A 56,870-nucleotide genomic window follows, 5' to 3' on the forward strand; every position below is an offset into this window, starting at 1 on the left:
AATATTTGGGAAGAGGTCGCAAGACCTCTGATCCTGCGCCCGCGCAGGGTGCAATTTGCCGCGTTGTGCACTCGGAATACAAACGAAGGCGTGCAGGTTCTGCTGATTACAAGCCGCGATACCGGACGTTGGATCATACCAAAAGGTTGGCCGATTGACGGGCTCAATGGTGCACAGACCGCAAGACAGGAAGCCTGGGAAGAAGCCGGGGTAAGGGCGCGAACCGTTCAGGAAAAACCCATCGGGAAATTTGCATATGAGAAAATCCTCAAGGATGGCTCGGCACAACCCGTTCTGACGACTGTTTTCCGCATCGAGGTTCAGGACCTGGCCGAAGACTACCCAGAAAAAGATCAGCGCACACGCGCGTGGGTATCGCCCACGACCGCAGCCGAGAGGGTGCACGAGCCCGAGCTGCGTGACTTGCTGAGACGATTGTAACAATTAAGCGACAAATTGATGACAACGGTGTTGTCCCTGAACCGGAAACCGGATAGCGGCATGCGTCGATCCGATTTTCGGTATGAAACACTATGTCAGACCAAAGCTCAAAAACCCGATGGCAAACGCTGGACAGCGATCTGAATCGTATCTCACGCGTTGAAACCGCGAATGTCCACGTGGCACGCCCCATGCTGGCACCGGGGATTGCGCTGGCCTTTATTGCCCTTGCCGGTTTGTCGGCGGCAGTTCTGTTTGGCCAGGCAGATGGTGGACTAATCGTAGTCGCAGCAGCCGCGTTCGGCGCATACATGGCAATCAACATCGGCGCCAATGACGTGGCCAACAACATGGGCCCAGCCGTCGGCGCCAATGCGCTGTCCATGGGTGGCGCCATTGTTATCGCAGCGATTGCCGAAAGCGCTGGAGCATTGCTCGCCGGAGGAGACGTGGTTTCCACGATTTCGAAAGGCATCATCGACCCGGCCTCGGTTCAGACAAGCAACGTGTTTATCTGGGCTATGATGGCTGCGCTGATATCTTCGGCGATGTGGGTTAACCTTGCCACTTGGGTTGGCGCTCCGGTTTCGACCACACATTCGGTCGTGGGTGGAGTTATGGGCGCAGGTATTGCCGCAGCCGGTCTAAGCGCCGTCAACTGGGCAACCATGAGCGCCATTGCGGCAAGCTGGGTCATCTCTCCGGTATTGGGTGGGGTGATTGCTGCAGGTTTCCTTGGGTTGATCAAGGCCAAAATTCAATATCAGGATGACAAGATCGCTGCTGCACGGCGATGGGTTCCCATTCTGGTCGGCGTCATGGCCGGAGCATTCGCAACATATTTGGCCGTTAAAGGGCTGAAGCGGATCGTGAAAGTCGATCTGGAAATCGCACTGCTGGTTGGGCTGCTGTCAGGAATTTTGGCGTGGTCGGCAACTATTCCATGGGTGCGCCGCAAATCCGAAGGGCTGGAAAACCGGACCAAATCACTGAAGTCGTTGTTCGGTTTGCCGCTGGTCATCTCGGCTACATTCCTGAGCTTCGCCCACGGCGCCAACGATGTCGCCAACGCAGTCGGCCCCTTGGCCGCAATCGTGCACGCGGCCGAGTTCGGTGACGTTGCTTCGAAAGTTGCGATTCCGACATGGGTTATGGTGATCGGGGCCTTCGGGATATCTTTCGGCTTGTTCCTGTTCGGGCCCAAACTGATCCGCATGGTTGGCAGCCAGATCACCAAACTGAACCCGATGCGTGCCTTTTGCGTGGCACTGTCGGCTGCGATTACCGTGATCGTTGCAAGCTGGCTGGGTCTGCCCGTCAGTTCGACACATATCGCTGTTGGCGCCGTGTTCGGCGTTGGTTTTTATCGTGAATGGCATTCAGATCGCCGCTGGAAAGCCTCGAACCAGCAGCGACCGCCCCAGCGTCGTTTGGCGCGGGAAGAGCACAAGCGGCGTAAACTGGTGCGGCGTTCGCATTTCATGACCATTATCGCGGCATGGGTTGTTACGGTTCCGGCTGCTGCTGCTATGTCAGCCGTGATCTTCTGGATGCTGACGGCCTTTCAATAAAACAATGCTCAACCCCTGATTTGCCGCGGGGTCATCGAAGTGGTGGGTCGACCTTCGATAAGGTCGCGAACCTTCTGGCAAATCGGCGCAGCCCGGCCCTGGACAGCCGCGAGGCGAATGATCTGACCTTGCAGGCTGTCAATCTCGGTTGGCCTACCGTCCATCAGATCATAGGCCATGGATGTGCGCGCCGAAGGATCAATCGTCAACATCCGGGCGGCTATTCGACTAAACAGCAGGGTCGGCAGGCGCAGGATGAAAGGCGTCATCCAAGCCGGAAGCGGTGTGGTCGAGACCACGGAAAGACCTGCTGATTTCAGAACCGCATGGGCTTCGGCCATCTGATCGGCCATCAGCTTGCGCCATTCCCGATCCAAAAGCTGGTCCTTCAACGTCAGTCCCGACAAGGCATTCAGCGCATTATTGAGGTTGATCAGCAACTTGCCCCATTGCACCGCCTCGATCTGATCGCTTTCAACAACTGGCAGGTTCGGACTGCTCAGCTTTTGCCCCAGCGCGCTGGCACCGCTCTCGATCACAATCTCTCCCGAAGTCGCCCGATGGAAACTGCCGGGGTCGGTCGGGACCACATTGAACGGAACCATCCCGGCCCGCACGTCCCGCCCCGGCAGGGCCGCGCGCAAAGCCCGGGTGTTTTCCACCCCATTCTGCCACGACAATATTGGCGCTGACGACGGTGCGTATCGCGCGATCAATTCAGCCATCTCGGCCGTCGCCGGGGTTTTTACAGTCACGATGACGGCTTCGGCATCTGCAAGACAGTCCGGAACCTCGGAGAGGGTCAGGTCCGAGACATGTTGCTGCAGACCCGAGAAATCAGTGACCGTCAGACCTCGGTCCTTGATCGGAGCAAAGATGCGCGCACGTCCTAGCAGTGTGACATCGTGGCCGCCCTGAGACAGCAAAGCCCCGCAATAACACCCGATACTGCCCGCGCCAGCGATCACGATTTTCATGGCGACCCTCCCCTTTCGGTAAAGATCGCCGGGATCGGAGTCGTGGACAAGACCCCCTGACGCCTCGTCAGCGCGCAAGCCTTGGGCGGGTGCGTTCCAGTTCTGCCGAGATCGGAATGTATTCTTGATCATCGCCGGGCGGCAGGTGGAACGCCCCGTTCGCCCAATCTGCCGTTTTCCATTCCCGTGTTGCGACCTCGATCTTTTCTTTCGAGGACGACACGAAGTTCCACCAGATGTAACGATCCTCGTTCAGCGTTGCACCCCCCAGCAGCATCAGGCGCGCGCCGGTCGGGCCGGCCTTCACAGACAACCGGTCGCCGGGGCGGAACACCATCATGCGGCCCGCATCAAATGTATCGCCTGCGATCTCGACCGCGCCTTGGGTGACATAGACCCCTCGGTCCTCATGATCATCTGGCAAGGGAAAGGACGCGCCCGGATCAAGCTGCACATCCAGATAAAACGTTTCGGACAGCATCGTCACAGGGCTGGTCTCGCCATAGGCCGAACCCAGAATCAAGCGGGCGGACACGCCGTGATCCTGGATATGGGGCAGCGCGCCTTGCTTGTGATGTTCAAAATCCGGGGCCATATCCTCGTGTTGTTCAGGCAAGGCGATCCAGGTCTGGATGCCGAACAGGCTGTGACGTGTACCGCGAGTCTGGTCGCTTGTCCGCTCGGAATGGGTCACGCCGCGCCCGGCCACCATCCAGTTGACCTCACCGGGATAGATCATCTGATGGGTGCCCAGACTGTCGCGATGTTCAAATTCTCCCTGATACAGATAAGTCACAGTGCCCAACCCGATATGAGGGTGCGGACGCACATCGATGCCGCCATCGGTTATGAATTCAGCCGGGCCCATCTGATCGAAGAGATTTATTCGAAATGGGATATAGGTGCTACCAAATAGCGTCAGATAAACAATTTTCGAGGCGGCCCACGGCCATACAGAGTATCCCGTGGGTATCTTGCGGGTTATCCCGGAGTAATCCAAGGGGGCCACGGGGGATAGTGGGAAGGATCACGTATTCATAACCCGCTCAGATTTTTGCCCCAGAATTCAAATCATTTGGTTTAAGTGATTACCTGTGCAATCCCGCGCAAACCCTGAGCGCCCCTTGGGGTTCACTTCACGCTCCCATGCGCCATCTTATCAGCAGAGCTAAAGGAGTACGCCCCATGTCTTGGAACCCTGCGCTAGACCCCCACTGCCCCACCGGTGACTCCGTGGATGCGATAGAAACCGTCATCATCCCACGCGCCCGTGATTTAGGAGGCTTCGAGGTACGCCGCGCACTGCCCGCTCCGAAGCGCCAGATGGTTGGAAGTTTCATCTTTTTCGATCAAATGGGACCCGTTGAGTTCTTGCCAACCAAAGGCATTGACGTACGCCCTCACCCTCATATCGGTCTGGCGACCGTCAGCTACCTATACCGTGGACGTATGCACCACCGGGATAGCCTTGGGACGGACTCATGGATCGAGCCGGGTGCGGTGAATTGGATGGTTGCTGGCCGAGGCATCACACACTCAGAGAGAACCGATGATGAAACCCAAGTGGACCCCATGCCATTCTTCGGCATTCAGACTTGGGTTGCACTCCCAAAGGACCACGAGGACCTAGACCCTACCTTTGAACACGCCCCTGCTGATGCTTTGCCGGTGATGGATGGCGAAGGCAAGGAGGTGCGCTTGATCCTCGGCAACGCCTACGGGGAACGTGCGCCGGTCAAGACACCTGCAGAAATGTTCTATGCCGATGCTATTCTTCAAGCCGGTGCCAGCATTCCACTACCGGATGATCATGAGGATCGCGGGGTGTATGTCGTTGAGGGTTCGGTGACGGTCTCCGGGGATACCTTCGAGGCGGGGCAAATGATGGTATTCCGCCCCGGTGACCGGGTGTCGATGAAAGCCGGTGACAGAGGCGCAAGGCTAATGATGCTGGGCGGCGAAACGCTTGAGGGACCCCGTCACATCTGGTGGAACTTCGTGGCGTCCTCCAAAGAGCGGATAGAGGAAGCCAAAGAGGCTTGGAGGGCCGAGGCTTGGGATAGCAACCCACGGTTCCACCTGCCACCCGGGGATGATCAGGAGTTTATACCTTTGCCTAACCGGTAGATTACCCGCAGTGCAGACCTTTGCAATATTCGCACCAGAAACCGCGTTATGAGCAAGGCGGCCATGTCGGACAATAAACCTTGGGCTAGAGGCGAATTAACGGCGTTCAGGTGTGATCCATAGTGACTTCATCACCGATCACGGCTCAGAAGACGGCGCAGGAAATTACAGCTCCAGTCCGAGCTGGAGTGTTAGCAAAGAAACCGTTAGGTGGTTGGCATTTGAGTTTTTGTGGATAGAGCGCGAGAACTGAGTGCCGTCACTGTCAGTTGACCTAACGTCGCGCGTTGGTGCTGGCACAGCACTAAACTACGGAAGTCACGTGACTTTTCGCGAAGGAAGGGCGATTGAGTTGAGGCAAAACGTCAAGTCGGCAGTAGATCAAGTAAAAGCCGCCACCGACAAGGAAGATGAAGTACTGGCATGGTTTTCAATCGGGGCTGAGCTTCAACGAATTGGTCGGCATGTTAAAAGTTCCAAGATATTCGGACAGCAGGTCCAAAATACCGAGATGAGAGACTTGCCACCTTCAGATCGGTCTGATGCGCGATGGGTGTTCCAAAACTGGAAGACAGTACTCGAATGGGTCGAGGCGAAAACTGGGGGCGTAACCAATGATCCATTTCGAGACTTGGCCGACCTAAACCACTCGCACCCTTCGGCCATCAGAAGGCAGATCAGAGATTGGCTGAAAAACAGTACTGACCCCAGCGGAGTTAACCAAGACCTGGCTATTGCAACTCAAGTTGCGTTTGAAACTGCTTGGCGGCGCTCGTCAACAGATGTGGAGCTTTCACAGCCTTCAATAATTTTTAATGAGGGCATTGATTACGTTATTGAGAACTACGATCCATTCTGCGGAACCACGTCAGCACGGTACAGTTTTAGTTGGGCTGAAATCACAGAGTTCATAAAGGACCCTAGCGACAACGACGGTCTAGTTGAGAGAGTTTTGGATTGGGTAGGCTTTGACGGAGACAACGATGGCGCGGCCGAGCTGTTGATGGATACTGACGGTAGAGTTCACGCCCGATCAGACATCGAGGATTAGTTGGAACTAAAACCCTTTGATGTAAAACTTACTCGCTGTATAGATCCTGTTGCATTTCTCGGTACGCCTGAGAAACAGCTGCCAAGCCTCCGAGTTTCTCTTTGCCTTCACCGATGCTGCCATATCGCGCCACCAGAAACTGACCCAACTTCTTCGTGGCCAACTCGCTTTCCCCGTCGGCCTCGTAAGCCCTGAGGATACCCAGCAGCAAGTCTTTGGTCTCCGCATCAAAGGTATCTATCGACCCTTCCCTCACGCGGTCTGCCCTATCGTGTCGAGTCTTGGGGGCGTTTGTGAAAAGGATGTAACTCAGTACATCAAACAGATCGCTCTCAGGAGCATCAACTAACCGCCGAATGTCGTCGAGCCTGTCCTGATCATACCCTCGGTCAGACAGTTGCCCAAGAAAGTGTTCGCGGTTGTCAGGATCACTCCACACCGACCGCAATTGGTCTTCATCCGCAACAATCCCAGACAGGTCACCAAACAAACGCTTCAGGAACTCCGCCGCAGAGATCGGTTTGCCCTCGGGACTCCAGTAGGTGGTGGCCGCGATGTATTTGATGTTGCGAACTGTCCCATCCGAGAGCGCGACTTGGATCTTCTCTCGGGGGAGGTCATCCGCATCTTCGCCGTTTTCTGGTGGTTCGCCTTCATCTACCGGGGGTTCGCTCGTTGGAACACGAGGACCTCGGGGCGCTTCAGGCTCAAGCGGTTCCCCATCCCATTCAGGATCGTTGAAGTTCTCATGCGCTTTCACGAAGTCCCAGATAGTGAAGAAGTCTTTGCCTTCAAAGGTCCGTGTCCCCCGACCGATGATCTGCTTAAACTCGATCATTGAGCGAATTGGGCGCATCAGAACTATATGGCGGATGTTCCTCGCATCGACGCCCGTCGAGAGCTTCTGCGACGTGGTCAGAACAGTCGGTATCGTTTTGTCGTTGTCTTGGAAGTCACGTAGGTGCTGTTCACCAACTGCACCGTCATCAGCGGTCACGCGGTGGCAGTAGTTTGGGTTGGTGCTGTCCTTGACCTGATTGATGAGGTCGCGGACCAGTCCGGCATGATCCTGCGTTGCACAGAAGACCAAAGTCTTTTGTCGCTGGTCTATCTGGCTCATGAACTCTTGCACACGGCTCAGCTCGCGCTCTTCAATTACGATACGGGTGTTGAAGTCGCTCTCGGTGAAGGCTTCGCCTGCCTCGATGTCTCCGGCAATAACGTCGTCAGAGCCATCATAGACATATTCATCAATGGTGCTTGCCATCTGACGCACCTTGAAAGGCGTCAGGAAGCCATCCTCGATACCGTCCCGCAGTGCGTAGGTATAAGCCGGTTCACCGAAGTAAGCGTAGGTGTCGGCATTGTGCTTGCGCTTGGGGGTAGCTGTGAGACCAAGCTGCGCGGCTGGCTCAAAGTATTCCAGCAGGTGACGCCATTCGCTCTGGTCATTAGCACCGCCTCGGTGACACTCATCAATCACGATGAAGTCGAAGAAGTCAGGGGGGTAGTCCTTGTACACCGGCTCACCCTCACCCGTCATGAAGGTCTGGAAGATGGTGAAGAACAGGCTCGCGTTCTTCGGAGGCTTGCCACCGTTCTTGCGGATCGTGTCGGGGTCTATGCGAGTAACCGCATCGTTCGGGAACGCCGAGAATGCGTTGTAAGCCTGATCGGCGAGGATATTCCTGTCAGCTAGGAAGAGGATGCGCGGTCGCCTGACTGGCTCACCTGACAGGTTCCACTTTGCCTGAAACAGTTTCCAAGCGATCTGGAAGGCTATGGATGTCTTTCCTGTCCCGGTTGCAAGCGTCAGCAATATGCGCTTGTCGCCATTTGCTAGAGCTTCCAAGGCGGCTGTAATGGCGTTGTGCTGGTAGTATCGCAGCTCCCACTTGCCGCCGTCTGTCTCGAAATCCACTGCTCCGAAGCGTTCCCGCCAGTCATTCTGCGATGCGAATGTTAGATCCCAGAGTTCGTCTGGTGTGGGGAACGGAAGAGATAAATCGCCCTCAGCCCCTGTTGTCATATCGATCTGGTACCAGCTCAAACCGTTGGAGGCGTAAGCGAAGCGTGACCCCAACCGGGATGCATAGTCCTTGGCCTGACCAACCCCGTCGCGATGACTGATCCCTGCGCGTTTGGCCTCCAGAACAGCCAGCTTCTGGCCCTTGTGGATCAGGACATAGTCGGCGGAGAGGCCTCGTCCCCGTGTGCCGCCGGACTGAATACGCCCCGGACAGATCACCTCACGACGCACTCTTGAGCCGTTCTTGCCCCATCCAGCAGCAGCAAGAACCGGGTCAATGCGCTCTGCGCGAGTATCGGCTTCGGTTTCGTCGTAGATGCTCATCAGTTCAAACGATCACTTCTTTAAAACCTCAAGCAGTTTCGCCTTTATTTCATAGATCGAGCGAACGGCCTCACAAACCATTTTGGCAGCCTCTGGCGTATCTGCATAGTGATCGGCGTGGGCAACCTGGTTGCGCAAGACCCTGATCTGTTCGAAGCGTCCTTCTACTTCATCGCAACGCAGCGTCAGCACTTTCCCTTTTCGGATGATGTCGGCCTTGTCGCTTATCTGGGTAAGGGTGATTTCGCTAACGAACCCGTCACGCGCTTTGGCTCTGGCAATCTCGCGCTTCAGTTTCCTTTTCTTGTCATTGCTTAGCAGCGAAATCCAACATTCAGAACTTGGCCAGCGCGTTTCTATGGCCAGTGCCATTGCCATCTCCAGACTGGTGATGAGTGCAAATAGTGAGGCCCGAACTGGTAATTTTTGGAGATCGGACAAGCTGACCAACCCAGAAATCTTGTTGCCGGAAACCACGAGGTTTGTTTGATGTGTGTCCGCCTGTTTGACGAAGTCGAAGATGCTGGCGTCGGCTCCGATCACGATGTCTTCAGACAGAAGTTTGAAGTCGCCTGCTATCGGTGTGTCAGGAGCTTCCTCATCAAACCATCGCTCAGCGTTATATAGTCCAACAACCTTGTTGCTGTCGTCCACAACCGGGAAAAAACTGAATTGATCCTTATTGCGAGCTTTGATCTGAGCGGCGGTTTCATCTGGCTGACAGGTGACAAAGGCGTTGCGTGGAACCATGATGAGGCCGACAGTCAGGCTTCCCTGAACTTGTTTCAGGACATCAAGACTGGCGTCATGGTTCGTTGCCCAGCTCATGTCAGCTCGCCCGCGAAGGCTTTCTGCAGGAGGGACTGGCGGAGTTCTTCAAGGTCTTGGAGTTGTTGTTGGTAGATTGCTTTTATACTGCGGGACTTTTGGTTAAGCTCGGAAAGCTCAGCTACAACTGGCGCCTGAGCTTTTACAACGGGTATTGGGAACAATCGATCTTTAAAAGTTCCAAGGTTAATGTTGTCTCTCGCGCTTCCTTTTCCAGCTTCTTTCAGCTCTTCTTTTACAAACTGCAAAAGGTAATCTAGAAATTCCGGGTCTGACTTATCTGGATTGGGGATCATTCCAATTACACTGTCAGGAAAACACGCGTCGAAATCTAGGATCGCGCTCTCTCCAATCGTCGCTCCCACAATCGCGACACAAACTGTTCCCTTTGGCCAAACCCTGCTTTGCGCTACGCCCTCGGCCGAATATGTCTGACTATACTCCCGCAAGAAATGATCGGCTTGGCTCAAGTCGCCGGTTTGTATGAATGGCATATCGCCGCCAAACAGGCGTTGGTCATTCCGGGGTCTATGCCGAGATTTACCTCTGCCGAAATCACTACATACACTAGCGATGTTTTGCATCGGCCAATCTTCGCGATTTTCAGCGAAGAAGGTGCGCAGTGCGGCCGAAAACAACTCCCGCGCATTCTGCAGGTTAACCTCAGCGTTCTCCTTGGCGCGAGCCAGACCCTGGAGGGCCTCGTCTAGTATTGCAACGATCTTCCGTTGTTCTTCGATGGGTGGGACGGGAACCGGGATTTCTCGGAGGCGGCCTTGATTGAGTTTGGGAACAGTCATTCCTGATATGAAGGGCATCAGGTCAGCGCCGTTCAGGTAGTAGATTAGCCAATCATCTAGAACCGTATCCCGGTGTGGGCGAATGACGTGAGCATGATTGTTGACCCAAGTCTTCCCTTGGATTGAGAATGCAGAGTTTGCACCCGCCTCCCATTTTGCGCCGTCTTCGCCGATCAGAACCAACGGCTCATCGAACAGAAAACCATCGACATGATCGAGGACGCCCGTCGCTCCATAGTATGGATACGGACCAGATTTACGGTTTTTCTTGGTGATGGGTTTTCTCAGCCGGTCGAGAACATCGACGAGTTCGCCGAGAGGTCTCGTTTCCCAGCCGAAGTCTACATTGTCCTTCACAACATCCCCCGGATATCTTCGAGGATTTTGGCTGTTTCCGCATCCCGCGCCAACATGTCTGCAATGATGTCTTCAGGGGACCGCAGAGGAGCCTCCTCAGGTGCATTGGGGTTCTTCACTGAGAGATCATACGTCTCTTCGTCCAGATCGGCTCGCTTCACGATCCAGCTTTGTGGTCCATTAGGGCGAGTCTTCTGCAGCTCCACAAAATCAGCCAGATCGTCATCGTTGAGTGGGTTGGTCTTGCCCAAGCTGCGACCGGGATCGAGCTGATAGAACCAAATGTCTCTTGTGGGTGCGCCCTTCTCGAAGAACAGCACCACGGTCTTCACACCAGCACCCTGAAAAGTGCCTTGCGGACAGTCGAGGATCGTATGCAGCTCAGCCGCTTCCAGTAGCTCCTTGCGTAGCGCGATGGAGGCGTTGTCGGTATTGCTGAGGAAAGTATTCTTGATCACCACTGCTGCACGTCCACCTGCTCGCAGCTTGCGGATGAAGTGCTGCAGAAAAAGGTACGCCGTCTCTCCTGTCCGGATCGGGAAGTTCTGTTGCACCTCGCGCCGTTCTCCACCCCCGAAAGGCGGATTGGCGAGGATGATATCATGGCGGTCCTTCTCTTGGATATCCATCACGTTTTCATTGAGCGTGTTGGAGTGGATCAGGTTGGGTGCCTCGATCCCATGAAGGACCATGTTCATGATGCCAATGACGTAGGCGAGACCCTTCTTCTCCTGTCCGTAGAAGGTGTGGGTCTGTAACGTCTCGAAGTCGGAAGCCGAGAGCTTATCAGTGCGCATGTAGTCGTAGGCTTCACAAAGAAAGCCAGCAGAGCCGACAGCGCCGTCGTAGATCGTCTCACCAATCTTGGGGTCAGTTACCTTGATCATTGCCCTAATAAGCGGACGTGGGGTATAGTATTCACCTCCATTGCGACCTGCATTACCCATGCGACGGATGCGGGTTTCATACAGCTCTGAGAGTTCGTGGCGCTGGGCTTGTGTGTTAAAGGACAAGCCGTCTACGGCCTCCAATACATCCCTCAAGATGTACCCAGAGCGAAACTTGTTGCGCAGCTCAGTGAACACCTCACCGATCTTGTACTGGATCGTCTGAGGGCCTGTAGCGGACTGACGGAAGGCTGCGAGATACGGGAACAATTCCTGATCAACGAACTTGATCAGGTCATCGCCAATGCGAGCGCTGTTGTGATCGAACTCTCCGTTAACCTTGGGTGCCGCCCATTTGTCCCAGCGATAGTCGCCTTCGATGATGGGCGCGTAGTCTTCGCCATCCAGTTCAGCTCTGTCGCGTCGCTCGCTTTCAAGGTCATGCAAATACTTGAGGAATAGGACCCAAGATGTCTGCTCTACATAATCCAGTTCGTTGGCGATGCCTTCTTCCGCGCGGAGGTCCCGCTCGATCTTGTTGAACGCGTTCTCGTACATGTCTTCCTGCTCTGTTTGTTGGCGGTACAGTTCCACCTGAGGGTGCAAAGATCAACAGTAGTCAGCTCAGAAAAGCATCACCGACTACTGCTGATTTGCTGAGCATTGATGGAAGGTTCGCCCTGCCCCAAATTGGTTCAAGCGCACAGTGTCTGAGGCTTGGTGATTTCATCACTTCAGCTCATCAGGCATCTTCAAGCCGCAACTGCGGGCAATTCGTCGAATGTCATTGACCATTAATGCGTAGCCCTCATCCAAAACAGATACGATATCGGCACGTTGCCCGTGGCCGGGTTTGATCATCTGGTCGGGGTATGCGGCTGTGATCTGGTCAGCTTCTTCACGCATTTCTTGGCGCACCTGACGGATGCCCGCGAGGATAGACAGTGTGCGCTTCCAGCTTTCGGTGTCATCGGTAAGCGGTGCCGGTGTGGGGTTGGTCTTGGATGTCATGGTTTCTGAGTCCTTGATCTTAACAGCTTCATTGAGCCGCTGGGTTGAACAATGAGTGCTGCTGGAAGATCGACCGGGCATCTCGATAGAAATCCATCTTTGGCAAGGTCGTTCCCTTCGAGCGGCGCAGCATGTCCCGCCAGATCGGTAGTTGCGTATGGGGATCGAGTGGATCATCTGTCAGATGCTCGAGGGCGATCACTGCGGATTGATCGTAGCGATGCCGGGTAAGACGGCCTTGAAGACGCGTGAGCATATCGTCGATCTTCCGGTCGATTACCTCGTCGCGGCGTTTAACGATCAGGTTTTCGGCCTTGGGCATCGGGGTGGATGCCTTCGCGATTGCGTCGAGGTCTGCCTTGTGCTGGCGGGTTCTGCCGTGCAGCGGAGTGTGTTTTTGGTAGTGACGTTTAGCGTCACCTATTGTGATGGCGTTGGCCATTTGGAGGAGTCCTTTGTGGAAGCCTCAAAACCCCTAAAACAACACTTACCTACCGACCCCTGCGGAGGGTCGATTTTGGCATTGGAAAAGCCAATAAAATCAATGGATCACGGGAGGTGTTTTCGGGGGTCGAGGGTCGTTATTGGTGGGTGTCAGAGTGTGCCGACTGTCAGTGCCTCGGTTCGGTCGAGGCGATCTTCGAGTTCAGCCTCTGCAGCTTCATCTTGTTCGTGTTGTTTGTGGGTGTACTTCTCGAGGCTCTCGTCGATTTCGAGGGGGACACCGAGTGTATCCGCGAGTTTCTGATAGAGAGCCTCGAGGGCGTCACGCTGGGCAGTCGTGAGGGTCTCGGAGAACTTGCCGGTCTCCCGGTCTCGCCCCCCCACTACGCCGATCTGGATATGGCTTCTGGTGAAGTTTTCGCGACCGACTGCGCCACGCGTCAGTGGGTGTCTACAGAGTTCAATCGTACCATCGACCTGTACCAAATAGTGATAGCCAATGCCGAAGCGGGCAGTCTTGGCGTGTTCGGCGTCGATGATTGCAGCATCAATTCGCGGATCGGCTGGATGATGGGTGTATCTAACCATACACCCTGTGGATTTCTCGCGGCGCAACGTAACGAACATCGCTGTCCTCAGGTAGGTGTCGGCTCTCTTGATCCTGAGCATCGGCCTTGGTTCCTTTCTTCACACGTTCTGCCCATGCTTCGAGTTCACAGAGCGTCAATTGCCCGATCCCTTTCGGTGAACGACCATCTTCAATAAGATCGACGGTTTCACAGAAGTACTCGGGGTCGGCACAGGTGCGGGATTGGATACGGTTCAGGACCAGATCGATATCTGTGTCCCAAACCATGTCTGGTAGATTGGTCATGTTCTAATCATTCGCTCTGATACCGAAGGCCAGTGACCAAGCTGCTCGCGGATGTGTTGCGCGAACTCGGTCCAAGTAATCCCATCGGCACGACCCGCCGCGCGGTCCAGAGCAAACTGGCGAACGCAACGATCAACACCGGTATGCGTGTCTGATGCCTGTTTCAGGAAGTCGAAACCATCTTGCCCAAGTTCCTGCATTGCGCTCTGGGTTGCGGCCTCGGTGATTGTGCTTTGAACACTCGAGAACATCGCGCGAGTGTCGCCATCTACGTCTAGTTCCGATACCGCCCCATCAGCCAGACCGCGCATAGTTTCGCTAACCTCATCGACGGACATACCGGACATAGCAATCTGACCGAACGCTGTTTCATAGGTTTGGGCCTCTTCCATCGACATGATGTCATCGTCGAGCGAAGTGTTCAGCCCGTCGATCACGTTGTCGAACTCAGCATGCCCCGTGTCGCTGCCTTTGGGTTCCTCGGGCGTCTCGTCTGTGGCCGATCCGTGTTCCTGCGCAGCCCGTTGAGCCGTGCCAATCGACAGACCTTCATCAAAGACGGTGTTGAGCAAGCCGAGTTCTTTAGCCTGGGCGACCTTCATCGACATGCCTTGCACGTTGATCACGTCGCTGTCTTTGAGATCGCCCTGAGAGTGGACATCGCGTTGCATGTTGTTGGTGTCGCGGACGGTGACGCCGCCGCTCACGTAGTCTGCGCTTGAAGCGTATGATTTGGAAGACGGCATTGATTGCTCAACGGGGCCGTCACCGCCGAAGGTTACACGTGTTGTAGTCATTTTCTTTGATCCTTTGTTGGTGTTTGGGGTTACGCCAAGCCGAGTTCGATCTCAGCCATTTGTTGAGGTGTTGGTGGGTTTTCGACGAATGGCAGATCGGTGATCGCTTTGTCGTCGTCGCGGGACATCAGGTGTACCGGGCTGAGCTTCGAGATTGCCTCGACCGAGTATCCGCGAAGCCGAATGCGGGAATACGCAAGGACGACACGTAGCTTCGTGTCATCGTCCAAGTCCCTTTCGTGTATCTGCGACAGCGCCGAGACTTGTCCGTCCCTCGCGCACAACTCGAGCCAAGCGACACCAATAGCCGATGCCTTGGTCTTTTCGTTCATGAGTTTTGTCCCTTTGGGTTTTGCGTTGCTGCGTTCGTCGAGTTCTGCCTCGAGGATCGCGACCTTGTTCTTCCATCGAGCGAGCGTCTCTTCGGCTTTGATGATCTCGCGTTGTTCAGGGGTGAGTTCTGCTTGGTCGATCCCAAGGTCTTCGGCGCATGAGGAACAATGATGTTCATCGCCATGAGGTGCCGGGAACTTCGCGCCGCAAGAGATGCAGACCTTGTAGGTAATCCTGCGGTTCTCAGCGATGCACGGGTCGCACCTCGATGCTTTGGGCTTGTGGGTCTCATGTTCTTCACCGCATGCGTTGCAGGTCTTGAGGTACATCTGCGGGGGTGGTTTCTTGGGTTTCGCTTTACGCTGCGCTGGGGGCATGTTGGGTGGTCCTTACGTCTTCTCGAACAGCCAATCTGTGGATGGCGTTGAAGGTGGTATCGGTATTGGCGGCGGTGTCGGTTGGGGTGTGAGATCGGACACCGGCTCGATGCCTTCGGGCCACTCACCTTTGACCAGTCCGGATGAGCGACGAATTACCTTGTGGTATCTCGCGGGGATCGCTGGGGACCTCGGGAGGATGTGATCGAACAAGCTATCCCCGAGCATGTCCGTCTTCATAGATCGAATGGGAACGGAGACCGGCGGGAACGCATCACCAGAGGCGAGGAGGCGACCATAGGAGGTCACAATCAGTGCGGTTAGGTCTCGGTCAGATCGACGAAGACCGAGCCTCTCAGCGGCCTTCAGCGTGTGTGTGCCGACAATGGCGAAGTCGGCGTAACTAAGGCGGTACTTCGAGTATCGGACATCGCCGGTCAACACCTCGGCCTTACGACCAGGAGGAACACACAGGCCTTGGCGACCCATGAACGTGCCACCGGCGAGATAGACGTTGTAGCGATGACCGGTTCTAATGAACTCCTGAGCGAAGGTGTGGTGGACGAATGATCTGACGATAACCGATGCATTCGGCTCATAGCGTCTGCCGACCAGCAGATGTTGCAATCGTTCTCTTGCTCTACCATGTCTCAGAGCGGCCATTCTGTACGTTGGACGATCATCCCAATAACCGACACGATGACGCGTACCTCGAGCATACTTAACAGCCTCAGCGATCTCTGAGGGTGTCGGTTGGATGTGCTTCAAGACCGACCGGGCAACTGCGTTGATAGCACCACCGGGGATGTAACCACCGAGAGGAACCCCTCGGCTCTGAACGACCGACCGGCAGCGCGAACACAGGCCCCATCGTTGGGACAGTCTTTCAATGTACTCAAAGGCAGGTAGTGGGTTGTCGCATGTAGCAGAGGCACAGACGGTCATTGTGGCCTCATTGGGTTGTGCGTTGAGCATTGCGTTGGGATTATTGAGGACGCCCCCGAAGCCAGTCACCACAACAGCCGAGGGCGTCCCCATCAACCCGCGCATGTGTCAAGCTCACAAAGACAGCACGGGCGAGATGAAACGGTAAAAGGTCTCACTACATCGACCCGTCAGTGACGACAGGGATGCGCGTGAGACCTGAACCATCATCGACCAAGGACCAAGGTCGAAGCGGTATAGGAATTAGTATTGTTGGTCACAGTAGTTGGTTGATTATCGGTGGTGGACAGTCACCCAACGTGCACTGACGAGGAACTGTGAAGCCTTGAGAGGAACCTGATCGTGTAACTATAGGTAAATCTCTTGGTATCTGTTCTCTATGAGGGAGCTGCTATTCCAACCCATTGATTTACAACGAAGTGTACCGAGCGTGTCATCGACCGGTAAATGACCATCATCGATCATCATCACAGAGGAGATACCGGGGTGTGTTCCTCGACCATGTTCATCAGGCGATCACCTGATGTGAACTCGAGGTAGACGCTGGGTGTTGTTGAAGGTGGTGATCATCATCGATCAACAACACAGAGGAGATACCGGGAGTGAACCTGATGTGATACCTGAGGTGTACACTATAGGTAATAACTTTCGTTTCTTCTCTGTCTCATAAGCAAGCAGGAATTCTAACCCATTGATTTACATTAGTTTCCGGCACCCGTGTTCCCTTACCGGTCGCGGGGTGATCCCCCGTCCTTACGGATCGCCGGGAGGACAACCTGAGTGACCCAATCTTGAAACGTACGGGCCTCGGGCTTGTTCGACCGCATGATGATCCTGTAGAGACCACTTTCGGAGATCAGCTTGTTCGGACGGGCGCGGCCTTGAGTGAGTTTGAAATTTCTAACTTCACTTTCGGTAAGGTTAGACGTGGCCTTCGTTACGCTACCGATGGTGAGGACTTCGAGGACGTCCTTGGCGACGAACCACAGGTTCCCGTCGATTTCCACGACGCGGATGGTATCGACCTCGCAGGCCCTCGACCTTCGATTTTGGCCCCTATGAGCCATTGATTTCATTGGGAAATAAAGGTCCAAAAATTAGGTGTCAGGTAGGGTGACCTACAAAGTGCCGATTTAGGGGTTTTCGGAGCCTCTGCCAGCAGATCACCAGCCGAGACGTTTTGGGTTCATTCAGGAGTCAGCTGTAATTGCCTCGACGGGGTTAATCCTTCAGGCCCATAGAGCGCCCGACCGCCTTCAAATCGTCGATCTTGCCCTCCAAAGCGTAGAACTCAGCCTCGGTGTATTGATAAGCAAGGACCCCATTGCCGTCGCGTGTTCTTCACGCAAATCGGCGATCTTCTCATCGAGGGCGAACTTGAGGGCTTCTTGGGTGTTCTCGAAGTAATTGAGGGTCATATCGTTATCCTTCCATCGCATGTTGGTGACACCGGAATAGGCCGAGCGATCTATCGAGATCAACATTTTATTTGTTTATTTTCATATAGTTACGATATGTTTACCCTTGCGATGTCGTAGGTATTTGGGGCGATACGATGGGCCTTTAGTACCCATTCAGAATGGTAGTTTCTCAACCGCCTAATGGATCACGTCGTCTGATGCCCTCCTTGGTTTGAGACCACTCAGGCCCTTTCCGATGGTCAACTTGATGCCATTGCGCATGGTTACGCTGAGGTCATAGACCGGGTGCGGCACTCGAATACCTTTGGCTCGCTTGCGTGGCGTCTTTGAAAGGCGCATCTCCTCACCTTTATGGACGTCTACGCGGGCAACAACTCGACGCACCAGTGCATTCAACTCGTAAGGCTCGAGTTCGCTCACATCGCGGGGAAGATCGACCGTACCTAGACCAGCGCTCTCGGTGATCCTTTTCAGTTCGGTCTCGAGTTGCTCGACCTCGGCTTCTGCCGCGAGCAGCAAGCGGGGTGTCACTGCTGGTTTCGATTGGAGATATTCGAGTGTTCCCTGAGCGTCCAACAGCGCCGCCTCGAGGCCCTCTGTCTCCGGTGTGGTTTCAACCGCGTTGGCCTTCCTGATCTCAGGCCAGTAGTCAATCAACACCTCGTCGATGTGTGACACGGCTCCGATGTACGTGTTCAAGACCGGATCAATGTAGGCAGCGGTTCGAGCGTAGGCTTTGCGCTTTGCGTTCCTGTCAGTACCGGGGACCTTGAGTACCCCCGTCAGTGCCGCCTTGGTCTGCCGACGTATGGGTTCAACTGGCGAGGTCGTCTTGACTTCAGCACCACCAGCAGCCTCACGCTGCTCGAGACGGAACCTCACACGGCGCTCGGTGTCCTCGTCAACGATCCTCGGGAAATAATCCCTGACCTTGTCGATGATCACCCGGTCACCCTTGCGGTATAACCCTTTGACAATCGGTAGTGACCCGTCCTTTTCCTCGGGTTTGATCTTGCGGCCTATCTCGAGGGTGCCATACGCGGCCTCTGAGCGTACCAACTGGCTTACAGTCTGCCCCCGCCACTGCCCTCGGACCAACGCAGGGACATCCTGAGCGGCCAGATCACGGGCAATACCGACAGGGCGTTCACCGGTGGCAAATCTCTCAAACACATCACGGACCAGATCAGCCTTGTCATTGATGACCTCGAACTCTCGGGATGTCTTGGGGTCACCAACAACCTTGATCCACGCCGGTGTCTGAGAGGAGCGCACACGATTTCCTGCGAGTGTCTCATTGGTGTTAGTACCCCACGCGGCTGTTAGTCGCTTCGACTTCATAACGGACTCTTCTCGCGCCCGAGTGAAGGTCAGAAGGATCATTACGGAGACCAAGGGGTCGTCGTCGAGGTCTGTTCGAGTGTACACCTTACCGTCACTTAGAGTGACCACATCGATGTCCAGATCGAGGATATTCTCGAGGGTGTTTCTCGCCCGCCTGATCTTGTCGCGGGATAGACGATCAAGGTTCTCAATGAGGAGTGTTGAGCCTTTGGGAATGGCCCCTGACCTAACGGCCTCAAGGAACGCGCCAAGTTTGCCATCCGCACCCGCATTTCGACCGGCAAATGCTGACACACCATCGTCTACAAAGTTGGATGATGAAAGGTTGTAGCCGTTCTCAATGCACCATTTCTCTGCAGCTGCGGTCTGACGTCGTAAGCTGTCACCGTCGCGTTGTTGATCTGATGACCATCGCACGTAGCTGAATGCGATAGGTTTGGTGTTGCTTTCATCCATTCCCGTGTCTCTCGTTTGTATCGGTAGGTTCACCCTGGGTTATCGGTCCGATATCTCCGTGTGTTCTACTGGAGATGAGGCCGATCATGGTCAAGTGAACCTGCGGTGTTACCCTTTGTTTCGTTAGGTAACCGAGGGCGCTGGAAAGGACATGAACGAAAGAGGAGATCAACCCAACTCATGCACACACCGAGCAACCTCAGTCCGTGTAATCAGTAGGGTCATTTCGAATTCACTTCAAGAATATGAACGGCCCCACGAGCTGCCGCTCGACTGAGGGCAAAGCCCGGCGCACCTCGAACCCGCCCAGATCACGCGCGCGAGGAATGATCAACGTCTCAAGAGAGGTGTTTTCGGACATGCATTCGGGGCTGTGGGTCGGGTTCCAACTCATTGCTATGCTCCTGCGATCTGAGTTTCGTGCATTTTTGCAATGTACGGCACATTGATCGGCAATAATATCATCATATACGCACACCACCAGTGCGCTGGCCCCAACCCAGTTGATGAGATCAGCTAGCCTGACGAGGCCACAACTGCGGAAAAAACGGCCCCGCGATGCGATCACCCTCGCGATATCCTGCGGCCTCGAACTGTGCGCGTTCGCCTTTGGCCCAGTCCCCACGATACCGGAGCACCCCGTCCGGTGCCGTCATTCGCAAAGTAAACCGCCGAACCGTCTGGGTTGGTGTGACCGAGGACAGTCCACCATGCAGAGTTCGCATGTCAAAAAAGATACAATCCCCAAGCGCCATATCCCATTGCAACAGTTCAAAGGCATCTGGGTCCGCGTTTACGTCGGGCGGTGGATGATATGTACGCCCGGCAACTTCGGTCGGTTCATAACTTGGGTGGCCATCAGCAAAACGAACGCGCATGAACAGTTTGTCCCATAAATGCGAGCCTTTGACGAAGGCAATCCCGTTTTCCTTGGTGACGGGTTCAAGCGGCAGCCACAAAACGCACATTGTCCCTTCGAAATCGAAATAGGACAAATCCTGATGAAACGGTGGGCGCGAGGTGGATCCCGCCTCTCGCAGGAACCAGTTGTCCATGACCAGATTGATCGCTTCGGCGTCCAAAAGCTGTGCAGCAAGCGACGCACAGGGCGAGTTATGGACGAAATCCCGGAATTGAGGAATCTTGTTCCAAGCCCAGTAATCCTCGAAATACGCGGGCGCGCGCAGGTCTTTGGTATGACGGGCAAAATTGTCGGTCGGGTTGGCCAGATCGGCATCGATCCCGGCGCGCAAAAGATCAAGCCAATTGGTCGAGAACTTGGATCTTAGAACAACTGCCCCATCGCGCTGAAAGGCGGCAATTTCGTCTGAGGTGATGCGATCTGTTTGGGTCATGTGGCTGGCCTCATGGGCAACAACGTCCTGTAGGTCAGGATTGCAGCCGACTGGCCATCCGTCAAAGGAATTCACAATTCGCAAACACCCCTCGGAATGGATGGCAAGCGTGCTATCTATTACATGGTTGCTGGCTTCAGGAGGTTTCCATGACCCGTTCATCACTCAACCGTCGCTCTCTGATCGTGGGCGGAGGGGCCGTGTTGGCCTCGGGTCTGTTTGTGCCTGCTCGGGCAAAGGGCTTGGCGGCAACACCCTCCATGAGGGGCGGATCCAACAACTATCGCGCGGGCGCGCCGATCGTTGAACGGATCGGAGGCGGCGGGTTCTGGATGACCGGAACTGTACGCCGCGCCGGCAATGGCGCGCCACTGCCCGGTCAGCGCATCCAGATCTGGGCCCATACAACCGAAGGCCATGAACGCGACCCTCAAAGCCACGGGGCCACGTTGACAGATGCCAACGGAGAGTTTCGGCTGGAGATGCCGCAGATTGTGCCTGCATTTGGCCAACCGCATGGCCATCTTGCCTATGACAGCGGTGAATTCAAAACGGTGTTCCTGCGTCCGGTGATGTCCAGCGCGAGGGACAAAACACTTGCCGCACATTTCGTACTTCAACCTGCCTGATACATGCGTCAGATCACGGCGATTTGGGCGGTTCTGATCGCCGTCATTTTCATCCCGGTCATTGCCGCTGGGTTCAGCCCATACCTCGCGTGGCGGGATCCGGTCTATATCGCGGCAGGTTTTGCGGGTGTCTCCTGCCTGAGCCTTTTGTTGTTGCAGCCACTATTGGCCGCAAAAGACTTGCCCGGTCTTACGCCTGTGTTCAGCCGCCATCTGCATCGCTGGGTTGGGATGGCATTGGTGGGCGCGATTGTGATCCACGTCGGAGGGTTATGGATCACCAGCCCGCCGGACGTCGTTGATGCCCTCACCTTCACGTCGCCCACGCCATTCTCGGCTTGGGGCGTGATCGCGATGTGGACGGCATTCGCGGCCGCTGCGTTGGGGATATTGCGTCAGCGCACAGCCCTTCGATTTCGGGTCTGGCGATTGACGCACACCACGCTGGCATCAGTAACTATCGCAGGCAGCATCATCCACGCGCTACTGATCGAAGGCACGATGGAGATCATGAGCAAGATCATACTGTGCGTTTTGATCTTACTGACGAGCGCGCGAACGCTCGTCAGATTACGCGTCTGGGATGTTTCCAGACGTTAAACGCCCAGACACCAGCGCATGACTGCCTTTTGCGCATGCAGACGATTCTCGGCCTCGTCAAAAATCACCGAATTCGGGCCGTCCATGACCTCGGACGTGGCTTCTTCCTCACGGTGGGCAGGCAGGCAGTGCATGAAAAGTGCATCGGGCTTGGCATGGGACATCAGTTCGGGATTGACTTGATAGGGGCGCAGCAGATTGTGGCGACGCTCCTTGGCGGATTGGCTGTCATGCATCGAGACCCAAGTGTCAGCTACGACCAGATCGGCCCCCTCAACTGCTTTGAACGGATCACGTTCCACAACGATCCTCGACCCCTTCTGACGGGCAAATCCCATAAATTCTTCCTCGGGATCGAACTGCGCAGGGCCAGTGAAGGTCAGGTTGAAGCCGAATTGACCCGCCGCGTGCAGGAACGATGCGCAGACGTTATTGCCGTCGCCGGTCCAGACCACTTTTTTACCCGCAATGGGGCCACGGTGTTCCTCAAAAGTCAGGACGTCGGCCATGATCTGGCAGGGGTGGGTACGATCGGTCAGGCCGTTGATAACGGGCACGTCCGAATATTCAGCCATTTCGGTCAGGATCGTCTCGTCAAATGTACGGATCATGATCATGTCCACATAGCGCGACAGCACGCGGGCGGTGTCGGCGATCGTTTCGCCATGGCCCAGCTGCATATCCTTTCCGGACAGCACCATTGTCTGCCCGCCCATCTGGCGCACGCCCACATCAAAAGACACACGTGTCCGGGTCGAGGGTTTTTCAAAGATCAGCGCGACCATACGGTCTTTGAGCGGTTGTTCATCATCCAGCGCCGCTTTGGGCTGCCCAAGGCGCGCCTGTTTCATTGCGCTGGCCTGATCAATCATGCCACGCAGCGCGGCGGCGTCGGTTTTGTGGATATCAAGGAAGTGGTTCATATCATGTCACTTTTTATTCAAGTATCTCTCAGGCCGAGGCCATGTTTGCAGCAACCTGCGCGGCCGCTTTTTCCAGACGGATCACGGCCTGCGCGATGTCGTCCTCGGTCAGGGTCAGCGGTGGCAACAGGCGGATCACGTTGTCGGCGGCAGGCACAGTGATAACTTCGTTGTCATAACCTGCGTTCACCACGTCGATATTGGTGGGCTTACACTTCAGACCCAACATCAGGCCGGCGCCACGCACCTCTTCGAATACATCAGGATGATCGGCGATCAGACCTTCCAGCTTTTGCCGCAGCAGGCCCGCCTTGCGGTTCACACCCTCAAGAAATGCAGGCGTCGATACTTGGTCAATCACCGCGCACCCCACGGCGCAGCCCAGTGGGTTGCCGCCATAGGTCGACCCATGCGTGCCCGCAGTCATGCCATTGGCCGCATCCTCGGTAGCCAGAACGGCACCCAAGGGGAAGCCTCCGCCAATGCCTTTGGCGACCATCATGATATCCGGCGTCACACCTGCCCATTCATGGGCGAACAGCTTGCCGGTGCGGCCAACACCGCATTGCACTTCGTCAAAGATCAGCAACAGGCCGTTGTCGTTGCAAATCTGGCGCAGGGCTTTTAGTTCTGCATCTGGCACGGGACGAATACCGCCCTCACCCTGCACCGGCTCGATCATGATCGCAGCAGTTTGGGCGGTGATTGCGTTGGTCACACCGTCGAGATCGCCGAACGTGACATGTACGAAACCGGGCAGCAGAGGGCCAAAGCCCTTGGTCATCTTCTCGGACCCGGCCGCTGCGATCCCGGCCGAAGACCGACCGTGGAACGAGCCGTCAAAGGTGATGATCTCGACCCGCTCGGGCTGGCCTTTGTCGTAGAAATGCTTGCGCGCCATTTTCACGGCCAACTCGCACGATTCCGTCCCGGAATTGGTGAAGAACACCGTGTCGGCAAAGGTATGTTCAACAAGCTTGTCGGCCAGCGCCTGCTGTTGTGGGATGTGATAAAGGTTCGAGACATGCCACAGCACGTGCGCCTGTTCCGTCAACGCATTGACCAGCGCCGGATGCGCGTGCCCCAGCGCGTTCACCGCGATCCCGGCGCCGAGGTCCAGAAAACGTCGGCCATCCGCCTCGGTCAGCCAAGCGCCTTCACCCTTCACAAAGGTCAGGGGCGCGCGGTTATAGGTCGGCAGAACGGACGGGATCATCGGATCATCCTTTTCGATATGTTAAGCCCCGTGAGTGATACACGAAGGCCCTAGTCGTCAACTGATTTGGTGAGGTTTGCGCGGATTTACAGCGCAATAGATCAAACTGGCCGGTTACGCAGCGATGCGTCGGCGTCGGAGTAGCAGAATATGCGCGTTTTTGATCATGCCCGTCGTATAGCGGGGCGCGCCCGGTCAGGGAACCCCAAAATTGCGCACGGCTCAAAATGCGATTGTTGTGTGAAATTGACACTTGTCATTTGACCGAGAGTGCCCCACCGCTTGAGCATGACACCTGCGCGCCACAACCCGCCCCTTGCGGCACTTCTGATCCTTGCCGCCAGTGCGCTGTTGGCAGGAACAACCCTCCTGGCCAAAGCTCTTGGGACCGACGAGCTTGGCCCGCCCCTGCACCCGATGCAGATAAGCCACGGCCGCTTTCTGTTCGCATTTCTGGTGATCGCCTGCACAGTTGGCGTTTTGCGTCCGCGCCTCAGTCGTCCACATTGGGGTCTACATATCGGGCGCACCAGCTTTGGGTGGGTCGGCATCACGCTGATGTTTGCTTCCGTTGCGTATATACCAATCTCGGATGCCACGGCGATCTCGTTCCTGAACCCGGTTTTTGCGATGATCCTGGCCATACCACTCCTAAAAGAGAGCATTGGCCCATGGCGCTGGCTCGCCGCCGCCGTCGCTCTGGCCGGGGCTCTCGTTCTGCTGCGCCCTACGCCCGACAGCTTTCAACCTGCGGCCTTGTTGGCGCTGGCAGCTGCTGCATCAATCGGGATGGAACTAATTTTCATTAAAAAACTTGCGGGTCGCGAGGTGCCATTGCAGATCCTGCTGATCAACAACGCGATGGGACTAACGATCGCCTCAGTCGCAGTCAGTTTCGTTTTCCGAACGCCTACATCAGAACAATGGGCAGCATTGGCGGGAATCGGCGTGTTGATGGCCTGCGCGCAAGCGTGCTTCGTCAATGGCTTGGCACGCGCCGATGCGTCGTTTGTGGCGCCGATCAGCTATGCCACCCTGGTGTTCGCTGCGCTTTACGATTTTACCGTGTTTCGGGTAGTGCCGGATTATGTCAGCCTGACCGGCTCTGCCATCATCCTGTCCGGTGGACTGGTGCTGGTCTGGCGCGAGGCGCGTACCACCCCCCCGATCACCTCAAGGAAAGATCCAAACCGCTGATATCCGTGGCGCGCGGGCTGAGCCAATGCGCGACCTTAGGTGGGTGGACCGGGTCAATTGCATTGACAACAAACTGGCCAATCTGTGCATCCGGGAAATTGTTTCTTACGTCTGAAAGAGCAACTTCGCGGTATTGATCAGTCAATACCTCAACAATTTTCAGGACTTGAGCGACAGAAATCGCACCATCTTTTCCAATCTTTGCCCAGAACAGATATTCGGGGCCGTGCTCGGCCTCGGCGGCACTTGTATAGGCCTGCTCGATTTCGCCAATGGCGTCCTGCGCCGACATCCTTTGTTTCTCAGCGAGCTTGGCAGCCAAGGTCAGCAGCGTCCGGTCCGTCTCAAGCGTTATCGTGGTGCCGCCTTCGACAAGAGACGATGAGGTCATTGCGCAAGCTCCACCGCCGGTTTCTGGTTTTGCACAAGCCGCAGGCACATCTTTTCGATTAGCTTGCCGCGCGAGTGCAATGGGCGTGCAGGTGTCGGTTGGGTAACGGCCAGATCTGGGAAAAGGAATGCCAGCTCTTCCAAAGCGTCAGGACCCAGCATCTTTAGCGCTTCGCTTCCGGTGTACAGCGACTCGGTGTAGGCGTGTTCAGCAATGACGATCGAATGCTCTTCCAGGACAAAATGAAAGTATTGGACTTCAGTGCAGTCCGCCTGAACGTCGATATCGGGCAGGTGAGTTAGCTTTTTGGCAGGAACCAGCGCCTCCGCGTCGCCCAAAACCCGTTGAGCCACCTTGGATCGCAGCATCAACCGGTGCTGTGGTGACACTTTCAGATCATGATTGGGCATCCCCTGCCCCAGAGCGCCCTGGCGGATCAGAACCGGACGCATGTTCGGATTGGCCAAAAGATCAAACCGATCCAGGGTTCTAGAGCCAATCCACCGGATCGGTTTTGCTTCACCTTCCAACGTCGAAACAAGATCACCGACCCGCAAGTCTTCGACGTTTACATCACCGCGCGGTGTTTTGATCCGCGTGCCGGCGGCAAAACAGACCATAAGCGAAATATTATCGAGGATGCTGCCAAGGCTGTTGTCATCCCCCCCTTCGGTAAATCGCAAAGTATAGTCGCCTTCGGCGCCAAAATCGAAATTGAACTCTACCCGCGTGAATGACCCGTCAGAAGTCGGCGTCACGGTCTGCGTAAAAATGACGTTGTTATTGGAATCGAGAACTTCGACCAACACAGGATCATCAAAAGGGCCACCGCTGCCGGTTTGACGAGCTGCGATATCAAAGCTCAGTGTTGCGGATTTATTGTCACCAGTGACTGTAAAGGTTTGTTCCGCGACAGAGGTTTCGTTTCGGTTCCCATCCAGTTCCAGAACCAAGTTCGTCGTATCGCCTGTGTTTAGAAACAGGTTTTCGCGGCCAATCTCAATTTCCGTGCCTGTCCATGACCCATAGGATCCGAAAATCTGGAAATTGCTGGCATTCGAAATACCGGGGCTTTCAAAGTCGCCCCCAACAATCAATTCCTGCATGTTCAGCCTTTCAGACCGCGCCTTGTTATCTGCAACGACCGCCTAACACACAAGCCGTTAACATTTAACCAAATTTTCTCACTTTAAAGATTTTCCGCTTCTACGATTTCAATCTGTAGCCTGTCCGCAGCATTGTCCACGCCGAACCGCCAATCACGAGCGTAGCCACACCGCAGATCACCACCCCTACCCATACTGGGCTGTCAGAAACCCCGATCATTCCAAAGCGCAATCCGTCGATCAGGTAGAAAATCGGGTTTGCATGGCTGAGGACATTAAGCACTGGTGGCAATGCCTGAACCGAGTAAAACGTGCCTGACAGGAAGGCCAAAGGCGTCACGATGAAGTTGGTAATCGCGGCCATCTGGTCGAACTTGTTGGCAAAAATCCCAGCCAATAAGCCCAAAGCACCCATCAATGCTCCACCGAAGACAACAAATACCAGCGCGATCAGAGGATATTTCGGCACGATTCCCAACACCAAAGCCAGCGCAACGGCCACGATCGATGCGATAAGCACCCCGCGCACGATGGCTCCGGCCAGATAGCCCAGAAGGATTTCCAACGGTGACAGAGGCGGCATAAGGGTGTCAACGATGTTGCCCTGTACTTTAGCAACCATCATCGAAGAGGAAGTATTGGCAAACGCGTTCTGGATCACCGTCATCATCATGATCCCTGGCGCCAGAAAAGTTAAAAACGGTACCCCCATCACTGCTGATCGACTGGGGCCGATGGCAATATTGAAGATCAGCAAAAACAATCCGGCAGTGACCAACGGGGCAAGTAAAGTCTGGGTCCAAACGGACATGAACCTCAGGGTCTCACGTCTGGACAGCGTGTAAAGACCCATCCAGTTGACCCTGCCAAAGCGACGTTCGGTGTGTTCTGCGGGAATCTGCATGCTCTGCCTCTGACCTGATTCGAAGACCGCTTGTAACTCGGGCGGCAGTGATTAAAATAGGGGGCTGAGACGATTTCCCAAGGCGGCCCGAATCCGGGGCCGCTTTCCGCTTTTGAAAGGCAAATGATGTCCTGGACTGACGAGCGTGTAGAGCTGCTTAAAAAGATGTGGGGCGAGGGCCAGTCGGCCAGCCAGATCGCCAAGGAACTGGGCGGTGTGACCCGCAATGCGGTTATTGGCAAGGTCCACCGTCTGGGTCTGTCGAACCGCGCCACCGGAGCCACCCCCGCCAAGGCCGAGCCCAAGGAAAAACCCGCCCCCGCAGCCCCCAAGGCCGAGGCCAAGCCGAAACCTGCACCAAAGACCGAACCCGCGCGCCCCGCGCCTGCCCCGGCGGCCGAGGCGAAGCCCGCCGTGCCCGCCCGCCGCCAGATCATCCCAGCCGGTCAGCCCCTGCCACCGCAGCCCTCAGCCAATGAGATCAGCCCCGAGGCGCTGGCCAAGGTCAACGAGGTCGAGAAAAAGGCCAAGAAGCTGACCTTGATGGAGTTGACCGAGAAGACGTGCAAATGGCCCGTCGGCGACCCCGCGACCGAGGATTTCTGGTTCTGCGGCCTGCCGGTTGAAGCCGGCAAACCCTATTGCGAGGCGCATGTGGGCGTGGCGTTCCAGCCCATGAGTTCACGCCGCGACCGGCGGCGGTGATTGGGAACGACAGAACCCAATTCTGTATTGTGGGATGTGGAAAGGCTTTAGCCGTTTCTCAGACCCTCTTATCGGCAGTTTTGCAAAATCACGGACTCTGACAAGAAAGACACCCTCGCAGAAAGCTGCGAGGGTGTTGCAAGTCAAGGCGTCGGACGTGCATGACGTAACTGCCGTTACCAAGTTGGGCAAACACGTGAAACTGACCTGTCTGAGGACAGGTCAAGAACGACACCTGGGGATTAGATCAGCGACTTCCAGAAAACGACTTTGTCATCCCCCGCCGCCCAGAAATCCCTGATACGAGCTTCCTCGCTGTAGCCGTTTTTGCGATAAAACGCGCGTGTCTTTGCGAACTCGTCTGAACCCGAAGTGTCGGCTATCAAAATGCGTTGTCCACGCTTCTTGAGTTCGACTTCTAGATGCTTAACGATGGCGCCGCCAAAACCTTTACCCTGCTCGGTTGGCAGAATTGCGATGGCGAGCATGTTCCATGCACCTTCGGCAAGTTCCTCGGGGACAGCATAGCAAAACCCAACAGCCTTACTGTTTTTTTCACATGTCAGCCAAATCTCGAGGCTTTGACCGTCGGATAGAAATCCATCCACCATGTCAGGGAGCATTTCACTGGAGAACAGCTCTGTGCCGTTAAGCACCTCCTGCAAGGCAGCGATATCGTTTTGCTTTGTTAGTCGAATTTTCATTGATTTTCCGTCTTTCTTCGTGCCGTCAATCAAGCAAATACGCGTGCTGTGACGGGCGCAAAGCTCATGCATCGGTGATGTCAGTTAGAGCGTTCACGAGCCATGCGAAAATGAAAGCCTAACACTTTCGTGCAGGCACTATTTGGCTTGGTCGTCCTTAATTGAGGACTTAGCGGTTTCCCGCAATCGTAAACATGAAATCTCCACTGCCCAGCTTATGTGCCAAGCGTATAGTAAGGATATCAGTACAGTAGCTTACGAGCAAGGCGAAGTAAGATTGGGATAAACCCCTACATTGAGGTTCCGGTAATCTTGGAGGCACTGGCCCAACTTCAAACTTTCACTGCGCCGGATGTGACGGCAAATCCGGAATCGGCACCCACCCCGGCAGATCATCCGGCGAGACCGAGACATGCAGTCGCTCGGACCGGTCGCGCCCCACTTTTCGGTACTTACGCAGCAGGAAAATCTTGCCCCAGCCGCGCCATGTGCCTACCGACCGCGCCGATGTATTGATCGGGAACCGCTCGCGCCACCCGTCAGGTAGAGGCAGACCGTGCATCTCGGCCTTGTCCAGCATCCAAATCAGGGAAATGTTGCTCAGCGGACGGGCCTCTTCGAACCCGTTCAACTGGCCGCCGACGTCCCCGTGCGTACCGCGGAACCAGACCTGCTCTACATGACCTTTGAAATCGGGGGTACATTTCCACAAAACCGGTTCGAACACCTCGCGGGTCTCATCCAGCGCCATGGCGTGATAGCCGTGGCGCGTGGCGGGGCCGAGCTGATGGTTGTGAAAGGAATGGCGTTCTTCGGCCCAGCGCCACAGCAGCGGCAAGCGCAGGCCCAGCGCTTTTACCGTGTCCCAGACACCAACCATTTCGATCGCCACATCCTCGTGGCAGAAGGCTTGCCGGAATTCAGCCGCCGCCTTGCCGTTGGCGTTGCACTCATAATGACGATAGGCCTGTTTGATGTTTCGCTCGGTCGCGTGTTCGGCCTTGAGCAACCCGATCAAATCGATCACCCCGGCAAGGCTGCGTACGCCGTAGGCTCCGCGCGAATAGCCGATGAAATAAATCCGGTAGCCGGGTTTGTAGCGCGATGCCAGATAGCCATAAGCACGCCTGATCTGGCGGTTGATCCCCCGCCCCATCATCACGTCCAGCGAGGACCTCCAGCTTTCCCACTGCACCCCGGATTCGTAAAAGACAGAAACCTTGCTGCCCATTTCACAACACAGGCGCAAGGTCTGGCCCGCGTGGGTCTCATACCCCGGTTCCAGCGTCGACATGGTCCCGTCGAGGATAATCACATGGCTGATCGGTTCACGGTGGCGCGACTCGGCTGAGTGTTCGGACCGCAGAGGCCGTCCGAGCCATCCCAGTACCTTTCTACTCAGCCGCGACAGATCCATGCGTCAGCAACTCCCATACTCTTTGAGGTGTGAAAGGCATATCCGCCTGTCGCACCCCGTGATCCCAGAGCGCATCCTGAACCGCATTTGCCACTGCGGCCAGCGCGCCCACGGTGCCTGCCTCACCGCATCCCTTCATACCCATCGGGTTTGAAGTTGACGGAACCGGCGCCGAGGTAAACTTAATCATGGGTATCTCGGCGGCGCGCGGCAAGGCATAGTCCATCAACGAAGCCGTGAGCAGTTGCCCCTGCGCATCATGCACAACACGCTCGGTCAGCGCCTGTCCGATCCCCTGGACCACACCGCCATGTACTTGCCCTTCGGCCAGCATCGGGTTGATAAGGTTACCAAAATCATCGACCACTGTATAGCGGTCGACCCAGGTTTCTCCGGTGTAAGAATCGATGACGATTTCGGCAACATGTGCGCCATTGGGATAGCTGCGCGCATCCAGGTTGGCGCGCGCGTGATGTTGCAGCAGATCAGTACGGCCATCGGCGCGGGCCATATCCGCGGCCTCGGTCAGGGTAGGCGTCAGGTTCGACCCCGACGCGCGAAAGGTTTCGTGATCGAAGGTCACATCGCTCTCCTCCACACCCATCTTATCGGCCAGATAGGGCGTGAATGCGGCGATCATGACGTCGATTGTCGCCAGTGTGGCCGTGCTTTGCACCGTAACGGACCGAGACCCACCAGTACCGCCACCATGAGGAAGTTGATCGCTGTCGCCCTGCACCACATTAATCCGGTCCGCCGGAATCCCGGTCTGATCGGACAAGAAATGGGCATAAACCGTCTCATGCCCCTGCCCGTTCGATTGGGTGCCGACATAGAGGTTCACGGTGCCATCCTCGCAGAACTCCACTTTCGCGTTCTCGGAAGGATCGCCCAAAATACTTTCGATATAGTAACACAGGCCCTGCCCCCGGATCAGGCCGCGTTCGGCATCGGCGGCCTTGCGGGCGGCAAACCCCACAGTCTGTTCGCCCGCGCGGGACAGGATCATGTTGAAGTCGCCCACATCATAGGTCTCGCCGGTGGCCGAGGTGTAGGGAAACGCCTCGGGGCGGATGAAGTTCTTGCGGCGCAGCTCCCACGGGTCCACGCCCAGTTCGCGCGCGGCGCGGTCCATCACGCGCTCTAGCACATAAATCGCCTCGGGGCGGCCCGCACCGCGATAGGCATCGACCTGTGTGGTGTTGGTAAAGAACCCTTCGACCCGCAGATAGGTCGTCTGGACGTCGTAGACGCCCATCAAAACCTTGCTAAACAGGCTAGTCTGAATCGCCTGCCCGAAATGGCTGTTATAGGCCCCCAGATTGATCTTGCTGTGAACGCGATAGGCCGTGATCCGGTGATCGGCATCAAAGGCCAGTTCGGCCAGCGAGGTCAGGTCGCGGCCATGATGGTCAGACAGCATCGCCTCGGACCGGTCGGAAATCCAGTGCACGGGTTTTCCCAGCTTCTTCGCTGCAACGGCAGTGCAGAAATACTCCGGGTAGGGCATCACCTTCATACCAAAGCCGCCACCTACATCCGGAGTGGTGACGCGGATGTCTTCAGGCTCAACCCGCAGCTTTTGCGCCAGTTGAGCGCGCATGGCCCAAACCCCCTGTCCGCCATAGGCAAAATGCAAGCGACCATCGACCCAGTTGGCCTGACAGCCGCGCGGCTCGATCGAGGCAATGATGACCCGATTATCCATCACATTGAGCGATACAGTATGCGCCGCAGCCTGGAACGCGGCCTCGGTCGCGGCCTCGTCGCCCAGACCCCAGTCAAAGGCGCGATTATCCGGCGCTTCGGGGTGCAAGGTCTCTCCGCCTGCATCCACGTCCAGCTTGGCGGGGCATTCGTCAATCTCGACCAAGACCAGTTCGGCGGCGTCACGGGCCTGGGCTTGAGTGTCAGCAATAACCACCGCGATCGGTTCCCCAACAAAGCGCACCCGGTCGGTCGACAGCATGTGACGCGCAGGCGCTGCTGCGGGCGAGCCGTCCCGGTTCTTGACCGTCGTCGCATTGATCACGGTGTCAATCCCGTCCTCTTTCAGATTCTCCAGCGTCATCACTAGCCGAACCCCATCAGCTGCGCGCGCCGCGTCCAGATCAAGCGCCGTGATCACCCCATGCGCCACCTGCGAGCGGACAAACACGGCGTGCATGGCACCTTCTGGTACAACATCATCCATGTAGTGCCCCTGCCCGGTCAGAAACCTCTGATCCTCGGTCCGTTTGACGGGCTGGCTTCTGCCGAATTTTTCCATGGGGCGACCCTCCTGCGCGGTTCCGAAGGCGACCCTAGCCCGCGTGTGGGCGATGTCCAGAAAAAGACAGGGGTTTGGACTTTAAGTTCTGCGGGATTCCGATAGCCTCAGACCCCATGACCTGGACACATGATACCGTTTTCCCTTTCTCTGCCGCGATGACGAGCGGCAAGACCGCAACCCATGACGTTTATGCCGGGGGCGAAGGCCCACCCATCCTGATCCTGCAGGAATTGCCCGGAATCGGACCGGAAACGCTGGATCTGGCCAAACGCCTGAACGGGGCGGGGTTTCGTGTCTACCTGCCGCATATGTTCGGCACCTATGGCAAAGTCACGATGGGCCGCAACATGGCCCGACTGTTCTGCGTCCGGCGCGAGTTCAACATGTTCCTCAAAGGCCGCCAAAGCCCCATCGCAGGCTGGATGCGGTCGTTGGCGGCCGAGATAAAGTCCCGTGACAACGCAGCAGGCGTGGGTGTCATCGGTATGTGCCTGACCGGCAGCTTCGCTCTGACCCTGATGGCCGAGGACGCGGTTCTGGGCGGCGTCGCCAGCCAGCCCGCCTTACCGATCTTTGGCGGCGATAAGCTGCAAATGAGCCCCGATGACATCGCACAAGCCCGTGCGGGCATGGTCGCCAAAGGCACGGGGCTTGCAATGCGTTATGCGGATGACAAGCTGGCCCCGAAACGGCTGATGTGTGCTCTGCAAGACGCCTTTGGTGACGACCTTGAAACGCAGGAATATGAGGGCAAGGATCACTCTCTGCTAACGCTGGATTTCCACGAACCAGCCTATCAGAGGGTGCAGGACTACTTCCACGCCCGTTTTGCACAGGCCGGATAGCACACGCACCCTTCCCCTTCCTGCGCGCATTCGCTATTGCAATCGCTGACCCGAGATTGATGACGCAGGACGCAACCCATGGCGATGGAAAAGACATTCAACGCGGCCGAGGCCGAGGCCCGCATTTACAAGGCCTGGGAACAGGCCGGAGCCTTCAAGGCAGGCGCGAACCGCTCGCGCGACGAAAGTTTTACCATCATGATCCCGCCGCCCAACGTGACGGGCGCTTTGCACGTGGGCCACGCGTTCAACAACACCCTGCAAGACATCCTGACCCGCTGGCACCGGATGCGCGGGTTCGACACGCTGTGGCAGCCTGGTCAGGACCACGCCGGCATCGCCACGCAGATGCAGGTGGAAAAGATGCTGGCCGCCACCCAGCAGCCGGGACGTCGTGAGCTGGGGCGTGAGGCGTTTCTGGACAAGGTCTGGGAATGGAAAGGCGAATATGGCGGCACGATCATCGAACAGCTGAAACGGCTGGGCTCCAGCTGCGACTGGTCGCGCAACGCCTTCACCATGGCGGGCGCGCCGCGTGATCCGCGTACCGGCCACGAAAATTCTGCGAATTTTCACGACGCGGTGATCAAGGTTTTCGTCGATATGTACGAAAAGGGCCTGATCTATCGCGGCAAACGGCTGGTCAACTGGGACCCGCATTTCGAGACTGCGATCTCGGATTTGGAAGTCGAGAATATCGAAACGCCCGGCCACATGTGGCACTTCAAATACCCGCTGGCCGGGGGCGAGACCTATACCTATGTCGAAAAGGACGAGGATGGGAACGTCGTGCTTGAGGAAGAGCGCGACTATATCTCGATCGCCACGACCCGCCCCGAAACCATGCTGGGAGACGGCGCGGTTGCGGTTCATCCGTCGGATGAGCGTTACGCCCCAATCATCGGGAAACTCTGCGAAATCCCGGTTGGCCCGAAAGAACATCGCCGCCAGATTCCGATCATCACCGATGAGTATCCCGATCCCGATTTCGGCTCGGGCGCGGTAAAGATCACCGGCGCGCATGACTTCAACGACAACATGGTCGCCAAGCGCGGCGGCATTCCGATGTACCGCCTGATGGACACCAAAGGCGCGATGCGGGCCGATGGCGCGCCTTATGCCGATGAGGCCGACAAGGCACAGGAATACGCGCGTGGTCGCGAATTCACCGAGAACGAGATCGACGCGATCAACCTGATCCCCGATCACCTGCGCGGCCTCGACCGGTTTGAGGCGCGGGCGAAGGTCGTCGAGGAAATCACTGCCGACGGTCTGGCCGTGATGACCCGCGCGGATGACCCGCGTCTGGGCACCAAGCTGGGCGAGGATGGCGACCCGGCGACGCTGGTGCCGCTGGTCGAAAGTAAACCGATCATGCAGCCCTTCGGTGACCGCTCAAAAGTGGTGATCGAGCCGATGTTCACCGATCAGTGGTTCGTGGACGCCGAAAAAGTCGTCGGCCCCGCGCTGGATGCGGTCAAGGACGGCACGGTCAAGATCATCCCTGAATCGGGCGAAAAGACCTATTACCACTGGCTGGAAAACATTGAGCCCTGGTGCATCTCGCGCCAGCTGTGGTGGGGGCATCAGATTCCGGTTTGGTATGGGCTCGATCTGTCGGCCGAGAACTTCAAGGATGACGAAAACGACGGCAACCTTGATCTGGTCGAATTGGGCCGTTTGCTGAACGAAGGCGGCATGCTGCATCGTGGCAATGTCATGGAATGTGCTGCAAGCCTTGAGGCCGTCACTGAAAAATTCCTCGACGATAACGCTGACATTCCTAGCCCTTTGAGCCACGCGACGGTCATCGAAGTCGCAGACAAGCATGAAGCGATCCATCAGTTCGCTGAAAGCCTTGCCCATTACGCGGTCGAACAAGACCCGACCAAGCTGGTCTATCCGGTGTGGCGCGACCCCGACGTCCTCGACACGTGGTTCTCCTCCGGCCTCTGGCCGATCGGCACGCTCGGCTGGCCCGAGCAAACCGAGGAATTGGAGCGCTACTTCCCCACCGACGTTCTGATCACCGGCGCGGATATCCTGTTTTTCTGGGTCGCCCGTATGATGATGATGCAACTAGCCGTGGTGAACGAAATCCCGTTTCACACCGTCTACCTGCACTCGCTCGTCCGCGACGAGAAGGGCAAGAAGATGTCCAAGACCACCGGCAACGTCATCGACCCGCTAGAGATCGTGGACGAATTCGGTGCCGACGCGCTGCGCTTCACCAACGCCTCGATGGCGGCCATCGGCGGCGTCCTGAAACTGTCCCGCGACCGCATCACCGGCTATCGCAACTTCGGCACCAAGCTGTGGAACGCCGTCCGCTTTGCCGAGATGAACGAGGTCTTCACCGACACCGTCCCGCAACTGGACGTGGCCGACCTGAAACCCAAAGCCGCCGTGAACCGCTGGATCATCGGCGAAACCGCCCGCGTGCGGGCCGAGGTTGACGCGGCACTGGAAAGCTACCGCTTCAACGACGCCGCGAACGGGCTTTATGCCTTTGTCTGGGGCAAGGTCTGCGACTGGTACGTGGAGCTGTCGAAACCCCTGCTGCAAGGCGACGACGCCGAGGCGCAGGCCGAAACCCGCGCCACCATGCGCTGGGTTTTGGATCAGTGCATGGTCCTGCTGCACCCGATCATGCCGTTCATCACCGAGGAACTCTGGGGGCTGACCGCCGACCGCGCGAAAATGGTCGTCCACGCCGACTGGCCGACGTATGGCACCGAACTGGTCGATGCCGATGCGGATCGTGAGATGAACTGGGTGATCTCGGTCATCGAAAACACCCGCTCGGCCCGTGCCCAGATGCGGGTTCCGGCAGGGCTTTACGTGCCGATGCTGGTGACGGAAATCGACGCCCATGGCCAAGCCGCATGGGACCGCAACGAGGCGTTGATCAAGCGTCTGGCCCGGATCGACAGCCTGACCAAGGCCGATGAACTGCCTAAAGGCACCATCTCGATCGCCGCTCCCGGGGCCTCTTTCGGCCTACCGTTGGCCGATATCATCGACATTGGTGCCGAAAAGGAACGGCTGGAGAAAGCCAAGGGTAAACTGGCCAAGGAGTTGGGCGGTCTGCGCGGACGTTTGAACAACCCCAAATTCGTGGCCTCGGCCCCGGAAGAGGTGGTTGAGGAAGCCAAAGCCAACCTAGCCGCCCGCGAGGAAGAAGAGGCCAAGCTGAACGAGGCGCTGGCCCGTCTGGCCGAGATCGCCTGATCTTCAGGCATATACACTAAAGCAGACCCCGCCCCTTTGGCGGGGTTTTCTTTTGCCATCAAAGGGCTTGCCGCGTGGTTCAAAGGCTTGTTAGCTCTGGCACATGACAACGCCCGAGGCCCAGATGACACGCGCAGCCCCTCCGCTCCAGACCGTCTCGACCGGGTTGGTCGTCGCGATTGTCGGCTTTTTCAGTTCCTTCCCAATCGTGCTGCAAGGGCTGGCCGCGATGGGGGCATCGGCGGCGCAATCCGCGTCCGGTTTGATGATGGCGGCGATTGCGATGGGGCTGACGGCAATCGGGTTAAGCCTGTGGTACCGGCAGCCGATCAGCGTAGCCTGGTCCACGCCGGGCGCTGCGCTGCTGGCCGTATCCGCCATGCCCGCCGCCGGGTTTGCCGAGGCCACCGGAGCCTTCCTGTGCGCAGGCGCGTTGACGGTACTGGCAGGGCTTTGGAGACCCTTGGGCCGGCTCGCCGCCGCGATCCCCACAACACTGGCGCAGGCGATGCTGGGCGGCGTGTTGCTGCCGTTGTGTATCGTCCCATTCAAAGCCGCTGTAGAGTTGCCCTGGCAGGCGCTGCCCGTGATCCTGACATGGTTCATCGCCGGTCGGATCAACCGCCTGTTTGCCGTGCCCGCAGCTGTGGTGGCCGCGGCGATCATGGTCATCTTGAACGCGGGTGAGGCATCGGTAGCGCCAGCGCAATGGGTGTCGGCCCCGGTGTGGACGATGCCCACAGTCTCGTTGGCCTCGGTCATCGGAATCGGCGTCCCGCTTTTCATCGTCACTATGGCCACTCAGAACATCCCCGGTATCGCGGTGATGCGCAGTTTTGGCTATGACCCCGCATCCGGTCGGTTGTTTTCGTCCGTTGGCGCGTCCAGCATCCTGTCGGCGCCGTTTGGCGCTCCGGCCACCTGTCTGGCTGCGATCACCGCTGCAATGTGTTCGAACGAGGACAGTCACCCCGACCCTACCCAACGCTATTGGTCGGCAGTGATGGCGGGCGTGTTCTATTGCATCTTCGGCGTGTTCGCTGTGGCCATAACCGGCTTTGCTTTACACGCTGATCCGCTGCTGATGGGCACCCTGACCGGAATTGCGCTGATCGCAGTGCTGGCCAACGCCACCGCCGCCGCACTGGAGGTTCCGACCGAGCGCGGGGCCGCTATTCTGACCTTTGCGATCACGGCCTCGGGTATCTCGGTCTTTGGTCTGGGGGCAGCGGTTTGGGGCTTGCTGGCCGGGGGGCTCGCCTATCTGGTGTCGAACCGCATCCGCTAGCGCTTAGCCTTACTCTGACCTATTATCAGCCCATGTTTGGATCGTTTGGAAAACTCATTGAACGCCAGATCAGGAAGGCGCAAGCCGAAGGGCAATTGAAGGGCCTTGAGGGGGAAGGCAAACCTCTGCCTGATCGTTCGTCCGATGCGCAGTGCGATCCAGCTATCGCAGCTGGTCACAGGATTATGGCACAGGCGGGTGTTCTGCCCCAGGAATTTGCGATCAAGAAAGACCTCGATACCGCCCGCAAGGACTATGCCAAGCTGACCGATCCGAAGGCCCGCAAGCGGGCGATGGCGCGCATCGCAGATCTGGAAATGCGCTATAACATGGCCCGCGATGCGCGACGCGCCTTCATGCGGTGATCACTTGAAGACCGGCTTGCGGCCTTGCATCTGGGCTGCGATGACCTCCATCTGCTCAGGCTTGCCGATCAACTCCACCTGTTCTGAGGATTCGGCCAAAAGCACCTCGGCACGTGGTTGAGTTTCGGCCAAGTCGATCAGGCGCTTTGCGGCGCGCACGGCTGAGGGGCTTTGCCCGGCGATGTTTTCAGCCAGCGCAATCGCTTCGGTCAGCGGGTCATCTGAAAGCTTGGTTACCAGTCCCCATTCCTCCGCCTGCGCCGCGCCGATGGGTCGCGCAGTATAGGTCAGCAGGCGCAGCACATCCGTGCGCACCAGTTTGGGCAGCAACACCATCCCCCCCATGTCGGGAATAATGCCCCATTTCATCTCCATCACTGCCAGTTTGGTGTCGGGATGGGCAATCCGGATATCTGCGCCCAGCGCGATCTGCAAACCACCACCATAGGCCACGCCCTGGACCGCACAGATCACCGGCATAGGCAAACGCCGCCAGATCAAAGCGAGTTCCTGCATCTCATTCGCGTCTTCATGGCTGCGTGTCATCAACCATTCCGACGGATCAATATGCGCCATCTTGGCAAAACTGGCCATGTCCAACCCAGCGCAAAAGCTTTTGCCTTCACCCGACAGGACTACCGCCCTCGCGTCCGAGGCGGCCACTTCCTGACCCGCGTTCAGGATGGCTTTGATCATCGCATCATCCAGCGCGTTCATCTTGTCGCCGCGTGTCAGCGTGACGTGGGCGATATGATCTTTGTATTCGACGGATACGCGTGACATGCAGGCCTCTCAATTCAGGTTTGCACAACAATGCCCCGAAGGCTCGTCAAGTTCCAGATCAACGTGGGGGCAGGTCTGACGCAGACATCCGACCGAACCACGGCGAATCCAGCGTCATGACATAAAAATCCTCCCCCACGACCCGGCCACCGGTCGTGATGCCCAGCCGCCCCCCCGGATCTTGTAGGTTCTGAAGGATGTTTCCTTCACCGTCGAACTGAATCAGCATTCCCCTGTGAATCGGTGCCGGCCTTACCATTGGCCCAAGTCGCCAGATCACCTTGCGAAGAAATGGATAAGGCATAAGCGCCTCGGTTGGCACGCGCGGGCTGGCGAACGCCATCCAGTAGGTCCCGTCGCCCTGCGCCTCGATATTGTCCGGATAGCCCGGCAGGTTATCCAACAGAACCTCGCGCTGGCCGGATTTCTGACCCTGTAGCCACAGCTTGTGGACGCGTGCGCGACCGGTTTCGGCGATCAGCAGAAAGTCTTCGTCCGGGGACAGGGCAACCCCGTTGGTATAGACAAACCCCTCAGCCACTTTCTCGGTGCTGCCGTCAGGATTGCGTCGGGCCACATAGCCTGTATCCGACTGCTCCCAGATGGTCAGTACCGAGGTTGGCTTGGTGCCGCCCATTGTCTCGGGGTCGAACCGATCGGAAGAATTCGAGAAATAGACCGTGCCGTCCTGCGCCACATCCAGCTGATTGGCATAAATCACCGGCGCACCCGCAATATCGGAAACCAGCGTTTCCAGCGTACCGGGGCCGGTCCAGCGCATCAGACCACGGAAACTGTCGGCAATGTAAAGCGCCCCATCCGGTCCGGCCTTCAGCCCCAGCGGGCGACCGCCAAGTTCATCCACTTTTTCAGGCGTGTTTCCATCAATGCGGTACAGCGCACCGGACAACGAAGTCGTGTAGATCGCCCCATCTGCCGTGATTGCAAGGTCTTCAGGGCCCTCTGCATCTTCGGGCAGGCGGATCAGCTCCAGCTTGTCCAGCGCGTTATTTTCCGCGAATTCGCCGGAAAATTCCGGGGCTTTTGAGGGCTCCCATGCAACGGGATCAACATCAACCGGCCAGAATACCAGATAGGCAAGCCCGATCAGAATCAGGCCGAATACGATGCGCATGAATGTTCCTCCCGCTGCCTTGCAAGCAGACTGCGCGGCGACGGTTTGGAACACAAGCTTGCCTGACGGGTGACCTTACGTTTATCTGCCCACATGACCCAACCTCGATACACTCCTCTTGCTCTGTCTTTGCCTGCCACAGTGCCGTTCGTCGGCCCCGAAACGCAGGAGCGGCAGCAGGCCGCACCATTTGTGGCCCGATTGGGTGCGAATGAAAGCGTTTTCGGCCCCTCACCACGGGCGATCGAAGCGATGGCCGACACTGGCATCTGGATGTATGGCGATCCCGAGAACTATGATCTGCGTAACGCCTTGGCCGACCATCACGGCGTCGCGCCTGAGAATATCGTCGTGGGGGAAGGAATTGACGGTCTTCTTGGATATCTTGTGCGCTTGTTCGTTGGTCACGGCGATGCGGTGGTGACCTCGGACGGGGCGTATCCGACTTTTAACTATCACGTGGCCGGGTTCGGAGGGATCCTTCACAAGGTACCCTATCGTGGTGACCATGAAGACCTTGACGCGTTGTTTGCAAAGGCGGCAGAGGTTGACGCCAAGTTGGTTTATTTGGCCAATCCAGACAACCCGATGGGCAGTTGGCACATGGGCGCAGACATCGTTTCTGCAATGGAGAAACTTCCCGCAGGATGTTTATTGGTGCTGGATGAAGCCTACGTAGAATGCGCGCCAGAAGGTACTGCTGCGCCGATTGATGCCGGTGATCCTAGGGTGATCCGAATGCGCACGTTTTCCAAAGTCTATGGCATGGCGGGTGCGCGGGTGGGATATGCGATTGCTGCGCCCGGTTTAATTTCGGCGTTCAACAAGGTTCGCAACCATTTCGGGATGAATCGCGCGGCGCAAGCCGGTGCGCTGGCGGCACTGCAGGATGCCGAATGGTTGGAGCGGGTTCAGGCGAAGATCACCGACGCGCGCGATCGGATTGGACAGATCGCGCGGGACAATGGGTTGGAAGCCTTGCCTTCGGCCACGAATTTCGTGGCAATCGATTGTGGCCGGGACGGGGCTTTTGCCAAGGCTGTGCTGGAGGCACTGGTCGCTCGGGGTATTTTTGTTAGGATGCCATTTGTGGCGCCCCAGAACCGTTGCATTCGGGTCAGCTGTGGTGCGGTTTCTGATCTGGATTTGTTTGCAGCCGCGCTGCCAGAGGCATTGGCTGTAGCGCGGGGCGGCTGATCGCATAGGGGGGGCTGTCTGCCCCCCATCGCGCCGATGCGCGATTCCCCCCGAAGATATTTTTGGCCAGATGAAGAGCGGACCCTCTGTTCACGCGGCCAAGATCGCGGCAGCGGCCTCCAGCGCGCCTGTGCCGCGAGGTATGTTGAGGGCTGCCATGGCCGTTTCCATCCCGCCAAGCATCGCCATCACCATTTGGCCATTTACGTGACCCATATGGCCAAGGCGGAAACAGCCGTCCCAATCCTCCATCCCCAACCCGATTCCAAGGGTGAGGCCAAGTTGGGTTTCAGTGAACTGACGCAGCGGGGTTCCCTGCCCGTCGGTCAGGCGCAGCGCGGTGACGGCATGGCTGCGGTCGGTACGGTCGGCGACATTGAGGTGGAGGGCTCCACCATCGGCCCATGTCTCGCAGGCCGCCCAAATAGCTGTGGCGAGACGTTCGTGGCGGGCCCAGACATGTTCAATCCCTTCGGCGTGGATCAGGTCGAGCGCAGCCCTCAGCCCATACAAATGATGCGTCGGCGCGGTGCCATTGAAATACTGGTAGAACAGTTCGGGTTGAGTGCGGGGTATCCAGTCCCAGTATTGTGAAACGCGGGGCATTGTGGCGCGTTTGGCAGCGGCTTTTTCATTGAAATAGACAAAACCGATGCCAGCCGGGGTCATCAGCCCTTTCTGGCAGGCGGTGACCATGACATCGACACCCCAGGCGTCCATCTCGAACCTGTCGCAGCCCAGCGATGCGATGCAATCTGCCATCAGCAGCGCCGGGTGGTTCAGGTTATCCAAAAGGGCCCGCAGAGCCGGGATATCATTGCGGATCGAGCTCGACGTATCCACATGCACCGCCAGTACGGCCTTGATCTCATGCGCTTTGTCGGCGCCGAGGGCCTCGGCAATCAGGTCGAAGTCCCACCCCGAGGATGTACCGAAATTGATTACCTGCGCCGTGGCCCCGATCCCTTCGGCCATTTCTGCCCAGCCATAGGTGAATCGACCCGACGCAGGGGCCAGCACCGTTTCGCCGGGGGCGATCACGTTGGACAAGGCTGCCTCCCACGTGCCGTGACCGTTGGCGATGTAAATCGCCACATGGTGGTCGGTTCGGGCCACACGTTTAAGGTCGGCGGTCAGGGTGGGCATCATCTCGATCAGTTCGCCATCGTAGATATTGGGCGAAGGCCGATGCATCGCTTGCAACACTGCGTCGGGCATTACTGAGGGGCCAGGAATGGCCAGATACTCGCGCCCCTGCGCGAGAGAGATGTGGTTTGTCATGGGGTCAACCTGTCTGAATTGACGCCCAATTTAGTGACGTCCGGCGCGGCGTCAATCCATCAGCTGCGACGCTTCACGTGCAAGTTTTTCGATGCCGGTCCAGTCGCCATCCATGACCATTTGTTTGGGCGCGACCCAGCTACCGCCTGCGCAGGCAACATTCGACAAGGACAGGTAATCGCGTGCATTTGACGGAGACACGCCACCTGTCGGGCAGAATGTGATTTGCGGAAGGGGCGCGCCAATAGCCTTAAGCGCCGGGGCGCCCCCGGACGCTTCGGCCGGGAAGAATTTAAGCATGTCGTAGCCCTGTTCCAGCAGACGCATCGCCTCGGACGCAGTGGCAGCGCCGGGGAGTAACGGCAAGCCCTCGGCCTCACACGCTGCGATCAAAGCATCGGTTGCGCCCGGTGAGACACCGAATTGAGCACCTGCCTCTTTCGCGGCGCGGACGTCTTCGGGGGTGATCAGCGTGCCTGCGCCGACCACACCGCCCGGCACCTGCGCCATGGCGCGGATCGCACTGAGCGCCGAGGGGGTGCGCAATGTGACCTCCAGCGCGGGGAGGCCACCTGCGACAAGCGCCTCGGCCAGAGGCCGTGCTTGAGCAGCGTCATCGACGACCAGAACCGGCACGATCGGGGCCAATGCGCAAATCTCGCGGGTGTGTTGGGTTTTGGACATGTTTTACACTCCGAAAATGCTGGCGCCAGTGTCAGCGGACCCGACATTCTGGCGGAAGGCTCCGAACAGGTCGCGCCCCACGCCGTGCTGATTGGCGCTGAGGTCGGCGGTGGCGGGCGGGCGGTTCAACACGCCGGGCGTCAGGATTTCCAAATCGCCTTTTACCGCATCAACGCGCAGGATATCGCCGTCTTGCAGGCAGGCGATGGGGCCACCGTCCAGCGCCTCGGGAACCACATGGATCGCAGCGGGGACCTTGCCGGATGCGCCCGACATGCGACCATCTGTGACAAGCGCGACCTTGTGGCCTCGGCCCTGCAGGATCGACAGCATGGGCGTCAGAGAATGAAGTTCAGGCATTCCGTTGGCCTTTGGCCCTTGAAAGCGGACGACTACGATGACATCGCCAGTGAACTCTCCAGCCTTGAACGCGGCTTTCACCTCGTCTTGGTCGTGGAACACGCGGACCGGTGCCTCGACCACCTGATGTTCGGGGGCAACGGCCGAGACTTTCATGACGCCCGTTCCCAGATTGCCCGTCAGGCGTGACAGGCCACCGGTGGGTTGGAACGGGTCGCTGGCCGGACGGAGAATTTTTTCGTTCAGACTTTGGCCCGCGCCTTCTTCCCAGACCAACTCGCCATCTTTCAGCTTGGGTTCTTTGGTGTAATTGTGCAGCCCCTGCCCTGCGACCGTCAGCGTATCGGGGTGCAGCAGGCCGTCCTCCAACAAAGTGCCGATGCAATAGCCAAGCCCGCCTGCGGCGTGGAAATGGTTCACATCAGCCAAACCGTTCGGATAGACCCGCGCGACCAAAGGCACCACGGCGGAAATGTCAGAGAAATCCTGCCAGTCCAGCACGATCCCGCCCGCGCGGGCCATGGCGATCAGGTGGATCAGCAGGTTGGTAGAACCCCCTGTGGCCATCAGGCCGACAATCCCGTTCACAAAAGCGCGTTCGTCGAGGATCTGGCACACGGGCGTATAGTGATTGCCCAGCGCGCTGAGAGACAGGGCGCGGCGCGCGCCTTCCTCGGTCAGGGCATCGCGCAGGGGTGTGTTGGGATTGACGAAGCTGGAGCCCGGCAGGTGCAGGCCCATGAACTCCATCAGCATCTGGTTGGTGTTGGCGGTGCCATAAAAGGTGCAGGTGCCGGGGCCGTGATAGGCGGCCATTTCGGCTTTCATCAGCTCATCGCGGCCGACTTCTCCGGTCGCGAATTTTTGGCGGACCTTGGCCTTTTCATCATTCGGCAGACCGCTGGTCATGGGACCTGCGGGCAGGAAAACAGCGGGAAGATGGCCAAACGCCTGCGCCCCGATGATCAGGCCGGGGACGATCTTGTCGCAGACGCCCAGGAAAACAGCAGCGTCATAGGTGTTGTGGCTGAGTGCCACGCCGGTGGCCAGCGCAATCACATCGCGCGAGAACAGCGACAGCTCCATCCCCGCCTCACCCTGCGTGACGCCATCGCACATGGCGGGAACGCCGCCCGCGACCTGCGCCGTACCACCCGCTGCGCGGATCGCATCGCGGATCAGAGCCGGGTAACGCTCGAACGGCTGGTGCGCCGAGAGCATGTCATTGTAAGCGGTGACGATCCCTAGATTGCCCGCTGTTCCGGTGGCCATTGATTGTTGGTCTTCGCCCGCGCCCGCATAGGCGTGGGCCTGACCGCTACAGGACAGGTGCGCGCGGGCCGGGCCTTTGGACTTGGCCTGTTCCATCCGTTCCAAGTGAGGGCCGCGCAGATCGGCGCTGCGGTCGATGATACGTTGAGTGACGTCGGTGATTACAGAATGAACCATGTTTATCCTCCGATCTGACGCCAACGGCGCCCGTCGCGATGCATTAGCATCAAGGCTTCTTCGGGTCCGGAACTTCCCTGATCATACCGTGCAGGCCGGTCGCCGCGGTCCTCCCAACCCTGAATAATGGGATCAACCCAAGCCCAGGCGGCCTCGGCCTCGTCCCCACGCATAAACAGGGTCTGGTCGCCGCGAATGACGTCCATGACAAGCCGTTCATAGGCGTCCTGCGCCCGTGCATCCGCGCCCAGCGCCTCGGCAAAGCTCATGTCCAGCGCCACGTCGGACAAACGGAACCCACCCGGACCCGGGTCTTTGATCGTGGTGCGCAGGGTGATGCCTTCGTCCGGTTGCAGACGGATCACCAGCACGTTGCCGTGCAGAGGGCCAACATTCGGGAAAATCGTATGCGGCGGGTCGCGAAAGAACACCGCAATCTCGGACTCGCGCGCGCGCAGGCGTTTGCCCGTGCGCAGGTAAAACGGCACGCCGGCCCAGCGCCAGTTGCCGATATGAACCTTCAACGCGATATAGCTTTCGGTGCGGCTGGCCGGATCGCCCACATGATCGACATAGCCGTTTTTACCATCCGAGGCGCGGTACTGACCGCGGGCGATGTCTTTAGGCTCGACCGGTTCCAGCGCCTCGATCACCTTGACCTTCTCGTCGCGCACCGCGTTGGGCGCGAATTTCGAGGGTGGCTCCATCGCGGTCAGACACAACAACTGAACCAGATGGTTCTGGACCATGTCCCGCATTGCACCAGACTGATCGTAGTAGGCCCCCCGCCCCTCGACCCCCACGGTTTCGGCCACGGTGATCTGGACGTGGTCGACATGGGTGGCATTCCACAGCGGCTCGAAAAGGGAATTGGCGAAACGCAAAGCCATCAGGTTCTGCACGGTTTCCTTGCCCAGATAGTGATCGATCCGATAAATCTGATGCTCTTCAAAGCAAGCCCGCAACCCTTCGTTCAGCGCCTTGGCCGAGGCCAAATCATGCCCAAACGGCTTCTCGACCACGATACGGCTGTCCGGCGTCGCAAGTCCGTGATCGTTCAAGCGTTGTGCAATCCCGGAAAACAAGCTGGGCCCGACGGACAGGTAGAACGCGCGCACCACATCGGGGCGCAAGGTCTTGGCCAGATCCGACCACCCCGCATCACCCAAAGCGTCCACCGGCACATATTCGACCTGTGCCAAAAATCGATCCAGGACATCCTTTTTGAACCCGGGTGCGAATTCCTGCATCGACGCTCGAAGCTGCTCGCGGAACCCGTCACTGTCCATGTCAGACCGCGCTGTACCAATCACCCGTGCGTCAGGCGGCATCTGGCCAACCTCGAATCGATGATAAAGTCCGGGCAGAATCTTGCGCTGCGCCAAATCCCCGGTCGCGCCAAAAAGCACCAGATCAAAGGGGTTAACGGGAATAACGCGTGAAACCATCGACGGGCTCCTTCAGATTCAATGGCATCGCCAGACATGTTATCGCTAACATTTACCGTGCAACTAGTCAAAACCGGCGTTAAAATCAACACCAGATTTGAATTATGCCCCCTGCGGCGCTGCGATCACCCCTGATTACGTAGCCATTCCATCACTGCTGGTCGCACGGATTGTTCACCACGGTGCCGGGCATCCGCGATAATCTTGCGCAGCGATTGCAGATCGGCGCGCAACAACACGCTTTTGACTGGACCAATCGAGGCCGGGCGCATCGACAGTGACCTGATGCCCATAGCGGCCAGGCACAAAGCCTCGACCGGGCGACCAGCATCCTCACCGCAAAACGAAAGTGGAGTGTTCGAGATATTGCAGCGCTCGACGATACGCTCGATGAAGCTGAGGAAACTGACGTTCAGAGTATCATAGCGGCGGCGCACCAGCTCGTTTTCGCGGTCAGCGGCGAAGAAGAACTGTTTCAGGTCGTTGCCACCGATCGAGACGAAGTCCACCTCGTCAAAAAATTTCTGCGGCGCAAAAGCCAACGAAGGCGTTTCCAGCATCGCCCCTACTTCGATCTTTTCCGGCAGGACGTGACCCAGACGCTTTTCGCGTTCGATGGTTTTGTTGACCTCCCAACGGGCTTCGCGGAACTCATCCGCCTGTGCAACGAAGGGGAACATGATCGACAACGGGCGGCCGTTGGCGGCGCGCAGCAGCGCTTGCAACTGCATGCGCATCACGCCGCGCTTGTCCAACCCCACTCGGATCGCGCGCCAACCCAGCGCAGGATTGGGCTCGGCCACGTGTTTCATATAGGGCAACACCTTGTCCGAACCGATATCCAACGTTCGGAACACGACCCGCTTTTCGCCCGCCGCATCCAGTACGCGCTGATATTGCGTAACTAATTCGGATCGTTTGGGCATCTGCGTGCGGATCAGGAATTGCAGCTCGGTCCGGAACAGGCCCACACCCTCGGCGCCGGAATTGTTCAACGACGGCAAATCGGCCATCAGTCCCGCGTTCATCACCAGATTGATCCGCTCACCATCGCGGGTTACGCACGGGGTTTCGCGGATCGAGGCATAGCGTTCCTGCGCCTTCGCCTGCATCGCGATCTTATCGCGGAAGGCCGAGACCACCGTATCTTCGGGGCGCAGATGCACGGTGCCGTTGTCGCCGTCGACCAGGATATGATCCCCATTCAGCGCCTCGGTCGTGATGCGGCCCACATGCACCACAAGCGGAATCGCCAGCGCGCGGGCGACGATGGTGGCGTGACTGCCGACCGAGCCTTCCTCAAGCACGATGCCCTTAAGTGACCGGCCATATTCCAACAGATCGCCGGGGCCGATATTGCGCGCAATCAGGATAGGATCAGGGGGCAGATCTGTGCCATTTGTATTGCCCTGCCCCGTCAGAATACGCAGCAGACGGTTCGACAGGTCATCCAGATCGGCCAGCCGTTCGCGCAAATAAGGGTCTGTCACTTGGCCCATGCGAGCGCGGGCCTGAGACTGCTCTTTCTCCACGGCGGCCTCGGCGCTGAGGCCACGCGCGATGTCTTCCTCCATCCGGCGCATCCAGCCTTTGGAATTGGCAAACATCCGATAGGCTTCCAAAACCTGCAACTGCTCGGTATCGCCATCCTTGGAAATCTCGAGCATCTTATCGACGCCCACCCGCAATTCATCCACCGCTTCGATCAGGCGTTCACGTTCGCGGTGTGGATCTTCGGCGATCGGGTTGGTGACAACGACACGAGGCTCATGCAACCAGACATGACCCTCGGCAGATCCTTCCTGCGCCGGCCCTCCGGTCAACTGTACAGATTGCTGATGACGGGGCGACAAGGCCGCGCCTTCGCCCACAAAGGCGCCAAGCTCGGCCATTTCGGCCAGAACCATGGCCACCACTTCCAGCGCGTAGACCTCATCGGCTGAGTATTCCCGCGCGTCCCGCGACTGAACCACCAAAACGCCCAGCTTTTCGCCCAGGCGCTGAATCGGGACACCAAGGAAAGACGAAAACCGCTCCTCGCCCGTCTCGGGCATATACCGAAAGCCCTTGGCTGAAGGTGCATCCGCCGTATTGACGATCTGGCCGGATTTGGCGACCCGCCCAACCAGCCCCTCGCCCATGCGCATCCGGGTCTGGTGAACGGCTTCGGGTGCCAGCCCCTCGGTCGCGCACAGTTCAAGCGTGTCTTCATCGCGGAACAGGTAAATCGAGCACACCTCGGCCCTGATGCTATCCGCAATCAGGCTGGTGATCCGGTCAAGACGTTCCTGACCGGCGGCCTCGCTCGCCATCTCTTCGCGCAGCCGCCCCAGCAGCTTACGAGATTCTGTTTCGGTACCGTCCGCCATGGCCCACCCAAATTAGTGCGTCAGGCAAGACCCTTGGCTGAAACGCTCAGGCCGCCTTGTCCAATTCAAAGGCATCATGCAGTGCCTGAACCGCAAGTTCCATGTATTTCCTGTCCACAAGCACGGAAATTTTGATCTCGGAAGTTGTGATGACCTTAATGTTGATCCCCTCATCCGAGAGAATTTTGAACATCTTGGCTGCAACACCCGATTGTGACCGCATGCCGATGCCAACCACCGAAACCTTACAGACGTCTTCGTCAGCGACCAATTCGGCGTAGTTCAGCTCACCAGCATCCTTGATCGCCAACAGGGCTTTTTCAGCGCGTGCCACCTGATCGGTGGGGCAGGAAAAGGTCATGTCCGTGCGCCCCTCGTCCGAGATGTTCTGAACGATCATGTCCACATTCACGCCTTCATCGCTAAGCGCGGTGAAGATGATCGAGGCGATGCCGGGGCGGTCGGCCACGGACACGACGGTCATCTTGGCTTCGTCGCGGGAATAGGCCACACCGGCCACAACATTGGATTCCATGATATCCTCCTCATCGACGACCAGCGTGCCGGCCTCGTCGGATTGTTCTTCGAAACTTGAGAGAACGCGCAGTTTCACCTTGTAGCGCATCGCCAGCTCGACCGAGCGGGTCTGCAGAACCTTGGCCCCCAGCGAGGCCAGTTCGAGCATTTCCTCGAACGAAATCTTGTCCAGCTTGCGCGCCTTTTCACAGATTCGCGGGTCGGTGGTATAGACGCCGTCCACATCCGTATAGATGTCGCACCGCTCGGCACCAAAAGCTGCGGCAAAGGCCACCGCCGTCGTGTCCGAACCGCCGCGGCCCAGCGTGGTGATACGACCCTCGGGGCTGATGCCCTGGAACCCGGCGACCACGGCAACCCGCATGCCTTCGCCGAACTTCTGATTCAGATTGTCGGTCGGGATTTCCTCAATTCGGGCCTGGCTGTGGGCGCTGGTGGTCATCAGCGGCACCTGCCAGCCCTGCCAACTGCGCGCAGGGATATCCATTTCTTGCAGCGTCAACGCCATCAGACCAGCGGTCACATTCTCGCCCGAGGACACAACAGCATCATATTCGCGCGCATCGAACAACGGAGAGGTTTCGTTCACCCAGCCCACCAGCTCGTTGGTTTTGCCGGACATGGCCGAGACGATGACGATTACGTCATAGCCTTTTGCCACTTCAACGCCGATACGCTTGGCCGCACGGCGGATACGGTCCAGGTTGGCGACGGATGTGCCGCCGAATTTCATCACGAGTAAGGGCATGGGGGCAGTCGTCTCCGCGCCTTGGAATTCAGATCCCGTGCGTCTTAAGTCAGGGGGGCGTTAAGGGCAAGTGTTCAAAACCTGTTCGGTCGCGTCGTACGGTCGCTTTACAACCGCTCCTAGCGGTGTCAGCTTGCTCTCATCCGTTATTTCAGGAAATCCAACATGCCCCGTCTTGCTCTTGTCTTTGCTCTATTGTCCACACCAGCGCTGGCCCAGGTTTCAACACTGGCAGGAACAGACGGGAAAAATGCTTTGGGAACTGTCCCTTGCGCAACAAATGCCGGAGAGCCGCTGCGCAGCTGCAATGCCGAGCTGCGCCGCCATGACGATGGGCAAATAACTTTGGCTGTTGGAATGGGCAACGGCGAAGTCCGCAACATCTATTTCACCGATGGCGTGCCGGATTCAACAAATTCAGCCGCGCGCCTTAGCTATGAGACGCAAGGCAATGTCATGGTGATCTTCGTCGATCCCGGCGAAGTTTATGAGATCCCGACGGCTGCCCTGACCGCTCAGTAAGCATGCGCTTGGCCGTCAAAGGTATCAAAGCAGCCCGTATTTTCCAAAGACAGGTCTTTGAACCGATCTATCAGGCCATCCACGGCCTGATCTACGGTGATCTCAGCTGCGGGCCCGCCCATATCTGTCTGAACCCAACCCGGATGATAGATTCCAACAGCAATGCCGTCATGACGAAGGTCCGTTGACAGGTTACGACCCAAATTTAACACAGCCGCCTTTGAAGAGCGGTAAATATAGCTGCCACCCGGCGCCCGCGTATGCGAGGCCATCTGCGAAGACAAGATGGCGATTTTCCCCTTGGCCTTGCGCAGATTGGGTAAAAGCGCTTGAACTGTCAGAAATACTCCGGTCACATTGGACGCAAATGTCTGAGCCCACATTTCGGCCGGGTAACCCGCGATGCTTTCCGACTTATCCAGATAGACACCAGCATTGCAGATCAGCAGATCGACGGCAGTGTCTCTAAGCTGTGACGCCATCGCGCGCTGCTGGTCAGGCTTTGTGACATCCAAAACGATCTCGGCACTGCCATCGCGAGCGGTTCCGGTCACATTATGCCCCTGCGCCCGATAACGATCCGCCAGAGTGCGTCCGATTCCACGGCCTGCTCCGGTGATCACAATATGCATGGGTCAGTTGGTCTTTCGCGTTGGAACAAATGGCAAAGGCGCCACCGGAACGCCGTCATCTATCAGGGCCTTTGCCTCTTCGGGTTTGGCCTCGCCATAGATCGCCCGCTCGGGCGCATCACCCAAATGAATTTTGCGGGCCTCACTGGCAAAGTCCTTGCCGACATAATCCGAGTTCTCTTCGACCTTGCGACGTAGTTCGGCAAGAGCCTGCTCAACATCCGGTGTAGGCGTCGCCATATCCACCGACTTTTCCGAACATTCAGAGGGTTCCGAGCGCGCCTCAATGGTTCGGGCTGGCCGGACACGCGGCGTCATAATCGCTTTTTCGACCTCGCTGTTACCACAAACAGCACAGCACACCATCCCTGCAGCTGCCAGCTTGTCGTAAGCTGCAGCCGATTGAAACCAACTGTCAAAACTGTGACCGTTACTGCATTTCAACGCGTATTGAATCATGATCCGTCCAGACTTCAGATGCGGAATAGATACCGCCCATCAGCGCAATATCAATACCTCTATGGCTGCAGGTAACCGTATGGGCACCGCTGTCGCATCACGGTTAAGCAATGCGCTGTCCAATATCCTACATTCGCGCAGAGAGCTTACGTAAAAGCTGATCATGAGGAATGTCGGCGTCAACGGCAAGGCGGCGCAAGCCAAAATGGACCCGGGCGATTTGTTGGTAATACCGGCTGTACACGAAGTTCGTCCCGCCGCCAGCCAACGCCCCAAGGACAGGAATAGATTGCGTCGCAAGCTTTTGCCCCAGAACCACTGACAGTTTCGGCGCGACGGCAGCAATCAGCTTTTGCATGGCCGGCCCTGTCAGAGTCAGGCGGACCGAGAAAAAGCCCAGATCGGCGCCGTCATCGTATGAAAGTGGCCCGGCAGCCGAAAGAACGCGAACACAATCAAACTTCACTCCGTCCTCTGAAGGATTGAACCCCTCATACGCGGCGGCACCCTGTATCGCACGAAGCAGCATTGTTGTGGTCGCTGGCAGCTCCATCAATGCGGACGACACACCGCCTATCCCACCTGCCGCGCCCATTACTGTGGTCACGGCTGTGTTTACCCATGGCTTTTGATCCGGCACCGCACGGCGCGAACCTTCTGCCGCGTGCATGGCAGCCCATAGTGCCTGTTCAGTCGCGCCTGTCAGCCCCCGCCTGACCGGGTCTGGCAGCTGATCCAGCAAGGTTTCAGCCGATCCGCCAAGACTGTTGAGCAGTTTGACGCCAGCACCCCCTGCAGATTTGTAATGCGCGGCAAGCCGATCCAACTCGGCCTCTGTATCTAGTTTTTCTACAAGAGCGATGTCCTGCATGAAATCCTCCTGACAGAAACATCGGAACTTGTTGTCTGATTTTCAATAGCTCAGCGCGACCATCGGATCACCGAACCCGTGACTCCAAACCATGCCGCTTCAGTCAGCTCCGCGCCCAAAACCCTATCTGGGTTGGTTGGCGGAGGCATCTTGATGTGTTCCAAACGTGAGAACCCGAACCTTGCGTAATAAGGCGCATCACCAACCAGCATAACGCGCTGCCACCCCTTTTCGCGCCCTGCTTGCAGGCCTTCGTGAATGAGGAATCCGCCCAAACCCTCGCCCTGGTGTGTTGGGTGCACGGCGACGGGCCCTAAAAGCAGGGCATCATGACCCCCGACATGCACGGGCCAGAACCGGATCGCTCCTGCCAAAATCCCTTGCCCATCCCGTGCGACCAATGAAAGCCCGGAAACAGGTGGCACGTCATCACGCAAACGGTACGAGGACAATGCCTCGCGCCCCGGCGCGAAACACAGGTCGTACAAAGCCTCGACCTCCCACCAATCGTCCGGTTCCTCCGGCTTGATCGCGAATTGCTGCACCCCTGCCCTCTTTTCCTTGCTGGAATTCGCCCTAGCACTTCGTTAGGCCTTGGGCAAACGCTTGGAGTACATATGTTCTATCGCCCCGAAGACGGCCACGGTTTGCCGCATAACCCTTTCAACGCCATCATCACGCCACGCCCGATCGGCTGGATCTCGTCCCGCGACAAGGATGGAGTGAACAATCTGGCCCCGTATTCGTTTTTTAACGGCGTCGCATATACTCCTCCGCAGGTTATGTTCGCCACGACGGGCACGAAACCAGATCAGGACGGTGGCAAAGACAGTATCGCCAACATCGAAGCCACAGGTGTTTTTTGTGTGAATGTCGTGGCGCATGCGCATCGGGATGCAATGAACGCAAGTTCTGCGGGATTGCCGAAACACGTGGATGAATTCGACCATGCAGGTTTGACTGCAATAGAGTGTGAAACCATTCCTTGCGCCAGGATTCAGGGGGCGCCTGCTGCCCTTGAATGCAAGCTGACCCAGATCGTGAAGCTGCCCGGAGAAGCAAACCGCGTTGTCTTCGGAGAAGTAACTGGCGTGCATTTAAGAGACGACTGTTTGAAAGACGGTAAATTCGACGTCACCACATTCCAGCCGCTGGCACGGCTAGGGTACCGTGACTACTCCGTGGTCACGGAACTGTTTTCCCTCAACCGTCCCGATGACTGATCGCAAAAAGGGGCTCTGCCCCCGCCGCCCTGCGGGCGTCTCCCCCGAGGTATTTTTAGCCAGATGAAGCTAGGGATCCTATATCCATCTGGCTGTAACAACCCCGGAGCGCGAGGCAGAGCCTCCCTACAGCCTCAGTGGCCACCCAGAATGCCGGTGCGGACAGAGTAGTCCACCGCGATTTCATAATCCGGGTCATCATCACTATCGACCATCAGATGGCCGGCCTTGTTCAGCAGTTTGTGGCAATCGCGGCTCAGGTGGCGCAGCATGACCCGTTTGCCTGCGGCTTCGTATTTTCCAGCGATGTTCTCGATGGCCTGAAGTGCTGATTGATCGACAACGCGGCTTTCGGCGAAATCCACAATTACGGTTTCAGGGTCGTTCAAGACATCGAAGAGTTCGACAAACCCGTCGGACGACCCGAAAAACAGAGGGCCCTGGATTTCATATACCTTAGCGCCTTTCTCGGTCGCCGAGTCACGTGTAATCGCGTGGATGCGTTTTGCGTTGTTCCATGCGTAAGCCAGCGCCGAGACGATCACGCCAACTACGACTGCGACCGCGAGGTCCTCCATCACCGTCACAACCGTCACCAGCACAATGACGAACGCGTCCATCAGAGGCACTTTTCGCATGATGTTAAACGAATTCCAGGCGAAGGTGCCGATCACCACCATGAACATCACTCCGACGAGTGCAGCCAGAGGAATCTGTTCGATCAGTGGTGAGGCAAAAAGGATGAAGATAAGCAGGAATAGCGCAGCGGCGATCCCGGCGATGCGAGTCCGCCCCCCTGACTTCACGTTGATCATCGACTGTCCGATCATCGCACAGCCACCCATGCCACCGAAGAAACCGGTTGCGACGTTGGAAACGCCCTGCGCGATACATTCCTGCGATGCACCGCCGCGTTTGCCCGTTATCTCACCCACAAGATTCAGGGTCAGCAGCGATTCAATCAGGCCGATGGCGGCCAAAATGACGGCGTAGGGCAGGATGATTTCAAAGGTTTCCCAGGTCAGCGGCACCATCGGGATGTGGAAGGGCGGCAGGCCACCTTCGATCGAGGCCAGATCACCGACGCGCGGCACGTCCAAGCCAAAGCCGATCACCAGCGCGGCAACGACGACAATCCCGGCCAGCGGGGCCGGAACAACCCGCGTGATGCGCGGCATAACCCAGATCACCGCCATGGTCAGCGCGACCAGACCCAGCATGGTATAGAGTTGCAGACCCGAGAGCCACTCACCTCCGCCCATGCCATGGCCGGTGTTCTCCATGGTGCCGGGCACCTTGAACTGGCCCAGCTGCGCCAGAAAGATCACGATGGCCAGACCGTTCACAAAGCCCAGCATCACCGGATGAGGCACCAGACGGATGAACCGACCCCAATGCATCGCCCCCGCGATCACCTGCAAAATTCCCATAAGAACGACGGTCGCAAACAGGTACTCGACCCCATGTTCTGCCACCAGCGCCACCATTACCACCGCAAGAGCCCCGGTCGCGCCCGAGATCATACCCGGACGCCCCCCGATCAGCGCCGTGATCAAACCGACCATGAAAGCCGCGTACAACCCCACCAACGGATGCACACCGGCAACAAAGGCAAAGGCCACAGCCTCGGGCACCAGCGCAAGGGCCACAGTCAGGCCGGACAAAAGCTCGATCCGCAGGCGCGAGGCGGTCAACCCCTCATCCGGCACCCAACGCAGGTCGGGTTTGGCGATACGGTTGGCAAAGCTTGCCAGCATGGCTCGGGGCATAAGATGTCCTGTCGGTTGGTGCGCGCGCGAAAGGGGCTTTCTACCCGTCATCGAACCTTGGAGCCACCGCACCAGGTGGGAGGCTGCTATGCAAAAAGCGCATACCGAGCGATCGCAGAGTCGTGAGTTGAACCGGGCGTCACGGATACGCACTTATTGGCCATGCGATGGTTGATACTTTTCCTACTAGCCCCGATGGCTGCGTTCGCACAGGACCTGCAAGGCAATGACACGGCCAGCAATTGGCGCGTGACCCATTATGAATCGTTCGGCGTGTGGAACTCTATCTGCGACGAGCGCGAGGAATACGGCGCGCTGAAGCAGCGCTGCTATATTCGCCGGGCCGAGGTCTTCTCGTACCGCCCAAAATTCGGCGCCCAATACGTCTTTATTACCCCTGCCCCGACCGGAGTTCAGGTCGAATTCGGAATAGAACCAGGCACCTTGTTCTGGCCGTCCGGCTTCCGCATTGACGGCAGCGACGGCGTTGTCTGGCGCACCCGCAGCCCTGGATGCCTTACCGGCCTTGGTTGCACCTTCGACGGAAGCGGCGCGGATGAGATCATCGCTGCCATGTTGGACGGAGACGCTTATCGCTTTGTTTTCCGTGACCGACATGGACAGGCGCAGGACCTGACATGGCCATTGCAGCAATTTGATGCAGCGTGGAGTGATTTTCAGCAGCAGGCGCAAACCCGTAACCTTTTGACGCTGCAGTAACTCGTATTGACCCTTGTCAAACCCAAAACTGCGGCGCACAAATCCCGGATCAGGCACCACAACCCGGAGAGAACAAGTGACCCAGACCAAGATTGCGGTTATCGGCGGATCAGGCATCTACGACATTGACGGGCTAGAGAA

At 57.5% G+C, this 56,870-nt stretch carries 54 protein-coding genes and 1 pseudogene (1 of these 55 running past the window's edge); 17 read left to right on the plus strand and 38 right to left on the minus strand.

The window, feature by feature from the left end; translation table 11 throughout:
- A partial coding sequence (locus AC2FF7_RS09125; RefSeq protein WP_496905529.1) for an NUDIX hydrolase occupies window positions 1-441 on the plus strand: 441 nt, incomplete at its 5' end.
- Between the two features lie 92 nt (window positions 442-533).
- Complete coding sequence (locus tag AC2FF7_RS09130) at window positions 534-2,012, plus strand: inorganic phosphate transporter (protein WP_496905530.1); 1,479 nt, start codon at window positions 534-536, stop codon at window positions 2,010-2,012.
- Window positions 2,013-2,020: 8 nt separating this feature from the next.
- Here the strand turns inward: AC2FF7_RS09130 and AC2FF7_RS09135 are convergent, their stop codons facing one another.
- Entirely contained in the window at window positions 2,021-2,989 is a 969-nt protein-coding gene (locus AC2FF7_RS09135) for a 2-dehydropantoate 2-reductase (protein WP_480866099.1), read from the minus strand.
- Window positions 2,990-3,056: 67 nt separating this feature from the next.
- Complete coding sequence (locus tag AC2FF7_RS09140) at window positions 3,057-3,989, minus strand: pirin family protein (RefSeq protein WP_496905531.1); 933 nt, start codon at window positions 3,987-3,989, stop codon at window positions 3,057-3,059.
- Window positions 3,990-4,174: 185 nt separating this feature from the next.
- Between AC2FF7_RS09140 and AC2FF7_RS09145 the strand changes: the two genes are divergently transcribed.
- Window positions 4,175-5,116, plus strand: coding sequence for a pirin family protein (locus AC2FF7_RS09145; RefSeq protein ID WP_496905532.1), 942 nt, complete (start codon window positions 4,175-4,177; stop codon window positions 5,114-5,116).
- A gap of 322 nt (window positions 5,117-5,438) precedes the next feature.
- Complete coding sequence (locus tag AC2FF7_RS09150; protein WP_496905533.1) at window positions 5,439-6,167, plus strand: hypothetical protein; 729 nt, start codon at window positions 5,439-5,441, stop codon at window positions 6,165-6,167.
- A gap of 28 nt (window positions 6,168-6,195) precedes the next feature.
- Here the strand turns inward: AC2FF7_RS09150 and hsdR are convergent, their stop codons facing one another.
- From hsdR to AC2FF7_RS09225, 15 genes and pseudogenes are all read right to left on the minus strand, one after another.
- Window positions 6,196-8,520, minus strand: coding sequence for an EcoAI/FtnUII family type I restriction enzme subunit R (hsdR, locus tag AC2FF7_RS09155; protein WP_496905534.1), 2,325 nt, complete (start codon window positions 8,518-8,520; stop codon window positions 6,196-6,198).
- 12 nt (window positions 8,521-8,532) lie between these two features.
- Complete coding sequence (locus AC2FF7_RS09160; protein WP_496905535.1) at window positions 8,533-9,348, minus strand: CBS domain-containing protein; 816 nt, start codon at window positions 9,346-9,348, stop codon at window positions 8,533-8,535.
- Window positions 9,345-10,505, minus strand: a complete 1,161-nt coding sequence (locus AC2FF7_RS09165; RefSeq protein ID WP_496905536.1) for a restriction endonuclease subunit S — start codon at window positions 10,503-10,505, stop codon at window positions 9,345-9,347. The genes AC2FF7_RS09160 and AC2FF7_RS09165 overlap by 4 nt, the downstream gene beginning before the upstream one ends.
- A complete protein-coding gene (locus AC2FF7_RS09170; protein WP_496905537.1) occupies window positions 10,502-11,950 on the minus strand; it encodes a class I SAM-dependent DNA methyltransferase in 1,449 nt (482 codons plus the stop codon). The genes AC2FF7_RS09165 and AC2FF7_RS09170 overlap by 4 nt, the downstream gene beginning before the upstream one ends.
- Before the next feature lie 171 nt (window positions 11,951-12,121).
- Window positions 12,122-12,403 (minus strand): hypothetical protein, encoded by a 282-nt coding sequence (locus AC2FF7_RS09175; RefSeq protein WP_496905538.1) that lies wholly within the window; start codon window positions 12,401-12,403, stop codon window positions 12,122-12,124.
- A gap of 28 nt (window positions 12,404-12,431) precedes the next feature.
- The gene (locus AC2FF7_RS09180) at window positions 12,432-12,845 is read right to left on the minus strand and encodes a hypothetical protein (RefSeq protein ID WP_353391546.1); all 414 of its coding nucleotides are present in this window, start codon (window positions 12,843-12,845) and stop codon (window positions 12,432-12,434) included.
- A 152-nt stretch (window positions 12,846-12,997) separates the two neighbouring features.
- Complete coding sequence (locus AC2FF7_RS09185; RefSeq protein ID WP_496905539.1) at window positions 12,998-13,474, minus strand: N-acetylmuramoyl-L-alanine amidase; 477 nt, start codon at window positions 13,472-13,474, stop codon at window positions 12,998-13,000.
- On the minus strand, window positions 13,428-13,721 hold the full coding sequence (locus tag AC2FF7_RS09190) for a hypothetical protein (protein ID WP_496905540.1): 294 nt from the start codon (window positions 13,719-13,721) through the stop codon (window positions 13,428-13,430). The genes AC2FF7_RS09185 and AC2FF7_RS09190 overlap by 47 nt, the downstream gene beginning before the upstream one ends.
- A complete protein-coding gene (locus tag AC2FF7_RS09195) occupies window positions 13,718-14,518 on the minus strand; it encodes a hypothetical protein (protein ID WP_496905541.1) in 801 nt (266 codons plus the stop codon). Before AC2FF7_RS09195 ends, AC2FF7_RS09190 begins: the two co-directional genes overlap by 4 nt.
- 29 nt (window positions 14,519-14,547) lie before the next feature.
- Complete coding sequence (locus tag AC2FF7_RS09200; protein WP_496905542.1) at window positions 14,548-15,228, minus strand: hypothetical protein; 681 nt, start codon at window positions 15,226-15,228, stop codon at window positions 14,548-14,550.
- Window positions 15,229-16,898: 1,670 nt separating this feature from the next.
- Window positions 16,899-17,180, minus strand: a complete 282-nt coding sequence (locus tag AC2FF7_RS09205; protein ID WP_496905543.1) for a BRO-N domain-containing protein — start codon at window positions 17,178-17,180, stop codon at window positions 16,899-16,901.
- Window positions 17,181-17,429: 249 nt separating this feature from the next.
- The gene (locus tag AC2FF7_RS09210; RefSeq protein WP_496905544.1) at window positions 17,430-17,591 is read right to left on the minus strand and encodes a hypothetical protein; all 162 of its coding nucleotides are present in this window, start codon (window positions 17,589-17,591) and stop codon (window positions 17,430-17,432) included.
- A 180-nt stretch (window positions 17,592-17,771) separates the two neighbouring features.
- Window positions 17,772-19,394: a recombinase family protein gene (locus AC2FF7_RS09215; RefSeq protein ID WP_496905545.1), complete on the minus strand. Its 1,623-nt coding sequence runs from the start codon at window positions 19,392-19,394 to the stop codon at window positions 17,772-17,774.
- A gap of 241 nt (window positions 19,395-19,635) precedes the next feature.
- Window positions 19,636-19,788 (minus strand): annotated as a pseudogene (locus AC2FF7_RS09220) (pirin family protein); the annotation flags it as partial.
- A gap of 118 nt (window positions 19,789-19,906) precedes the next feature.
- Entirely contained in the window at window positions 19,907-20,749 is an 843-nt protein-coding gene (locus AC2FF7_RS09225; protein ID WP_480866102.1) for a phytanoyl-CoA dioxygenase family protein, read from the minus strand.
- A gap of 149 nt (window positions 20,750-20,898) precedes the next feature.
- On the opposite strand from AC2FF7_RS09225, the gene AC2FF7_RS09230 reads away from it, so the two are divergent.
- A complete protein-coding gene (locus AC2FF7_RS09230) occupies window positions 20,899-21,378 on the plus strand; it encodes a peptidase associated/transthyretin-like domain-containing protein (protein WP_480866103.1) in 480 nt (159 codons plus the stop codon).
- A gap of 3 nt (window positions 21,379-21,381) precedes the next feature.
- Window positions 21,382-21,978 carry a ferric reductase-like transmembrane domain-containing protein gene (locus AC2FF7_RS09235; RefSeq protein ID WP_480866104.1) on the plus strand — a complete coding sequence of 199 codons (597 nt, stop codon included), beginning with the start codon at window positions 21,382-21,384 and terminating at the stop codon, window positions 21,976-21,978.
- Here the strand turns inward: AC2FF7_RS09235 and argF are convergent.
- Together argF and AC2FF7_RS09245 are read right to left on the minus strand one after the other, a co-directional pair.
- On the minus strand, window positions 21,975-22,901 hold the full coding sequence (gene argF, locus AC2FF7_RS09240; RefSeq protein ID WP_480866106.1) for an ornithine carbamoyltransferase: 927 nt from the start codon (window positions 22,899-22,901) through the stop codon (window positions 21,975-21,977). The genes AC2FF7_RS09235 and argF overlap by 4 nt on opposite strands.
- A gap of 28 nt (window positions 22,902-22,929) precedes the next feature.
- On the minus strand, window positions 22,930-24,117 hold the full coding sequence (locus AC2FF7_RS09245; RefSeq protein WP_170753837.1) for an aspartate aminotransferase family protein: 1,188 nt from the start codon (window positions 24,115-24,117) through the stop codon (window positions 22,930-22,932).
- Between the two features lie 288 nt (window positions 24,118-24,405).
- On the opposite strand from AC2FF7_RS09245, the gene AC2FF7_RS09250 reads away from it, so the two are divergent.
- Window positions 24,406-25,314, plus strand: coding sequence for a DMT family transporter (locus AC2FF7_RS09250; RefSeq protein WP_496905604.1), 909 nt, complete (start codon window positions 24,406-24,408; stop codon window positions 25,312-25,314).
- Here the strand turns inward: AC2FF7_RS09250 and AC2FF7_RS09255 are convergent.
- The 3 genes from AC2FF7_RS09255 to AC2FF7_RS09265 all read right to left on the minus strand — a co-directional run bounded on the left by AC2FF7_RS09255 (window position 25,286) and on the right by AC2FF7_RS09265 (window position 27,715).
- On the minus strand, window positions 25,286-25,705 hold the full coding sequence (locus AC2FF7_RS09255) for a NusA N-terminal domain-containing protein (RefSeq protein WP_496905546.1): 420 nt from the start codon (window positions 25,703-25,705) through the stop codon (window positions 25,286-25,288). The genes AC2FF7_RS09250 and AC2FF7_RS09255 overlap by 29 nt on opposite strands.
- Window positions 25,702-26,811 (minus strand): Hint domain-containing protein, encoded by a 1,110-nt coding sequence (locus AC2FF7_RS09260; RefSeq protein ID WP_496905547.1) that lies wholly within the window; start codon window positions 26,809-26,811, stop codon window positions 25,702-25,704. Before AC2FF7_RS09260 ends, AC2FF7_RS09255 begins: the two co-directional genes overlap by 4 nt.
- Before the next feature lie 100 nt (window positions 26,812-26,911).
- Window positions 26,912-27,715: an ABC transporter permease gene (locus AC2FF7_RS09265; protein WP_170354988.1), complete on the minus strand. Its 804-nt coding sequence runs from the start codon at window positions 27,713-27,715 to the stop codon at window positions 26,912-26,914.
- A 126-nt stretch (window positions 27,716-27,841) separates the two neighbouring features.
- On the opposite strand from AC2FF7_RS09265, the gene AC2FF7_RS09270 reads away from it, so the two are divergent.
- On the plus strand, window positions 27,842-28,420 hold the full coding sequence (locus AC2FF7_RS09270) for a GcrA family cell cycle regulator (protein WP_170354987.1): 579 nt from the start codon (window positions 27,842-27,844) through the stop codon (window positions 28,418-28,420).
- Window positions 28,421-28,662: 242 nt separating this feature from the next.
- Here the strand turns inward: AC2FF7_RS09270 and AC2FF7_RS09275 are convergent, their stop codons facing one another.
- From AC2FF7_RS09275 to AC2FF7_RS09285, 3 genes are all read right to left on the minus strand, one after another.
- Complete coding sequence (locus AC2FF7_RS09275) at window positions 28,663-29,124, minus strand: GNAT family N-acetyltransferase (protein WP_496905548.1); 462 nt, start codon at window positions 29,122-29,124, stop codon at window positions 28,663-28,665.
- Between the two features lie 340 nt (window positions 29,125-29,464).
- Window positions 29,465-30,541: a T6SS phospholipase effector Tle1-like catalytic domain-containing protein gene (locus tag AC2FF7_RS09280; RefSeq protein ID WP_496905549.1), complete on the minus strand. Its 1,077-nt coding sequence runs from the start codon at window positions 30,539-30,541 to the stop codon at window positions 29,465-29,467.
- Window positions 30,519-32,810: a xanthine dehydrogenase family protein molybdopterin-binding subunit gene (locus AC2FF7_RS09285; protein ID WP_496905550.1), complete on the minus strand. Its 2,292-nt coding sequence runs from the start codon at window positions 32,808-32,810 to the stop codon at window positions 30,519-30,521. Before AC2FF7_RS09285 ends, AC2FF7_RS09280 begins: the two co-directional genes overlap by 23 nt.
- 116 nt (window positions 32,811-32,926) lie before the next feature.
- On the opposite strand from AC2FF7_RS09285, the gene AC2FF7_RS09290 reads away from it, so the two are divergent.
- The 4 genes from AC2FF7_RS09290 to AC2FF7_RS09305 all read left to right on the plus strand — a co-directional run bounded on the left by AC2FF7_RS09290 (window position 32,927) and on the right by AC2FF7_RS09305 (window position 38,542).
- A complete protein-coding gene (locus AC2FF7_RS09290; RefSeq protein WP_480866118.1) occupies window positions 32,927-33,658 on the plus strand; it encodes a dienelactone hydrolase family protein in 732 nt (243 codons plus the stop codon).
- Between the two features lie 78 nt (window positions 33,659-33,736).
- The gene (locus AC2FF7_RS09295) at window positions 33,737-36,889 is read left to right on the plus strand and encodes a valine--tRNA ligase (protein ID WP_480866119.1); all 3,153 of its coding nucleotides are present in this window, start codon (window positions 33,737-33,739) and stop codon (window positions 36,887-36,889) included.
- A gap of 124 nt (window positions 36,890-37,013) precedes the next feature.
- Window positions 37,014-38,177, plus strand: coding sequence for a benzoate/H(+) symporter BenE family transporter (locus tag AC2FF7_RS09300; protein WP_496905551.1), 1,164 nt, complete (start codon window positions 37,014-37,016; stop codon window positions 38,175-38,177).
- A 32-nt stretch (window positions 38,178-38,209) separates the two neighbouring features.
- A complete protein-coding gene (locus AC2FF7_RS09305) occupies window positions 38,210-38,542 on the plus strand; it encodes a DnaJ family domain-containing protein (RefSeq protein WP_496848732.1) in 333 nt (110 codons plus the stop codon).
- Here the strand turns inward: AC2FF7_RS09305 and AC2FF7_RS09310 are convergent, their stop codons facing one another.
- Both AC2FF7_RS09310 and AC2FF7_RS09315 read right to left on the minus strand, forming a co-directional pair.
- Window positions 38,543-39,325 (minus strand): crotonase/enoyl-CoA hydratase family protein, encoded by a 783-nt coding sequence (locus AC2FF7_RS09310; protein ID WP_480866124.1) that lies wholly within the window; start codon window positions 39,323-39,325, stop codon window positions 38,543-38,545. It lies immediately after the preceding gene.
- A 58-nt stretch (window positions 39,326-39,383) separates the two neighbouring features.
- Window positions 39,384-40,460: an SMP-30/gluconolactonase/LRE family protein gene (locus AC2FF7_RS09315; RefSeq protein ID WP_480866126.1), complete on the minus strand. Its 1,077-nt coding sequence runs from the start codon at window positions 40,458-40,460 to the stop codon at window positions 39,384-39,386.
- A gap of 93 nt (window positions 40,461-40,553) precedes the next feature.
- On the opposite strand from AC2FF7_RS09315, the gene AC2FF7_RS09320 reads away from it, so the two are divergent.
- Window positions 40,554-41,657 carry a pyridoxal phosphate-dependent aminotransferase gene (locus AC2FF7_RS09320; protein WP_480866128.1) on the plus strand — a complete coding sequence of 368 codons (1,104 nt, stop codon included), beginning with the start codon at window positions 40,554-40,556 and terminating at the stop codon, window positions 41,655-41,657.
- A gap of 90 nt (window positions 41,658-41,747) precedes the next feature.
- Here AC2FF7_RS09320 and AC2FF7_RS09325 read toward each other — a convergent pair whose 3' ends face one another.
- The 6 genes from AC2FF7_RS09325 to AC2FF7_RS09350 form a co-directional block, all read right to left on the minus strand.
- Window positions 41,748-42,938, minus strand: coding sequence for a pyridoxal-phosphate-dependent aminotransferase family protein (locus AC2FF7_RS09325; protein WP_480866130.1), 1,191 nt, complete (start codon window positions 42,936-42,938; stop codon window positions 41,748-41,750).
- 51 nt (window positions 42,939-42,989) lie between these two features.
- The gene (locus tag AC2FF7_RS09330) at window positions 42,990-43,622 is read right to left on the minus strand and encodes a bifunctional 4-hydroxy-2-oxoglutarate aldolase/2-dehydro-3-deoxy-phosphogluconate aldolase (protein WP_496905552.1); all 633 of its coding nucleotides are present in this window, start codon (window positions 43,620-43,622) and stop codon (window positions 42,990-42,992) included.
- Between the two features lie 3 nt (window positions 43,623-43,625).
- Entirely contained in the window at window positions 43,626-45,431 is a 1,806-nt protein-coding gene (edd, locus tag AC2FF7_RS09335) for a phosphogluconate dehydratase (RefSeq protein ID WP_480866133.1), read from the minus strand.
- Between the two features lie 2 nt (window positions 45,432-45,433).
- Window positions 45,434-46,879, minus strand: coding sequence for a glucose-6-phosphate dehydrogenase (gene zwf, locus AC2FF7_RS09340; RefSeq protein ID WP_480866134.1), 1,446 nt, complete (start codon window positions 46,877-46,879; stop codon window positions 45,434-45,436).
- 125 nt (window positions 46,880-47,004) lie between these two features.
- The gene (gene ptsP, locus AC2FF7_RS09345; RefSeq protein WP_480866135.1) at window positions 47,005-49,248 is read right to left on the minus strand and encodes a phosphoenolpyruvate--protein phosphotransferase; all 2,244 of its coding nucleotides are present in this window, start codon (window positions 49,246-49,248) and stop codon (window positions 47,005-47,007) included.
- A gap of 46 nt (window positions 49,249-49,294) precedes the next feature.
- Entirely contained in the window at window positions 49,295-50,533 is a 1,239-nt protein-coding gene (locus AC2FF7_RS09350; protein WP_170354973.1) for an aspartate kinase, read from the minus strand.
- 165 nt (window positions 50,534-50,698) lie between these two features.
- Here AC2FF7_RS09350 and AC2FF7_RS09355 point away from each other — a divergent pair, with 165 nt between their 5' ends.
- Window positions 50,699-51,055: a hypothetical protein gene (locus AC2FF7_RS09355; protein WP_170354972.1), complete on the plus strand. Its 357-nt coding sequence runs from the start codon at window positions 50,699-50,701 to the stop codon at window positions 51,053-51,055.
- Here AC2FF7_RS09355 and AC2FF7_RS09360 read toward each other — a convergent pair.
- The 4 genes from AC2FF7_RS09360 to AC2FF7_RS09375 all read right to left on the minus strand — a co-directional run bounded on the left by AC2FF7_RS09360 (window position 51,049) and on the right by AC2FF7_RS09375 (window position 53,562).
- Complete coding sequence (locus AC2FF7_RS09360; protein ID WP_480866138.1) at window positions 51,049-51,687, minus strand: SDR family NAD(P)-dependent oxidoreductase; 639 nt, start codon at window positions 51,685-51,687, stop codon at window positions 51,049-51,051. The genes AC2FF7_RS09355 and AC2FF7_RS09360 overlap by 7 nt on opposite strands.
- Window positions 51,688-51,690: 3 nt before the next feature.
- Window positions 51,691-52,146, minus strand: a complete 456-nt coding sequence (locus AC2FF7_RS09365) for a DUF1178 family protein (protein WP_480866140.1) — start codon at window positions 52,144-52,146, stop codon at window positions 51,691-51,693.
- 127 nt (window positions 52,147-52,273) lie between these two features.
- Entirely contained in the window at window positions 52,274-53,017 is a 744-nt protein-coding gene (locus AC2FF7_RS09370; RefSeq protein ID WP_170753797.1) for an EcsC family protein, read from the minus strand.
- Window positions 53,018-53,067: 50 nt separating this feature from the next.
- On the minus strand, window positions 53,068-53,562 hold the full coding sequence (locus AC2FF7_RS09375) for a GNAT family N-acetyltransferase (RefSeq protein WP_480866142.1): 495 nt from the start codon (window positions 53,560-53,562) through the stop codon (window positions 53,068-53,070).
- Between the two features lie 72 nt (window positions 53,563-53,634).
- Between AC2FF7_RS09375 and AC2FF7_RS09380 the strand changes: the two genes are divergently transcribed.
- Window positions 53,635-54,240 (plus strand): flavin reductase family protein, encoded by a 606-nt coding sequence (locus tag AC2FF7_RS09380; protein WP_496848720.1) that lies wholly within the window; start codon window positions 53,635-53,637, stop codon window positions 54,238-54,240.
- A gap of 134 nt (window positions 54,241-54,374) precedes the next feature.
- Here AC2FF7_RS09380 and AC2FF7_RS09385 read toward each other — a convergent pair whose 3' ends face one another.
- Window positions 54,375-56,009, minus strand: coding sequence for a SulP family inorganic anion transporter (locus AC2FF7_RS09385; RefSeq protein ID WP_480866146.1), 1,635 nt, complete (start codon window positions 56,007-56,009; stop codon window positions 54,375-54,377).
- Window positions 56,010-56,171: 162 nt separating this feature from the next.
- Here AC2FF7_RS09385 and AC2FF7_RS09390 point away from each other — a divergent pair, with 162 nt between their 5' ends.
- Complete coding sequence (locus AC2FF7_RS09390) at window positions 56,172-56,729, plus strand: hypothetical protein (protein ID WP_480866147.1); 558 nt, start codon at window positions 56,172-56,174, stop codon at window positions 56,727-56,729.
- A gap of 76 nt (window positions 56,730-56,805) precedes the next feature.
- Window positions 56,806-56,870, plus strand: partial view of an S-methyl-5'-thioadenosine phosphorylase gene (locus AC2FF7_RS09395; protein WP_496905553.1) — the start only. 808 nt of this gene lie beyond the right edge of the window; only the first 65 of its 873 coding nucleotides appear in the window; the start codon lies at window positions 56,806-56,808; the stop codon falls past the right edge of the window.

This window comes from Ruegeria sp. YTSC325, from assembly GCF_059609525.1.

Excerpts from the sequence above, each read along its gene's own strand:
- AC2FF7_RS09130 (WP_496905530.1), top strand. The coding sequence starts at position 534 with ATGTCAGACCAAAGCTCAAAAACCCGATGGCAAACGCTGGACAGCGAT.
- AC2FF7_RS09135 (WP_480866099.1), bottom strand. The coding sequence starts at position 2,989 with ATGAAAATCGTGATCGCTGGCGCGGGCAGTATCGGGTGTTATTGCGGG.
- AC2FF7_RS09145 (WP_496905532.1), top strand. The coding sequence starts at position 4,175 with ATGTCTTGGAACCCTGCGCTAGACCCCCACTGCCCCACCGGTGACTCC.
- hsdR (WP_496905534.1), bottom strand. The coding sequence starts at position 8,520 with ATGAGCATCTACGACGAAACCGAAGCCGATACTCGCGCAGAGCGCATT.
- AC2FF7_RS09160 (WP_496905535.1), bottom strand. The coding sequence starts at position 9,348 with ATGAGCTGGGCAACGAACCATGACGCCAGTCTTGATGTCCTGAAACAA.
- AC2FF7_RS09170 (WP_496905537.1), bottom strand. The coding sequence starts at position 11,950 with ATGTACGAGAACGCGTTCAACAAGATCGAGCGGGACCTCCGCGCGGAA.
- AC2FF7_RS09175 (WP_496905538.1), bottom strand. The coding sequence starts at position 12,403 with ATGACATCCAAGACCAACCCCACACCGGCACCGCTTACCGATGACACC.
- AC2FF7_RS09180 (WP_353391546.1), bottom strand. The coding sequence starts at position 12,845 with ATGGCCAACGCCATCACAATAGGTGACGCTAAACGTCACTACCAAAAA.
- AC2FF7_RS09185 (WP_496905539.1), bottom strand. The coding sequence starts at position 13,474 with ATGTTCGTTACGTTGCGCCGCGAGAAATCCACAGGGTGTATGGTTAGA.
- AC2FF7_RS09190 (WP_496905540.1), bottom strand. The coding sequence starts at position 13,721 with ATGACCAATCTACCAGACATGGTTTGGGACACAGATATCGATCTGGTC.
- AC2FF7_RS09195 (WP_496905541.1), bottom strand. The coding sequence starts at position 14,518 with ATGACTACAACACGTGTAACCTTCGGCGGTGACGGCCCCGTTGAGCAA.
- AC2FF7_RS09200 (WP_496905542.1), bottom strand. The coding sequence starts at position 15,228 with ATGCCCCCAGCGCAGCGTAAAGCGAAACCCAAGAAACCACCCCCGCAG.
- AC2FF7_RS09210 (WP_496905544.1), bottom strand. The coding sequence starts at position 17,591 with ATGACCCTCAATTACTTCGAGAACACCCAAGAAGCCCTCAAGTTCGCC.
- AC2FF7_RS09215 (WP_496905545.1), bottom strand. The coding sequence starts at position 19,394 with ATGGATGAAAGCAACACCAAACCTATCGCATTCAGCTACGTGCGATGG.
- AC2FF7_RS09225 (WP_480866102.1), bottom strand. The coding sequence starts at position 20,749 with ATGACCCAAACAGATCGCATCACCTCAGACGAAATTGCCGCCTTTCAG.
- AC2FF7_RS09230 (WP_480866103.1), top strand. The coding sequence starts at position 20,899 with ATGACCCGTTCATCACTCAACCGTCGCTCTCTGATCGTGGGCGGAGGG.
- AC2FF7_RS09235 (WP_480866104.1), top strand. The coding sequence starts at position 21,382 with ATGCGTCAGATCACGGCGATTTGGGCGGTTCTGATCGCCGTCATTTTC.
- argF (WP_480866106.1), bottom strand. The coding sequence starts at position 22,901 with ATGAACCACTTCCTTGATATCCACAAAACCGACGCCGCCGCGCTGCGT.
- AC2FF7_RS09245 (WP_170753837.1), bottom strand. The coding sequence starts at position 24,117 with ATGATCCCGTCCGTTCTGCCGACCTATAACCGCGCGCCCCTGACCTTT.
- AC2FF7_RS09250 (WP_496905604.1), top strand. The coding sequence starts at position 24,406 with ATGACACCTGCGCGCCACAACCCGCCCCTTGCGGCACTTCTGATCCTT.
- AC2FF7_RS09255 (WP_496905546.1), bottom strand. The coding sequence starts at position 25,705 with ATGACCTCATCGTCTCTTGTCGAAGGCGGCACCACGATAACGCTTGAG.
- AC2FF7_RS09260 (WP_496905547.1), bottom strand. The coding sequence starts at position 26,811 with ATGCAGGAATTGATTGTTGGGGGCGACTTTGAAAGCCCCGGTATTTCG.
- AC2FF7_RS09265 (WP_170354988.1), bottom strand. The coding sequence starts at position 27,715 with ATGCAGATTCCCGCAGAACACACCGAACGTCGCTTTGGCAGGGTCAAC.
- AC2FF7_RS09270 (WP_170354987.1), top strand. The coding sequence starts at position 27,842 with ATGTCCTGGACTGACGAGCGTGTAGAGCTGCTTAAAAAGATGTGGGGC.
- AC2FF7_RS09275 (WP_496905548.1), bottom strand. The coding sequence starts at position 29,124 with ATGAAAATTCGACTAACAAAGCAAAACGATATCGCTGCCTTGCAGGAG.
- AC2FF7_RS09280 (WP_496905549.1), bottom strand. The coding sequence starts at position 30,541 with ATGGATCTGTCGCGGCTGAGTAGAAAGGTACTGGGATGGCTCGGACGG.
- AC2FF7_RS09285 (WP_496905550.1), bottom strand. The coding sequence starts at position 32,810 with ATGGAAAAATTCGGCAGAAGCCAGCCCGTCAAACGGACCGAGGATCAG.
- AC2FF7_RS09290 (WP_480866118.1), top strand. The coding sequence starts at position 32,927 with ATGACCTGGACACATGATACCGTTTTCCCTTTCTCTGCCGCGATGACG.
- AC2FF7_RS09295 (WP_480866119.1), top strand. The coding sequence starts at position 33,737 with ATGGCGATGGAAAAGACATTCAACGCGGCCGAGGCCGAGGCCCGCATT.
- AC2FF7_RS09300 (WP_496905551.1), top strand. The coding sequence starts at position 37,014 with ATGACACGCGCAGCCCCTCCGCTCCAGACCGTCTCGACCGGGTTGGTC.
- AC2FF7_RS09305 (WP_496848732.1), top strand. The coding sequence starts at position 38,210 with ATGTTTGGATCGTTTGGAAAACTCATTGAACGCCAGATCAGGAAGGCG.
- AC2FF7_RS09310 (WP_480866124.1), bottom strand. The coding sequence starts at position 39,325 with ATGTCACGCGTATCCGTCGAATACAAAGATCATATCGCCCACGTCACG.
- AC2FF7_RS09315 (WP_480866126.1), bottom strand. The coding sequence starts at position 40,460 with ATGCGCATCGTATTCGGCCTGATTCTGATCGGGCTTGCCTATCTGGTA.
- AC2FF7_RS09320 (WP_480866128.1), top strand. The coding sequence starts at position 40,554 with ATGACCCAACCTCGATACACTCCTCTTGCTCTGTCTTTGCCTGCCACA.
- AC2FF7_RS09325 (WP_480866130.1), bottom strand. The coding sequence starts at position 42,938 with ATGACAAACCACATCTCTCTCGCGCAGGGGCGCGAGTATCTGGCCATT.
- AC2FF7_RS09330 (WP_496905552.1), bottom strand. The coding sequence starts at position 43,622 with ATGTCCAAAACCCAACACACCCGCGAGATTTGCGCATTGGCCCCGATC.
- edd (WP_480866133.1), bottom strand. The coding sequence starts at position 45,431 with ATGGTTCATTCTGTAATCACCGACGTCACTCAACGTATCATCGACCGC.
- zwf (WP_480866134.1), bottom strand. The coding sequence starts at position 46,879 with ATGGTTTCACGCGTTATTCCCGTTAACCCCTTTGATCTGGTGCTTTTT.
- ptsP (WP_480866135.1), bottom strand. The coding sequence starts at position 49,248 with ATGGCGGACGGTACCGAAACAGAATCTCGTAAGCTGCTGGGGCGGCTG.
- AC2FF7_RS09350 (WP_170354973.1), bottom strand. The coding sequence starts at position 50,533 with ATGCCCTTACTCGTGATGAAATTCGGCGGCACATCCGTCGCCAACCTG.
- AC2FF7_RS09355 (WP_170354972.1), top strand. The coding sequence starts at position 50,699 with ATGCCCCGTCTTGCTCTTGTCTTTGCTCTATTGTCCACACCAGCGCTG.
- AC2FF7_RS09360 (WP_480866138.1), bottom strand. The coding sequence starts at position 51,687 with ATGCATATTGTGATCACCGGAGCAGGCCGTGGAATCGGACGCACTCTG.
- AC2FF7_RS09365 (WP_480866140.1), bottom strand. The coding sequence starts at position 52,146 with ATGATTCAATACGCGTTGAAATGCAGTAACGGTCACAGTTTTGACAGT.
- AC2FF7_RS09370 (WP_170753797.1), bottom strand. The coding sequence starts at position 53,017 with ATGCAGGACATCGCTCTTGTAGAAAAACTAGATACAGAGGCCGAGTTG.
- AC2FF7_RS09380 (WP_496848720.1), top strand. The coding sequence starts at position 53,635 with ATGTTCTATCGCCCCGAAGACGGCCACGGTTTGCCGCATAACCCTTTC.
- AC2FF7_RS09385 (WP_480866146.1), bottom strand. The coding sequence starts at position 56,009 with ATGCCCCGAGCCATGCTGGCAAGCTTTGCCAACCGTATCGCCAAACCC.
- AC2FF7_RS09390 (WP_480866147.1), top strand. The coding sequence starts at position 56,172 with ATGCGATGGTTGATACTTTTCCTACTAGCCCCGATGGCTGCGTTCGCA.